Source organism: Williamsia sp. 1138 (genome assembly GCF_002095435.2).
Taxonomy (GTDB): domain Bacteria; phylum Actinomycetota; class Actinomycetes; order Mycobacteriales; family Mycobacteriaceae; genus Williamsia.
The window spans coordinates 171,000-227,559 of record NZ_MJEJ02000051.1 but is presented as its reverse complement, the minus strand read 5'-3'; the positions used below and the strand labels follow the sequence as shown (position 1 = coordinate 227,559).

61 protein-coding genes and 2 pseudogenes (2 of these 63 only partly in view) are annotated in these 56,560 nt (G+C 65.9%); 48 read left to right on the top strand and 15 right to left on the bottom strand.

The window, feature by feature from the left end:
- A protein-coding gene (gene proB, locus BH683_RS23255) for a glutamate 5-kinase (protein ID WP_084838724.1) crosses the window boundary here: on the top strand, positions 1–829 show its 3' portion. It extends 278 nt beyond the left edge of the window; the window shows 829 of its 1,107 coding nt (coding positions 279–1,107); the start codon falls outside the window, past its left edge; it ends in the stop codon at positions 827–829.
- A 1-nt stretch (position 830) separates the two neighbouring features.
- On the opposite strand, the gene BH683_RS23250 is transcribed toward proB, so the two are convergent.
- The 4 genes from BH683_RS23250 to ectA form a co-directional block, all read right to left on the bottom strand.
- Entirely contained in the window at positions 831–1,703 is an 873-nt protein-coding gene (locus BH683_RS23250) for a Sir2 family NAD-dependent protein deacetylase (RefSeq protein WP_084838631.1), read from the bottom strand.
- A gap of 234 nt (positions 1,704–1,937) precedes the next feature.
- Positions 1,938–2,336, bottom strand: coding sequence for an ectoine synthase (locus BH683_RS23245; protein ID WP_084838630.1), 399 nt, complete (start codon positions 2,334–2,336; stop codon positions 1,938–1,940).
- A gap of 37 nt (positions 2,337–2,373) precedes the next feature.
- Entirely contained in the window at positions 2,374–3,651 is a 1,278-nt protein-coding gene (gene ectB, locus BH683_RS23240) for a diaminobutyrate--2-oxoglutarate transaminase (RefSeq protein ID WP_084838629.1), read from the bottom strand.
- Between the two features lie 181 nt (positions 3,652–3,832).
- Entirely contained in the window at positions 3,833–4,354 is a 522-nt protein-coding gene (ectA, locus tag BH683_RS23235; protein ID WP_084838628.1) for a diaminobutyrate acetyltransferase, read from the bottom strand.
- A 187-nt stretch (positions 4,355–4,541) separates the two neighbouring features.
- Here ectA and rsmD point away from each other — a divergent pair, with 187 nt between their 5' ends.
- The 10 genes from rsmD (at position 4,542) to smc (ending at position 14,026) form a co-directional block, all read left to right on the top strand.
- A complete protein-coding gene (gene rsmD / locus BH683_RS23230; protein ID WP_084838723.1) occupies positions 4,542–5,120 on the top strand; it encodes a 16S rRNA (guanine(966)-N(2))-methyltransferase RsmD in 579 nt (192 codons plus the stop codon).
- A gap of 13 nt (positions 5,121–5,133) precedes the next feature.
- The gene (gene coaD, locus BH683_RS23225) at positions 5,134–5,622 is read left to right on the top strand and encodes a pantetheine-phosphate adenylyltransferase (RefSeq protein WP_084838627.1); all 489 of its coding nucleotides are present in this window, start codon (positions 5,134–5,136) and stop codon (positions 5,620–5,622) included.
- A gap of 198 nt (positions 5,623–5,820) precedes the next feature.
- Positions 5,821–6,594, top strand: a complete 774-nt coding sequence (locus BH683_RS23220; RefSeq protein WP_084838626.1) for a DivIVA domain-containing protein — start codon at positions 5,821–5,823, stop codon at positions 6,592–6,594.
- Positions 6,595–6,768: 174 nt separating this feature from the next.
- A complete protein-coding gene (locus BH683_RS23215; RefSeq protein ID WP_084838722.1) occupies positions 6,769–7,260 on the top strand; it encodes a YceD family protein in 492 nt (163 codons plus the stop codon).
- Positions 7,257–7,991 (top strand): ribonuclease III, encoded by a 735-nt coding sequence (gene rnc, locus BH683_RS23210; RefSeq protein ID WP_084838625.1) that lies wholly within the window; start codon positions 7,257–7,259, stop codon positions 7,989–7,991. The genes BH683_RS23215 and rnc overlap by 4 nt, the downstream gene beginning before the upstream one ends.
- Positions 7,984–8,841: a bifunctional DNA-formamidopyrimidine glycosylase/DNA-(apurinic or apyrimidinic site) lyase gene (gene mutM, locus BH683_RS23205; RefSeq protein WP_084838624.1), complete on the top strand. Its 858-nt coding sequence runs from the start codon at positions 7,984–7,986 to the stop codon at positions 8,839–8,841. The genes rnc and mutM overlap by 8 nt, the downstream gene beginning before the upstream one ends.
- A gap of 27 nt (positions 8,842–8,868) precedes the next feature.
- Entirely contained in the window at positions 8,869–9,513 is a 645-nt protein-coding gene (locus BH683_RS23200; protein WP_084838623.1) for a nitroreductase family protein, read from the top strand.
- A gap of 70 nt (positions 9,514–9,583) precedes the next feature.
- The gene (locus BH683_RS23195) at positions 9,584–10,027 is read left to right on the top strand and encodes an OsmC family protein (protein ID WP_094647701.1); all 444 of its coding nucleotides are present in this window, start codon (positions 9,584–9,586) and stop codon (positions 10,025–10,027) included.
- 4 nt (positions 10,028–10,031) lie between these two features.
- Complete coding sequence (locus tag BH683_RS23190; RefSeq protein ID WP_084838621.1) at positions 10,032–10,331, top strand: acylphosphatase; 300 nt, start codon at positions 10,032–10,034, stop codon at positions 10,329–10,331.
- A 74-nt stretch (positions 10,332–10,405) separates the two neighbouring features.
- Positions 10,406–14,026 (top strand): chromosome segregation protein SMC, encoded by a 3,621-nt coding sequence (gene smc, locus BH683_RS23185; protein ID WP_084838620.1) that lies wholly within the window; start codon positions 10,406–10,408, stop codon positions 14,024–14,026.
- Here the strand turns inward: smc and BH683_RS23180 are convergent.
- The 3 genes from BH683_RS23180 to egtB form a co-directional block, all read right to left on the bottom strand.
- Complete coding sequence (locus BH683_RS23180; protein WP_084838721.1) at positions 14,023–14,346, bottom strand: HNH endonuclease signature motif containing protein; 324 nt, start codon at positions 14,344–14,346, stop codon at positions 14,023–14,025. The genes smc and BH683_RS23180 overlap by 4 nt on opposite strands.
- A 63-nt stretch (positions 14,347–14,409) precedes the next feature.
- Positions 14,410–15,366 carry an L-histidine N(alpha)-methyltransferase gene (egtD, locus tag BH683_RS23175; RefSeq protein WP_246833535.1) on the bottom strand — a complete coding sequence of 319 codons (957 nt, stop codon included), beginning with the start codon at positions 15,364–15,366 and terminating at the stop codon, positions 14,410–14,412.
- Positions 15,363–16,595, bottom strand: coding sequence for an ergothioneine biosynthesis protein EgtB (gene egtB / locus BH683_RS23170; RefSeq protein ID WP_084838720.1), 1,233 nt, complete (start codon positions 16,593–16,595; stop codon positions 15,363–15,365). The genes egtD and egtB overlap by 4 nt, the downstream gene beginning before the upstream one ends.
- Positions 16,596–16,723: 128 nt before the next feature.
- Here egtB and ftsY point away from each other — a divergent pair, with 128 nt between their 5' ends.
- The 6 genes from ftsY (at position 16,724) to BH683_RS23140 (ending at position 25,363) form a co-directional block, all read left to right on the top strand.
- Positions 16,724–18,196 carry a signal recognition particle-docking protein FtsY gene (ftsY, locus tag BH683_RS23165; RefSeq protein WP_084838618.1) on the top strand — a complete coding sequence of 491 codons (1,473 nt, stop codon included), beginning with the start codon at positions 16,724–16,726 and terminating at the stop codon, positions 18,194–18,196.
- A gap of 208 nt (positions 18,197–18,404) precedes the next feature.
- The gene (locus BH683_RS23160) at positions 18,405–19,760 is read left to right on the top strand and encodes an ammonium transporter (protein WP_084838617.1); all 1,356 of its coding nucleotides are present in this window, start codon (positions 18,405–18,407) and stop codon (positions 19,758–19,760) included.
- 51 nt (positions 19,761–19,811) lie between these two features.
- Positions 19,812–20,150 carry a P-II family nitrogen regulator gene (locus BH683_RS23155; protein ID WP_084838616.1) on the top strand — a complete coding sequence of 113 codons (339 nt, stop codon included), beginning with the start codon at positions 19,812–19,814 and terminating at the stop codon, positions 20,148–20,150.
- Positions 20,151–20,155: 5 nt separating this feature from the next.
- Positions 20,156–22,687: a [protein-PII] uridylyltransferase gene (locus tag BH683_RS23150; RefSeq protein ID WP_084838615.1), complete on the top strand. Its 2,532-nt coding sequence runs from the start codon at positions 20,156–20,158 to the stop codon at positions 22,685–22,687.
- 4 nt (positions 22,688–22,691) lie between these two features.
- Entirely contained in the window at positions 22,692–24,272 is a 1,581-nt protein-coding gene (gene ffh, locus BH683_RS23145) for a signal recognition particle protein (RefSeq protein ID WP_084838614.1), read from the top strand.
- 14 nt (positions 24,273–24,286) lie between these two features.
- Positions 24,287–25,363, top strand: a complete 1,077-nt coding sequence (locus BH683_RS23140; RefSeq protein WP_084838613.1) for an amidohydrolase family protein — start codon at positions 24,287–24,289, stop codon at positions 25,361–25,363.
- Between the two features lie 7 nt (positions 25,364–25,370).
- On the opposite strand, the gene BH683_RS23135 is transcribed toward BH683_RS23140, so the two are convergent.
- Positions 25,371–25,943, bottom strand: coding sequence for an XRE family transcriptional regulator (locus BH683_RS23135; RefSeq protein WP_084838612.1), 573 nt, complete (start codon positions 25,941–25,943; stop codon positions 25,371–25,373).
- A gap of 75 nt (positions 25,944–26,018) precedes the next feature.
- On the opposite strand from BH683_RS23135, the gene BH683_RS23130 reads away from it, so the two are divergent.
- The 14 genes from BH683_RS23130 to BH683_RS23065 all read left to right on the top strand — a co-directional run bounded on the left by BH683_RS23130 (position 26,019) and on the right by BH683_RS23065 (position 34,619).
- Complete coding sequence (locus BH683_RS23130; protein WP_246833534.1) at positions 26,019–27,005, top strand: NAD(P)/FAD-dependent oxidoreductase; 987 nt, start codon at positions 26,019–26,021, stop codon at positions 27,003–27,005.
- A 156-nt stretch (positions 27,006–27,161) separates the two neighbouring features.
- The gene (gene rpsP, locus BH683_RS23125) at positions 27,162–27,623 is read left to right on the top strand and encodes a 30S ribosomal protein S16 (RefSeq protein WP_084838611.1); all 462 of its coding nucleotides are present in this window, start codon (positions 27,162–27,164) and stop codon (positions 27,621–27,623) included.
- A complete protein-coding gene (locus BH683_RS23120) occupies positions 27,620–27,862 on the top strand; it encodes an RNA-binding protein (protein WP_020107279.1) in 243 nt (80 codons plus the stop codon). Before rpsP ends, BH683_RS23120 begins: the two co-directional genes overlap by 4 nt.
- Positions 27,863–27,889: 27 nt before the next feature.
- Positions 27,890–28,414 carry a ribosome maturation factor RimM gene (gene rimM / locus BH683_RS23115; protein WP_084838610.1) on the top strand — a complete coding sequence of 175 codons (525 nt, stop codon included), beginning with the start codon at positions 27,890–27,892 and terminating at the stop codon, positions 28,412–28,414.
- 20 nt (positions 28,415–28,434) lie between these two features.
- The gene (gene trmD, locus BH683_RS23110) at positions 28,435–29,160 is read left to right on the top strand and encodes a tRNA (guanosine(37)-N1)-methyltransferase TrmD (RefSeq protein ID WP_084838718.1); all 726 of its coding nucleotides are present in this window, start codon (positions 28,435–28,437) and stop codon (positions 29,158–29,160) included.
- A 27-nt stretch (positions 29,161–29,187) separates the two neighbouring features.
- Entirely contained in the window at positions 29,188–29,538 is a 351-nt protein-coding gene (locus tag BH683_RS23105) for a YbaB/EbfC family nucleoid-associated protein (RefSeq protein WP_084838609.1), read from the top strand.
- A 23-nt stretch (positions 29,539–29,561) separates the two neighbouring features.
- Positions 29,562–29,897: a hypothetical protein gene (locus BH683_RS23100; RefSeq protein WP_084838608.1), complete on the top strand. Its 336-nt coding sequence runs from the start codon at positions 29,562–29,564 to the stop codon at positions 29,895–29,897.
- Complete coding sequence (locus tag BH683_RS23095; protein WP_084838607.1) at positions 29,897–30,898, top strand: hypothetical protein; 1,002 nt, start codon at positions 29,897–29,899, stop codon at positions 30,896–30,898. Before BH683_RS23100 ends, BH683_RS23095 begins: the two co-directional genes overlap by 1 nt.
- On the top strand, positions 30,895–31,329 hold the full coding sequence (locus tag BH683_RS23090; RefSeq protein WP_084838606.1) for a hypothetical protein: 435 nt from the start codon (positions 30,895–30,897) through the stop codon (positions 31,327–31,329). Before BH683_RS23095 ends, BH683_RS23090 begins: the two co-directional genes overlap by 4 nt.
- A gap of 9 nt (positions 31,330–31,338) precedes the next feature.
- Positions 31,339–32,310 (top strand): hypothetical protein, encoded by a 972-nt coding sequence (locus BH683_RS23085; protein WP_084838605.1) that lies wholly within the window; start codon positions 31,339–31,341, stop codon positions 32,308–32,310.
- 77 nt (positions 32,311–32,387) lie between these two features.
- On the top strand, positions 32,388–32,729 hold the full coding sequence (rplS, locus tag BH683_RS23080; RefSeq protein WP_084838604.1) for a 50S ribosomal protein L19: 342 nt from the start codon (positions 32,388–32,390) through the stop codon (positions 32,727–32,729).
- Positions 32,730–32,746: 17 nt separating this feature from the next.
- Positions 32,747–33,604 carry a signal peptidase I gene (gene lepB, locus BH683_RS23075; protein ID WP_084838603.1) on the top strand — a complete coding sequence of 286 codons (858 nt, stop codon included), beginning with the start codon at positions 32,747–32,749 and terminating at the stop codon, positions 33,602–33,604.
- A 7-nt stretch (positions 33,605–33,611) separates the two neighbouring features.
- The gene (locus BH683_RS23070; RefSeq protein ID WP_246833533.1) at positions 33,612–34,265 is read left to right on the top strand and encodes a ribonuclease HII; all 654 of its coding nucleotides are present in this window, start codon (positions 33,612–33,614) and stop codon (positions 34,263–34,265) included.
- A gap of 30 nt (positions 34,266–34,295) precedes the next feature.
- A complete protein-coding gene (locus tag BH683_RS23065; RefSeq protein ID WP_084838601.1) occupies positions 34,296–34,619 on the top strand; it encodes a DUF2469 domain-containing protein in 324 nt (107 codons plus the stop codon).
- On the opposite strand, the gene BH683_RS23060 is transcribed toward BH683_RS23065, so the two are convergent.
- Together BH683_RS23060 and BH683_RS29085 are read right to left on the bottom strand one after the other, a co-directional pair.
- Positions 34,616–35,137 (bottom strand): hypothetical protein, encoded by a 522-nt coding sequence (locus BH683_RS23060; protein ID WP_143696117.1) that lies wholly within the window; start codon positions 35,135–35,137, stop codon positions 34,616–34,618. The two genes, BH683_RS23065 and BH683_RS23060, sit on opposite strands and share 4 nt — an antisense overlap.
- Before the next feature lie 7 nt (positions 35,138–35,144).
- Positions 35,145–35,411: pseudogene (locus BH683_RS29085) on the bottom strand (transposase); the annotation flags it as partial.
- An 83-nt stretch (positions 35,412–35,494) separates the two neighbouring features.
- Between BH683_RS29085 and BH683_RS23050 the strand changes: the two are divergent.
- The 3 genes from BH683_RS23050 to dprA are packed head-to-tail and all read left to right on the top strand — an operon-like array spanning position 35,495 to position 38,601.
- Complete coding sequence (locus tag BH683_RS23050) at positions 35,495–35,878, top strand: YraN family protein (RefSeq protein ID WP_084838717.1); 384 nt, start codon at positions 35,495–35,497, stop codon at positions 35,876–35,878.
- Position 35,879: 1 nt separating this feature from the next.
- On the top strand, positions 35,880–37,433 hold the full coding sequence (locus BH683_RS23045; RefSeq protein WP_084838598.1) for a YifB family Mg chelatase-like AAA ATPase: 1,554 nt from the start codon (positions 35,880–35,882) through the stop codon (positions 37,431–37,433).
- 10 nt (positions 37,434–37,443) lie between these two features.
- A complete protein-coding gene (dprA, locus tag BH683_RS23040; RefSeq protein WP_084838597.1) occupies positions 37,444–38,601 on the top strand; it encodes a DNA-processing protein DprA in 1,158 nt (385 codons plus the stop codon).
- A gap of 3 nt (positions 38,602–38,604) precedes the next feature.
- On the opposite strand, the pseudogene BH683_RS23035 reads toward dprA, so the two are convergent.
- Positions 38,605–39,434, bottom strand: a pseudogene (locus BH683_RS23035) (SDR family oxidoreductase).
- A 137-nt stretch (positions 39,435–39,571) separates the two neighbouring features.
- On the opposite strand from BH683_RS23035, the gene BH683_RS23030 reads away from it, so the two are divergent.
- Positions 39,572–40,420, top strand: coding sequence for a siderophore-interacting protein (locus BH683_RS23030; RefSeq protein ID WP_084838596.1), 849 nt, complete (start codon positions 39,572–39,574; stop codon positions 40,418–40,420).
- 114 nt (positions 40,421–40,534) lie between these two features.
- Positions 40,535–41,440, top strand: a complete 906-nt coding sequence (locus BH683_RS23025) for a tyrosine recombinase XerC (protein WP_246833551.1) — start codon at positions 40,535–40,537, stop codon at positions 41,438–41,440.
- Positions 41,441–41,460: 20 nt separating this feature from the next.
- Here BH683_RS23025 and BH683_RS23020 read toward each other — a convergent pair whose 3' ends face one another.
- Positions 41,461–42,054 (bottom strand): M23 family metallopeptidase, encoded by a 594-nt coding sequence (locus tag BH683_RS23020; RefSeq protein ID WP_348639232.1) that lies wholly within the window; start codon positions 42,052–42,054, stop codon positions 41,461–41,463.
- Between the two features lie 303 nt (positions 42,055–42,357).
- Between BH683_RS23020 and rpsB the strand changes: the two genes are divergently transcribed.
- The 5 genes from rpsB (at position 42,358) to BH683_RS22995 (ending at position 46,519) form a co-directional block, all read left to right on the top strand.
- A complete protein-coding gene (rpsB, locus tag BH683_RS23015) occupies positions 42,358–43,224 on the top strand; it encodes a 30S ribosomal protein S2 (protein WP_084838714.1) in 867 nt (288 codons plus the stop codon).
- Between the two features lie 52 nt (positions 43,225–43,276).
- On the top strand, positions 43,277–44,101 hold the full coding sequence (gene tsf, locus BH683_RS23010; protein WP_084838595.1) for a translation elongation factor Ts: 825 nt from the start codon (positions 43,277–43,279) through the stop codon (positions 44,099–44,101).
- Between the two features lie 147 nt (positions 44,102–44,248).
- The gene (pyrH, locus tag BH683_RS23005; RefSeq protein WP_084838594.1) at positions 44,249–44,980 is read left to right on the top strand and encodes a UMP kinase; all 732 of its coding nucleotides are present in this window, start codon (positions 44,249–44,251) and stop codon (positions 44,978–44,980) included.
- A 55-nt stretch (positions 44,981–45,035) separates the two neighbouring features.
- Positions 45,036–45,593 carry a ribosome recycling factor gene (gene frr, locus BH683_RS23000; protein ID WP_084838593.1) on the top strand — a complete coding sequence of 186 codons (558 nt, stop codon included), beginning with the start codon at positions 45,036–45,038 and terminating at the stop codon, positions 45,591–45,593.
- A gap of 53 nt (positions 45,594–45,646) precedes the next feature.
- Complete coding sequence (locus BH683_RS22995; protein WP_084838592.1) at positions 45,647–46,519, top strand: phosphatidate cytidylyltransferase; 873 nt, start codon at positions 45,647–45,649, stop codon at positions 46,517–46,519.
- 7 nt (positions 46,520–46,526) lie between these two features.
- Here BH683_RS22995 and BH683_RS22990 read toward each other — a convergent pair whose 3' ends face one another.
- Positions 46,527–46,922: a lipopolysaccharide assembly protein LapA domain-containing protein gene (locus BH683_RS22990; RefSeq protein WP_084838591.1), complete on the bottom strand. Its 396-nt coding sequence runs from the start codon at positions 46,920–46,922 to the stop codon at positions 46,527–46,529.
- 86 nt (positions 46,923–47,008) lie between these two features.
- On the opposite strand from BH683_RS22990, the gene rlmN reads away from it, so the two are divergent.
- A complete protein-coding gene (gene rlmN, locus BH683_RS22985; protein WP_084838713.1) occupies positions 47,009–48,118 on the top strand; it encodes a 23S rRNA (adenine(2503)-C(2))-methyltransferase RlmN in 1,110 nt (369 codons plus the stop codon).
- A gap of 3 nt (positions 48,119–48,121) precedes the next feature.
- On the opposite strand, the gene BH683_RS22980 is transcribed toward rlmN, so the two are convergent.
- Together BH683_RS22980 and BH683_RS22975 are read right to left on the bottom strand one after the other, a co-directional pair.
- The gene (locus tag BH683_RS22980) at positions 48,122–48,802 is read right to left on the bottom strand and encodes an ankyrin repeat domain-containing protein (protein ID WP_246833532.1); all 681 of its coding nucleotides are present in this window, start codon (positions 48,800–48,802) and stop codon (positions 48,122–48,124) included.
- A gap of 21 nt (positions 48,803–48,823) precedes the next feature.
- Entirely contained in the window at positions 48,824–49,078 is a 255-nt protein-coding gene (locus BH683_RS22975; RefSeq protein WP_084838590.1) for a DUF2631 domain-containing protein, read from the bottom strand.
- Between the two features lie 141 nt (positions 49,079–49,219).
- Between BH683_RS22975 and puuE the strand changes: the two genes are divergently transcribed.
- The 6 genes from puuE to BH683_RS22945 form a co-directional block, all read left to right on the top strand.
- Positions 49,220–50,239 (top strand): allantoinase PuuE, encoded by a 1,020-nt coding sequence (gene puuE / locus BH683_RS22970; protein ID WP_084838711.1) that lies wholly within the window; start codon positions 49,220–49,222, stop codon positions 50,237–50,239.
- A 17-nt stretch (positions 50,240–50,256) separates the two neighbouring features.
- Positions 50,257–51,423, top strand: coding sequence for a 1-deoxy-D-xylulose-5-phosphate reductoisomerase (gene dxr, locus BH683_RS22965; RefSeq protein WP_084838589.1), 1,167 nt, complete (start codon positions 50,257–50,259; stop codon positions 51,421–51,423).
- Between the two features lie 28 nt (positions 51,424–51,451).
- On the top strand, positions 51,452–52,657 hold the full coding sequence (locus BH683_RS22960; protein ID WP_084838710.1) for a M50 family metallopeptidase: 1,206 nt from the start codon (positions 51,452–51,454) through the stop codon (positions 52,655–52,657).
- Positions 52,658–52,712: 55 nt separating this feature from the next.
- Positions 52,713–53,897 (top strand): flavodoxin-dependent (E)-4-hydroxy-3-methylbut-2-enyl-diphosphate synthase, encoded by a 1,185-nt coding sequence (ispG, locus tag BH683_RS22955; protein ID WP_084838588.1) that lies wholly within the window; start codon positions 52,713–52,715, stop codon positions 53,895–53,897.
- A gap of 70 nt (positions 53,898–53,967) precedes the next feature.
- Positions 53,968–54,804 (top strand): GNAT family N-acetyltransferase, encoded by an 837-nt coding sequence (locus BH683_RS22950; RefSeq protein WP_084838587.1) that lies wholly within the window; start codon positions 53,968–53,970, stop codon positions 54,802–54,804.
- Positions 54,805–54,887: 83 nt separating this feature from the next.
- Positions 54,888–56,560, top strand: the 5' portion of a protein-coding gene (locus tag BH683_RS22945) for a penicillin-binding transpeptidase domain-containing protein (RefSeq protein ID WP_084838709.1). Its footprint extends 142 nt past the window's final position; only the first 1,673 of its 1,815 coding nucleotides appear in the window; it begins with the start codon at positions 54,888–54,890; its stop codon lies beyond the right edge, outside the window.

The following is a 56,560-nucleotide window of genomic DNA, read 5'->3' as shown; positions in this document are numbered from 1 at the left end:
ACACGCGTGGAACACGTCTTTCGCTCGGTACGGCAGGACGGTCGGACAGGTGCTGCTCACCGCTCATGATGTGTCGCTGCGTGCCCACCACGCGAACGCCCAGCGGACCCTGGACAGGCTGCGCTCGCTCGGCGCCGTCGCGATCGTGAACGAGAACGACACGGTGGCCACCAACGAGATCCGGTTCGGCGACAACGATCGGCTCGCCGCACTGGTGGCTCACCTGGCGGGAGCCGATGCGCTCATCCTGCTCTCGGATGTGGATGGTCTGTATGACGGTGATCCGCGTAAGGGCGGAGCGACCTTGATCCGCGAGGTGGACGGCCCCGACGACCTCGAAGGGGTCATCGCCGGCACAGGTGGCGCGCTGGGCACGGGGGGGATGGCGTCAAAGCTGTCTGCCGCACGTCTGGCCGCAGACGCCGGTCTGCCCGTCCTGTTGGCCGCGGCCGCCGATGCCGCGGCCGCATTGACGGATGCGTCAGTTGGCACCGCATTTGCGCCTCGCGCCCAACGACTTTCGGCCCGCAAGTTCTGGGTTCGGCATGCGGCGGAGGCCACGGGTCGACTCGTGCTCGACGACGGCGCGGTGCGCGCGGTGTCGACGGCCAGGCGCTCACTGCTCTCGGCGGGGATCGTTGCGGCTGCCGGTAGGTTCTTCGGCGGAGACGTCGTGGACCTCGCCGACCAATCCGGACAGGTCCGAGCCCGCGGGGTGGTCGCCTACGACGCGTCCGAGGTCAGCGAGATGCTCGGTAAGTCGAGCGGTGCACTCCCCGCAGACCTGCGCCGTCCCGTCGTGCACGCCGACGACCTGGTCGCGCTGTAGATCAGCTGACCAGCGACTCCAGCACCTGCGAGCAGGGACCGTCGATCTTCATCGTGGCGAGCTCATCCCCACGGGTGTGACCCCGGTTGACGATGAACACAGGCTTGCCGGTGCGCTTGGCGTGCCGGACGAACCGCAGTCCACTCATGACCGTCAGCGAGGACCCGAGGACGAGGAGGGCATCTGCGTCATCGACCATGGAAAACCCCTGCGTGACAACAGTCTTCGACACGCTTTCTCCGAAGTAGACGATGTCGGGTTTCAGTATTCCGCCGCACATCTGACAGTCGACCATGCTGAAGTCGGTGGTGTCCGCGACGACGACATCGGCGTCGGGCGCGAACTCGATCGCACCGCGGCCACGGATTCGACTGACGAAGTCGGCGTTCACCGGCTCGAGTAAGTCGGCGAGGTGATGCCGGGAGATCTTGTGATCACAGCTGAGACATCTCACCCGCCCGTATGAACCGTGGAGTTCGAGGACGGCGCGGTTGCCGGCCTTGAGGTGCAGCATGTCCACGTTCTGGGTGATCACCCCGCTGACCGCGCCTCGGCGCTCGAGCGTTGCGAGGGCGCGATGGCCTGCGTTGGGTAGCGCGGAGTCCATGTGCCGCCACCCGAGGTGGTTGCGGGCCCAGTAATGGCGTCGGAAGTCAGGGGTGCTGAGGAACATGTCGATCGTCATGGGGGTGCGCGCAGGTGTGCCGGGGCTGCGGTAGTCGGGAATGCCCGAATCGGTGGATACGCCGGCGCCCGTCAGGGCCAGGGTCCGTGCACCGGACAGCAGTTCGCGGAGGCGGTCCATGCGGTCGGGCAGGTCCGGATCGGGCGTTGTCGGCTGGGCTGGTGCCCACTGAACGGGGCGAGTACGCACTTCAACCACAGTACCGGGACTCCCGTCATCGGCAACGGGAAAAGGCTCGGCAACGGGAAAAGGCTCGGCACCCTGATCAGGGGTGCCGAGCCTTCATGGGTCCGGCCGCGTTGTAGGTGTGCGCCGCGGCGGTTCGGGGGTCGGGCGAACCTGGCGTCTTCGTGTAAACGCCCGGCCAGCGCTACCCAGGCGAAGGCCCGTCCGCGAACTGCGCGCGCGGTGGGCCGAACCCCGTCAGGTGCCGACGGTCACGAGGGGATAGACCCCGTTCTCGTCGTGCGTTTCATTACCGACCACAGGCGGGTTGAACACGCAGAGCATGACCATCTGTGTGTCGGCCTTGACGGTATGTCGCTCGTGACCGTTGAGCAGGTACATCGAGCCCGGGCCGAGAGGGTAGACCTCGCCGGTTTCCCGGTCCGTCAGAGTGCCTTCGCCCTCGACGAGCCACACCGCCTCGACGTGGTTGGCGTAGTGGAACTCGTTGACCGAGCCCGCCTTGATGGTGGTCTCGTGAAACGAGAATCCAACCTTGTCGCCGCCGAGCACGATGCGCTTGGAACGCCAATTACCGTTCTCCGCTTCGATGTCACGGTCGGTGCCGGTGATTTCTTGGGTGGTGCGCACGATCATGTATGAAATCCTTTCGATAGCTCAGATTTCGGCCGAATCAGGAGTTGAGGACCTCTGCGGTGGCCTGCCCGAGGATGGCCAGACCCTGATCGAGTTCCTCGTTGGTGATGGTCAGCGGAGGCAGCAACTTCACGACCTCGTCGGACGGACCCGACGTCTCGGCCAGGAGGCCTCGGTCGTACGCGAGCCCACACACCTTGGCGGCCGCGTCGGCGTCCTCGAACACCAGACCCTGGACCATGCCGCGTCCACGGGTGCTGATGCCCTGGTGGGCGCTGCACAGTGAGATGAAGAAGTCGCGGATGCGCTCACCCTTGGCGATGACCTCTTTTTCGAAGGTGTCGTCCGACCAGTACTCTTCGATCGCCTTTTTGGCGGTCACGAAAGCGGGATTGTTCCCGCGGAAGGTTCCGTTGTGCTCACCCGGCGACCACACGTCCAGCTCGGGCTTGAACAGGGTCAGCGCCATCGGCATCCCGTAGCCGCCGATCGACTTCGACATCGTGACGATGTCCGGCGTAATGCCGGCGATCTCGAACGAAAAGAATGGGCCGGTGCGTCCGCAGCCCATCTGCACATCGTCGACGATCAGCAGGATCTCGCGGCGCTTGCAGAGCTCGGCAAGAGCTTGAAGCCATTCCGGCCGTGCGATGTTGACGCCGCCTTCACCTTGAACCGTCTCGACGATGACTGCTGCCGGGCGGTTCAGCCCACTGCCGGAGTCGTCGAGTACGCGCTCGAACCAGCTGAAGTCCTCCATGACGCCGCCGAAATAGTTGTCGAACGGCATCGGGGTGGCGTGTACCAGCGGGATACCGGCGCCCGCACGCTTCATGGAGTTTCCGGTCACCGAAAGGGCACCCAGAGTCATGCCGTGAAATGCGTTGGTGAAGTTGATGATCGAGGTTCGACCGGTCACCTTCCTGGCGAGCTTCAGCGCACTTTCGACCGCATTGGTGCCGGTCGGGCCGGGGAACTGGACCTTGTAGTCGAGTCCACGGGGCTCGAGGATCTTGTCCTGGAACGTCTGCAGGAACTCGCCTTTGGCGACCGTTGACATGTCGAGGCCGTGGGTGATCCCGTCGCTCTCGATGTAGTCGAGGAGTGCGGCCTTCAGGACCGGATTGTTGTGCCCATAGTTGAGCGCTCCGGCCCCGGCGAAGAAGTCGAGGTACTGCTTGCCGTCGCGATCGGTCAACCACGCGCCCTTGGCGCTGGTGAAGATGGCGGGCCAGCCTCGGCTGTAGCTCCGGACCTCGGACTCGCGGGTCTCGAAGATATTGCTGGAAAAGGTCTCTTGCACAGATGCAGTCATTTCGTCCTCCGAAGGGTGCGAAAATTCAGTCGACCATGCGACTGGTGGGCAGCCATCATTCGACTGATGAACAAAGTACTGGCGGGCGGGGGGTCAATCCCCGCGCCTGCCGTCAGCGACCGTGACAGGCCGCGATAGGGGTCGATCCGGGGTGGCGTCGACCGTTCGTCAGATGTCGGTGTCAGCGTCGCGGAGCGACGATGTACAGATCTTCTGGTTCGTGATCATCCGGAAAGTCGTTGGGGGAGAAGAGGTCTTCCCTGCGGAAGTCCATCCCTCGACGTTCGGCGAGGCCGGCGAACAAGGCCTGCGATGCGGTGTTGTCCGGGCTGATGGTGGTGTGCAGCGTGGTGATGCCGCGAGGTTCGAGCCGATCCATCAGCTGGCTCAACATCTTTCCGGCCAATCCGAGTCCCCGCTGGTCGGCGTCGACAGCTACCTGCCACACCATGACCGCGTCCGGGAGTTGCGGGCGCAGATAGCCGGTCACGAAACCGACCACTTTGCCGTCCACCTCGGCGACCACTGAAGTCTGGGCGTAATCCTGACACCACAGAAGGTAGGCGTAACTCGAGTTCAGATCGAGAACTTTCGAGTCACGGGCGATTTCCCAGAGCCGGACTCCGTCGGAAACCTTTGGCTTACGAAATGCCACCGCGTCCGGCGCGGCGGTTAGGGTAGCGCTGATCTGAGTTGGGCTCATATCGATTTTCAAGTTAACAAGGCATCACACCAATGTCACCCACCTACGGGAATTGGTGCCGAAAGCACCCCCTTAGCCCCTGCTCAGCGGTGCTTTGTGAGGTGGCTCACAAATACTTGATCTGTTCAACCAATGCAGACGCATGCCGGTGCGAATCGGCGGTGGATCAAGCTGGACAATGGACATCATGACCCGCATCATCGCCGGCGCCGCCCGGGGCAGACGGCTGTCCGTACCCGAGGCGGGCACCCGGCCGACCACCGACCGCGTCCGGGAAGCGGTCTTCAACATCCTTGCGGCCCGCGTCGATTTCGATGGAGCGGCGGTGCTCGATTTGTTCGCGGGGTCAGGGGCGCTGGGGCTCGAGGCGCTGTCCCGCGGTGCCGCCTCCGTGGTGCTGGTCGAATCCGGAAGCAAGGCGGCCAAGGTGATCGAGGCAAACATCCGCTCCACCGGCCTTACCGGCGCGGTGGTCGCGCGGCGCCGGGTGGTCGATCACCTTCGCACGCAGGGGAAGGTCGCCGACATCGTGTTCGCCGATCCGCCCTACGACCTACCGGATGAGCAACTGTCGGAGCTCCTACGCTTGCTCGCCACAGGTCGCGTTGTGCCTGGCGGGATGGTCGTCGTCGAGCGATCTGCGCGTAGCGCGGCCACAGAGTGGCCAGAAGAGTTCACCGACGTGCAGGTCCGGCAGTACGGCGAGACCCGAATCGAACTGGCCGAGTTCGCGTCCTCGGTCGACGGCGCCGGCGCGGCGGACTGATAACTTGGCAGCCATGTCCGGAGCCGTGTGTCCAGGATCGTTCGACCCCGTGACCTCCGGTCACCTCTATGTGTTCGAGCGCGCAGCCGCCCGTTTCGACGAACTGGTGATCCTGGTGACCGTCAATCCGAAAAAGCATGGATTCTTCGGTATAGACGAGAGGCTCGAGCTGATCAGGGAAACCACTGCGCATCTGCCGAACGTGCGCGTCGACAGTTGGCAAGGGCTTCTCGTCGACTATGTGCGGCAGCAGGGCCTCGACACCATCGTCAAGGGCCTCCGCGGTGCTGTCGATTTCGAGTACGAGATGCCGATGGCGCAGATGAATCGTGATCTGACGGGCGTGGAGACCGTATTCCTGCTCACCGATCCGCGTCTGGCGCACGTTTCCAGCTCGCTCGTCAAGGAGGTCGCACGCCTCGGGGGAGCGGTCGGCGACTTCCTTCCTCCTCTGGTGCACGAGCAGTTGCTGGCGAAGCTGTCCGACGAACGACAGGTCTGACGCCGGAAATTTCTTTCCACACCTGGTGTGCCCTGGGTGTTCGTCCTACCGTAGAGCCGACACACCGGCCCGGTTGCGGCGTCACAGGCGCAACATTGGGCACAATAGTCACAGAATTAACACCAACCACTGATCGCACTGTGACGGGGACGAGTCGACCGGGCTCGTTCGGCATGTGCGGCGAGGAGTGAGGTAGCTGTGTACCGGGTTTTCGAAGCACTGGACGAACTGGGCGCCATCGTCGAAGAAGCGCGCAGTGTTCCGATGACAGCGGGTTGCGTCGTTCCTCGAGGCGACGTTCTCGAGCTGCTGGACGACGTCAAGGACGCCATACCTGGCGACCTGGATGACGCGCAGGACGTCCTCGACCAGCGAGACAAGCTGATCGGCGATGCCCGGATGCATGCCGACACCATGGTCGGTGAAGCCACCGCCGAGGCTGATTCGACGCTCGCTCACGCCAGGTCGGAGGCCGACCGGGTGCTTTCCGAGGCCAAGTCCGCGGCCGATCGGATGGTCGCCGAAGCGCAGTCACATTCGGGACAGTTGCTGTCCGACGCCACCGCGGAGGCCGAGCGCATCGGTTCGGCCGCGCATCGCGAGTACGAGTCGGTGACCGGGCGCGCGCATGCCGAGGCCGAGCGGATGATCGAGTCGGGCAACGCCAACTATGAACGGTCGGTCGCCGAGGGGATTGCCGAGCAGCAGCGGTTGGTCTCCGAGACGGAGGTCGTACAGGCCGCGCGGGCGGAATCCGAGCGGGTGATCGACGCGGCACACGCCGAATCCGATCGTCTGCGCGGCGAATGCGATATCTATGTGGACAACAAACTCGCGGAGTTCGAGGAGCTGCTGACCGGGACGATTCGTTCGGTCAACCGCGGGCGGCAGCAGCTGCGTACCGGGGCGGGTGTCCACGACTACGCCGAGCACGTCCGACGCGGCGACTTCGGTACCGGAATGGCCGTCTGACCCGCGATTTGTGGCGCGGCCGACCCCGCGCGTCATGGATTGCGGCCACAGCCCATCACAGGCGTATCGTGGTTCCTTGTGTCGCAGCGCGAAAACAAACAATCACGCCACGATCGCACCATCGACGGCCCCTTCACCCTGGACATTCGCAGTCTGGGTAGACGGGCCGGCTCGATGCGAGAGGTGCATCGTGCCATCACCCCTGCCCCGCGGATCGGTTTGGACATGATCGCGATCCCGGCGGGCAGTGACGTCGATCTCGACCTACGTCTGGAAGCGGTCTCGGAGGGCGTCCTGGTCACCGGATGCGTCAGCGGCGAGACGGAAGGGCAGTGTGTCCGCTGTCTGGAGCCGATCGCGGGGACTGCCAGCGTGTACGTGACCGAGCTGTACGCGTACCCGAACAGCGCGACGGAACAGACGACCGATGCCGAGGACATTCATCGGATCGTCGACGACAAGATCGATCTCGAGCAAGCGGTTGTCGACGCCGTCGCGCTCGACCTGCCGCACACCCCGCTGTGCCGACCGGACTGTCCGGGATTGTGCCCGGAGTGCGGGATCCGGCTGGACCTCGCCGAGGCCGGTCACCAGCACGATGTCATCGACCCACGCTGGGCTGGATTGGCATCGAAGTTCGCCGAGGATCCTGAGTCGAAAAAGTGACGGACAGCGTTCGTGAGGTGGCCGGCGCAGACGTCGACCATTCAGACCTGCTTGCGGCGCTCGGCATTTCTCTGTCAGACGAAATGCTGACGCTGGCACTGACGCACCGCTCGTACGCGTACGAGCACGGTAGGTTGCCCACCAACGAGCGGCTGGAGTTCCTGGGCGACTCGGTTCTCGGGGTCGTCATCACCGAGCAGCTCTACCGGACGCACCCTGACCGTCCGGAAGGTGAGCTCGCCAAGATCCGAGCCAGCGTCGTGAACATGCACGCGCTCGCCGCAGTTGCGAAAGGCCTCGGCCCGGGTGGACTCGGTGCGCATCTGCGACTCGGTCGCGGCGAAGAAATGACCGGTGGCCGGGACAAGGCGAGCATCCTCGCCGACGGTATGGAAGCGCTCATCGGCGCCATCCACCTCGAACACGGCCTCGAAACTGCGCGGACCACGGTGCTCGCGCTGTTCGAGCCGGCGCTGAATCGGTCGGCGGCACTGGGCGCCGGACTCGACTGGAAGACGTCACTACAGGAACTGACCGCCGAGAAGGGCCTGGGGGTTCCGGCGTACCAGATCACCTCGACCGGCCCTGATCATTGCAAGGAGTTCACCGCGACGGTGATGGTCGGAGGCGATTCGATGGGTTCCGGCGTCGGACGAACCAAGAAAGAAGCCGAACAGATCGCGGCTTCCACCGCGTGGAAAGAGATCTCGGGTACCGGAGACGATGCCTGAACTGCCCGAGGTGGAGGTTGTTCGCCGCGGCCTGCTCGGACATGTGGTGGGTAAACGCATCGTGGCCGTGGAGGTGCTACATCCACGTGCGGTGAGGCGACAGCTCGGCGGCGCCGCAGACCTCATCGGTCTGCTGGCCGGGGCGACGGTGACAGCGGCTCGGCGACGAGGTAAGTATCTGTGGCTCGAGGCGGATCCGGCAGCGGCCGCCGACCCGATCGCCATACTCGTGCACCTCGGCATGAGCGGACAGATGCTCGTCCAGTCCGCGGGCGCAGTCGACGAAAAGCACCTGCGCATCCGCGCCACTCTTGACGACGGCACCGAATTGCGGTTCGTCGACCAGCGAACTTTCGGCTCGTGGATGGTCGACGACATCGTGGGCTCCGTCCCCGCATCGATCGCGCACATCGCACCCGACCCCTTCGACCCCGGTTACGACCAGTCGGCCGTCGTCAAGGTCCTGCGCGGCAAGCACACCGAGATCAAACGTGCTCTTCTCGATCAGACGGTGGTATCCGGGGTCGGGAACATCTACGCCGATGAAGCGCTGTGGCGCAGTCAGATCCACGGTCAGCGGCTCACCGACAAACTGCCGGTCAAGTCGCTGCGCGCAGTGCTCGACAATGCCGCCGCCGTCATGTCCGAGGCACTCGACCAGGGCGGCACCTCGTTCGATGCCTTGTACGTCAACGTCAACGGCCAGTCAGGCTACTTCGAGCGTTCGCTCAACGCCTATGGGCGAGAGGGCAAGCCCTGCCGGCGCTGCGGTGCAGCGATGCGACGGGAGCACTTCATGAATCGCAGTTCCTTCAGCTGCCCCAGGTGCCAGGTTCGCCCGCGGTTCTAGCCGCTGCGCGTCGGGCATGATCGTCATATGACCGTGAACCTGACGCCCGACGAACTGCTGACCACCACTCGAACCGTGCGTAAACGGCTTGACCTGACGAAACCCGTGCCCATCGAACTCGTCAAAGAGTGCCTCGAGATCGCACTCCAGGCGCCGTCGGGATCCAATCGTCAAGGCTGGCAGTGGATTGTCGTCAGCGACCCAGAGGTACGCGCGGCGATCGGGAAGATCTACGGCGAACTCGTCGACGAGTATCTCGCCTCGAACCAGTCGGCAGCGAAGCTGTTCGCCGACGACCCGGACCGCGCGCCCGTCCAGCAGCGGGTCGGCGGCAGCGTCGCGTGGCTCGGCGAGCACATGGGGGAGGTACCGGTCCTGGTGATCCCGTGTATCAAGGCGGGCAAGACCCTGCCGTCGGGAAATCAGGCCGGACTCTGGGGGTCGTTGCTGCCGGCGGTCTGGAGTTTTGCCCTCGCTGCACGTGCCCGCGGGCTCGGCACCGCGTGGACCACGCTGCATCTGCAGCGAGAGGCGGAAATCGCTGAACTCCTCGGGATCCCCGCCGGCTTTCACCAGGCGGCATTGATCCCGACGGCGTTCTACACGGGCGACACGTTCAAGCCGGCGCCGCGCGAACCTCTCGACAACCTGCTCCACATCGACCGTTGGTGACCCCTGTGGCGTCGACGCTCCGGCTGAGTCCCGCGGAATTGCGGGGTACGGCAGCGTGTTCAATATGGACATGAGCGCAACCGAACCAGTGACCAGTGAGCAGCATGCGACAGAACTGTGGGTTCAGCGAACCGGCAGCAGGCGATACACCGGGCGCAGCAGCCGCGGCGCCGAGGTCCTCATCGGTTCGCAGGACGTCGAGGGAGCCTTCACGCCAGGAGAGTTGCTGAAGATCGCGCTCGCCGCCTGTACCGGGATGAGTTCGGACAAACCACTCTCGCGCAGGCTCGGAGACGACTACGACGCGATCGTGCGCGTGCGCGGGGACGCAGACCGGGAGAACGAGTTCTATCCGGCGTTGAGTGAGGTGCTCGAGGTAGATCTGTCCGAGCTGGACCCGGACGCGGCCAAACGGTTGCTGGTCGTGGTCGAACGGGCCGTGGACGCGGTGTGCACGGTGGGGCGGACCCTCAAGGCGGGAACCACCGTCGACCTGCGTATCGACACGGAGTAGGACCGTGGCCGAGCACCCAGGACCTGATTCGGACCGAGTTCGGCTGACCGCCTGGGTGCACGGGCACGTGCAGGGCGTCGGATTCCGGTGGTGGACGCGTGCCCGGGCACTCGAACTGGGGCTCGTGGGGTCCGCGACGAACCAGGCCGATGGCCGTGTCCTGATCGTGGCAGAAGGTCGCAGGGCGGACTGCGACAACTTGTTGGGCCTGCTCGACCAGGGGCGGAGCCCGGGTCAGGTGGACACGGTGGTGACGGATTGGGGACCCGCCCGCGGTGGCTTGACAGGCTTTGTCGAGCGCTGATCCCTCCCCGCCCGGCCCCGCCCGATCACACCGCCCGCCCACACCGACGAAGGTGATGGGTACGCTCAAGCGCTGTGCACCTGAAAAGTCTGACCCTCAAGGGCTTCAAGTCCTTTGCGTCAGCAACCACCCTGCGGTTCGAACCGGGGATCACCTGTGTGGTGGGCCCCAACGGTTCGGGCAAATCGAACGTCGTCGACGCTCTGACCTGGGTGATGGGCGAGCAGGGCGCGAAAGCGCTGCGCGGAGGGAAGATGGAGGACGTCATCTTCGCGGGCACATCTGGCCGCGCCCCCCTGGGGCGTGCGGAGGTGACGCTGACCATCGACAACTCCGACGGCGCTCTACCCATCGACTACTCCGAGGTGTCGGTGACGAGGCGGATGTTCCGCGACGGTGCCGGAGAGTACGAGATCAACGGCAGCTCGTGCCGGCTGATGGACGTGCAAGAACTGCTCAGCGACTCCGGGATAGGCCGGGAGATGCATGTCATCGTCGGCCAGGGACGGCTGGCGGCGATCCTGGAGTCGCGACCGGAGGAGCGTCGGGCCTTCATCGAAGAAGCCGCCGGTGTCCTCAAACATCGCAAGCGCAAAGAAAAAGCGGTTCGCAAGCTCGACGCCATGCAGTCGAATCTGGCGCGTCTGGGCGACCTCACAGCCGAACTACGTCGTCAGCTCAAACCACTTGGTAGGCAGGCTGAGGTCGCCCGCCGGGCCCAAACCGTCCAGGCCGACCTGCGCGATGCCCGATTGCGTTTGGCTGCAGATGATCTGGTGATCCGTCGTGACGAACTGGCGGAGCAACGTACCACCGAGGCGGAACTCCGCAGGCAGCAAGACGAGCTGGCGCACCGCCTCGACGAACTCGGTGGCCAGGTCGATGAGAACGAGAAGTATCTGGCGCAGATCGTCCCGGCTGCCAACGACGCCGGCCAGGCCTGGTTCGCGTTGTCGGCGCTGACCGAGCGCGTGGGGGCAACCTGCCGAATCGCCGGCGAGCGCAGCCGGTACCTCGCGGAACCGGTGCGCAACGACTCCGGGCGCGATCCCGATGAGCTCGACCGCCAGGCAGAGGTCGCAGCGGAGGAGGAGTTCATCCTCACCGAGACCGTCGAAGCGACCGCTGAGGCCCTCGACGACGCGAAAGTTGCGCTGAGCGAACGTGAACAGGAAGCCGCGGCGGCGCAGCAGCAGCACCTGGCCGCGGTGCGCGCGGTTGCCGATCGCCGCGAGGGGCTGGCGCGGCTCGAGGGTCAGGTGAACAATCTCCGCACCAAGGTCGAATCGATCGACGCCGAGGCGACCCGTCTGGGTGCGGCGATCGACAACGCAGTCGCCAGGGCGACCGAGGCCGCCGACGAGTTCGACGCGGTCCAGGCCACCGTCGCCGGCCTCGATGCCTCCGAGCTGGGGTTGGACGAGCACCACGAGCGCAGCGTCGCGGCGTTGAACCAGGCGAATGAACGGGTCGCGGAACTGCAGGCCGCCGAGCGCGCCGCGGAACAGCGGGTCACCTCGCTCGGCGCCCGGATCGACGCGCTCGCAGTCGGTCTCGAGCGCAAGGACGGTGGCGCCTGGTTGCTGGAGAACAGGGCCGGTGAACTGCTGGGGCCGATGTCGTCGCTGCTGCGCGTGCGCGGCGGTTACGAGGCGGCGATCGCTGCTGCCATGGGGCCGGCAGCTGATGCGGTGGCGACGGCGGACCTACCGGCCGCCCGTTCCGCCCTGTCGTCTCTGCGAGAGAACGAGGGTGGGCGCGCTGCGGTCTTGATCGGCGGCGTCGACCCGACCGGCCGCGGCTCAGCCGGCCTTCCGGCGGGCGCGGTCTGGGCGCTCGACGTCGTCGACGGTCCGGACACTCTCCAGGGAGCCCTGGAACTGCTGCTGGGCTACACCGTCGTCGCGGACGATGTGTCGATCGCGGAAGCAGTGCTCGACGAGGCCGTCGGTGCAGTCCCATACCTGGGTTCACTTCGGGTCGTGACACTCGACGGCGATCTGATCGGAGCGGGCTGGCGCAGCGGCGGAACCGGCGCGCGCCCGTCGACCATCGAGGTGCAGTCGGCGATCGATTCCGCACGTGCCGAACTCGAGCAATCGCGGCGACGCAGTGAAGAACTGGTCGCCGCGCTCGCCGGGGCCCTCGCGCAGCAGACCGAACGCCGAGAGACCGCTGAGCAGGCGCTGGCTGCGCTGCACGAGTCGGACGCCGAGTTGGGTGCGGTGTACGAGCAATTGGCGCGGCTCGGTCAGACTGCCCGTGCGGCGCAGGAAGAGTCGACCCGGCTCATCAATCAGCGGGCTAAGGCGGAAGACGGCCGCACCGAGGCTCTGGCGAAGCTGGCGGAGTTCGAGGAACGATTGCGCCTGGCCCGCGACGACAGCGAAGAGACCCCCTCGGAAGGGGATCTGCCCGACAGCGATCGTGACCGGACGGCCGCCGCCGTGACCGAGGCACGTTCGGTGGAGATGGAGGCACGTCTCGCCCTGCGCAGCGCTGAGGAGCGGTTGGCCTCTGTGCGGGGCAAGTCGGATTCCCTCCGGCGTGCGGCACGCGCAGAGCGAGAAGCACGCGAGCGGGCCGAACGCCAGAACCGCGCCCGTCGGCACGCGGCGAGTGTGGCCGAAGTCGTATTCGAGTGCGGTGGTCTGATCGCTCAAAGGCTCGAAACCGCAGTGGCCGGGGCACAGACGCACCGTGACGATCTCGAGCGGGAGCGTCGGGTCCGCACGGAACAACTGGACGTGGCCAAGAAGGCCGCTGCGGAGGTCGGGGCGCAGCTGAGCGCATTGCGTGACGCTGTGCACCGCGACGAGGTGGCCAAGGCGCAGGTGGCACTTCGGATCGAACAACTCGAAGAGCAGATCATGGGGGACTTCTCGATCAGTCCGGATGATCTGGTGGCGGAGTACGGCCCCGATGTCACGATGCCGCCGTCAGAACTCGAGATGGCGGAGTACGAGCAGGCGAAAGAACGCGGCGAGATGGTCGTCGCGCCCACCCCGATACCGTACGACCGGGCGACCCAGCAGGCCCGCGCGAAGAAGGCACAGCGCGACCTCAACACACTGGGAAAGGTCAATCCGCTTGCGTTGGAAGAGTTTGCCGCGCTCGAGGAGAGGTACAACTTTCTGTCGACTCAGCTCGAGGACGTGAAAAAGGCGCGACAGGACCTTCTCGATGTGGTGCAGGACGTCGACAGCCGGATCCTGCAGGTCTTCACCGAGGCCTACGCCGACGTCGAACGCGAGTTCGTCGAGGTGTTCAAGACACTCTTCCCGGGCGGCGACGGCCGTCTCATCCTGACCAACCCATCCGACATGCTGACCACGGGTATCGACGTGGAAGCGCGACCGCCCGGGAAGAAGGTGAAGCGCCTCTCCCTGCTGTCCGGCGGCGAGAAGTCACTGACCGCGGTGGCCATGCTGGTGGCGATCTTCCGCGCCCGCCCGTCGCCGTTCTACGTGATGGACGAGGTGGAGGCCGCCCTCGACGACACCAACCTCCGTCGTCTTATCACGCTGTTCGAGCAACTACGCGAAAAATCGCAGCTCATCGTGATCACTCACCAGAAGCCCACCATGGAAGTTGCGGATGCTCTCTACGGTGTGAGCATGCAGGGCGACGGCATCACCACCGTCATCTCGCAGCGCATGCGCGGACAGGACCTGCCGGCGCCGACCACAGGCTAGCTGTCTTGCTCGTTGTCCTGTCCAACGGGGAACTTCGCGGCCATCGCGTACCTGATGGCGACGTACCGTTCGAGGAACGCGCGCTCGTCCAGTTTCTTACGGCGCATCCACGCGGTCACCTCGTCGTTGCATTTGCTGGCGTTGCAGGAACCGCAGGCGGGCGCGATGTTGTCCAGGGTGTACCGGCCCCCACGTGAGATGGGGAGCACGCAATCTCGTTGCAGCGGGCGGTCATCCGCGCCGCAGTACGCGCAACCTTCCCAGGCCGCCTTGAGTTGCGACCACTGTTCGTCACTCAGGTCGTGCTCGACGCGGGCCATCCGGCGGCGGCGTTTGCGCGCGTATCTCGTCCGGTTGGCGACCACGGGAAGTGAGTCTATTGCTCAGCTGACCTGACCGAGCACAACTGCGAAGTCGTCGGCGTGGTCGGTCCAACTCTCCAGCTGCCGCAGACCCGCGGCGGCCAGTTCGTCATGCAGCGAGCTGAGGTTGAACTTGGTGCTGATCTCGGTGAGGATCTCGGCTCCTCGAGGTAATTCCCACGTCCGCTCGATCGCGCCGAACCGGGCGTGCACGTCGCGCCGGGCGCGCAGCCACATCTCGATTCGGTGCTCCGGCGGATTCCACCGTGCGATGTGATCGAAGTCGTCGGTGTAGAGGCCGGTCGCGTCGAGCCCTTTTCGCAGTACCTCGATGACGTTCCGGTTGAAGTCGGCGGTGACCCCGGCGCGGTCGTTGTAGGCGGCGATCAGCCGGCCGGTGTCCTTGATCAGATCGGCTCCGAGTAGGAAGTAGTCGCCGGATCGCAACGCCCCCGCGATGTGGCGGTAGAAATCGGACCGTTCGGTGGGGTCGAGGTTCCCGATCGTCCCGCCGAGGAAAATCGCCATACGCGGACCGTCGTGGTCCGCGAGATCTAGGTCGGGTTCACCGAAGTCGGCGTGCAGGGGTTGGACCGAGATCTCCGGGAACTCAGCTGACACCTGGTTCGCCGCATACGTGAGCATCTCGACGCTGACGTCGAGCGGTACGTAGGTGAAGTCGGTCCCGCGGGCTGCGAACGCCGACAGCAGGAGCCGCGTCTTCTCCGACGTGCCCGAACCGAGCTCGATCATGGTCCGAGCGTCCGTGATGGAGACGATCTCTGCTGCGCTCCGTCGCAGGATCTCGGTCTCTCGCCGTGTCGGGTAATACTCGGGCAGCCGGGTGATCTCGTCGAACAGCTCACTGCCGCGCTTGTCGTAGAGCCACTTCGCAGGCAGGACGGGTGGGCTCTGCCACAGCCCTGCTACGGCGTCGGCGACCAGCAGCGGGTCCACAGACGACTGTGACATCGTCATCGGGCCAACCGGAGTCCGCTGAAGACCCACCGGGACCCGGCCGGGAAGAAGTTGCGATAGGTGGGCCGTTCGTGGCCGGTGGGAGTCAATGCGCTGGCACCACGGAGCACATGCTGATCACTCATGAACTTGCCGTTGTACTCGCCCACGGCGCCGTGGGCCGGTACGAACCCGGGGTAGGGGAGGTAGGCGCTTGCGGTCCATTCCCAGACGTCGCCGATCATGGTCTCGCCGGCGACGCCGGGATGACATCGCGCAGGGTCGAGGAGTTGACCGCGAGACGCTCCGGTGCGCATCGCCGCGGTCTCCCATTCGAACTCGGTGGGTAGCCGCGCGCCGGCCCACCGCGCATAGGCGTCGGCTTCGTAGAAGGACACGTGTACGACCGGTTCGCTCTCGATGATCGGACGCCGACCGGACAGCGTGAACGACGTCCAGGTGCCGTCGTCGAGGCTCCAGTAACCGGGGGCCGACCAGCCGGTCTCGCCGATCTTGTTCCAGCCGTCGGACAACCAGAGTTCACTACGGCGATAGCCGTCGTCTGCCATGAACTCGAGCCATTCACCATTGGTCACCTGCCGGTTGGTGAGTTGGAAGTCCTGCAGGTAGACCGAATGGCCGGGCCCCTCGTTGTCGTAGCTGAAACCGTTCGGATCTGCCCCGATCGTGACGAGCCCTCCGTCGAACGACTGCCAGCGCAGGGGTGCCGCCTCCGCCGTGGCATCCGGCCCTCGCTCGACGTAGACCGGCGCGAACGGGTGCGTCGAGAGAAGATGCTTGACGTCCATGAGCAACAGTTCTTGGTGCTGTTGCTCATGATTGCAGCCCAGTTCGACCAGGGTGCGGGCGTACTCGTCGAGCCGATCCTGCTCGAGTGCCGAGGTCATGGCCTGATCGACGTATTCGCGGTAGCGGGTGACCTCGTCGACACCGGGTCGGGTGACGAGGCCTCGATGAGGACGGGGGTGGCGGGCGCCCACCGCCTCGTAATAGCTGTTGAAGAGGTACCGGAAGCTCTCGTCGTACACCGTGTATCCCGGCAGATTCCGCAGGATGAACTCTTCGAAGAACCAGGTGACATGGGCGCGGTGCCATTTGGTCGGACTGGCATCGGTCATCGACTGCGGAACCTGGTCCTCGGGTGACAGTCGCGCGGTGAGCTCGTCGGTGAGCGCACGGACGTCACGGAACCTGGTGGTGAGAGTGGACTGCTCGACTGTGATGCTCATGCTCGTCTCCTGGAAGATGACCGGCGGGACAGCAGTATGGATGAGGCGTCTGACACTCACGGTACCCGCAGCTAGGTCGTGTCCGCCTCTGGCACCGAGGGCGGAGCCGCCTCTGGCAGACTGAGGCCGTGAACACCGGTGCCATCGTCGCGATCGTCGTAGTCGTCGTCCTCCTGCTCGTCGCCCTGGTGGCGACCGGCCTGGTCCTGTCCCGTCGCAGGCGAATCTCTCTGAGCGACAGCGCAGATCGGACACCGTCCGATGGCACCAGGCAGGTCGACAAGTCGGGTGGCTACAAGGCCGGTAGTGGGTTCTCGTTCACCCAGGGTGGCGCGGGCGCGGCCACCGCCGAGCCTCCGGCCAGGGACACGCCCACGATCGAGCGGACAGACACCGACGGGCAGCCGGGCGTGGGTGACGATGCGGCGATCCCTCGCGACGCACCCAAACGCGGCCTGCGCAATGTTCCTCTGCCCGAACCGAAGACAGACGAGACAGAACCGAAGGCAGCAGAACCGGAACCCGCCGCCCCGGCACCCGAGGCGACAACCCCCGAGGTCGAGGCCCCGCCCGCCGAACCAGAGGTCGTGGCGCCGGAACCGGTGATCGAGCCCGAGCCGGTCGTGGAGCCCGAACCGGTCGCCGAACCGGTCCCCGCGACCCCGGTGCTCGACGACATCGCGCCGACAGCCGGGCGCCTGGGGTTGCTCCGTGGTCGCCTGTCCCGGTCGCAGAATGCGCTCGGCAAGAGTGTGTTGGGGCTGTTGGGTGCGGGCGACCTCGACGAGGACGGCTGGGAAGAGATCGAGGACACCCTGCTGATGGCAGACCTCGGGACGGCGGTGACGACTGCCGTCGTCGACCGCTTGCGTACCGAACTGGCCGCCTCGCCCGTGCGGACCGCGGACGAGGTCCGGGCCCTGTTGCGCAAGGTTCTCGTCGCCGAGGTCGGTCCTGATCTCGACCGCTCGATCAAGGCGCTGCCGCACGCGGGCAAGCCGTCGGTGCTGTTGGTCGTCGGGGTCAACGGCACGGGGAAGACCACGACCACCGGCAAGCTGGCCCGCGTGCTCGTCGCCGACGGGCGCAGGGTGTTGCTCGGTGCTGCCGACACCTTCCGCGCAGCCGCGGCCGATCAGTTGCAGACGTGGGCCGAGCGGGTCGGTGCCGAGGTCGTCCGCGGCAAGGAAGGGGCCGATCCGGCCGCGGTGGCCTTCGACGCCGTCGCGCGCGGCATCGACGAGGGCGTCGACGTGGTCATGATCGACACAGCCGGGCGTCTGCACACCAAGACCGGCCTCATGGACGAACTGGGGAAGGTCAAGCGGGTGGTCGAGAAGAAGGCCGTCGTCGACGAGGTCCTGCTCGTGCTCGACGCGACGACCGGGCAGAACGGTCTCGCCCAGGCGAAGGTTTTCGCCGACGTCGTCTCGATCACCGGTGTGGTGCTGACCAAACTCGACGGCACCGCCAAAGGCGGCATCGTCTTCCACGTCCAACGAGAGCTCGGCGTACCGGTCAAATTGGTCGGTCTCGGCGAGGGCGCCGACGACCTCGCACCCTTCGAACCAGAGGCGTTCGTCGACGCGCTGCTCGGCTGATCCCACCGCGCCGTACCAGCCTGAGAACAACAAATGGCTGCCCCTCGCCCCATCTGATCAACACCGCTCCTGGCGGTATACACAGATGAAACATGAACTGCCCGCTGGTTCACATGCATGAAACACCACAGCACCACGAACGAAATCCTTGCCCGCCAATCTCTTTGAAGGCGCCGAGCCGTCGGCGCACTCTAGGAGGTTTCTTACAGTGGTTTTGGCACTGCCAGACGATGCGTTCGCGCCCTACGACGTCGGGGCAACCGCCTGGGTCCTGACGAGCGCCGCACTCGTGCTCTTCATGACTCCGGGACTGGCCTTCTTCTACGGTGGCCTCTCGCGACAGAAGTCCGTCCTCAACATGTTGATGATGTCGTTCGGCTCACTCGGAGTCGTCAGCATCATCTATGTGTTGTGGGGTTACTCGATGTCGTTCTCGTCGGCTCACACCGGAGAAAGCGACATCGCGGGCATCTTCGACAACCCGTTCTCGCTGTTCGGCTTGAACCAGCTGATGGAAACGATCCCGGATCCCGAGAACCCTGACGAGGTCCTCAACGTCATCGGCGGCTTCGGTGATGTCCCGGCCATCGTATGGGCCGGCTTCCAGTTGACATTCGCAGTGATCACCGTGGCCCTCATCTCCGGTGCGCTCGCCGAACGCGTCAAGTACTCGACCTGGCTGGTCTTCACCGGCATCTGGGCGACCCTGGTCTACTTCCCACTCGCCCACATGGTGTGGGGCGGCGGTCTGCTGTCGAACAACGAGACCAGCTTCGCCTCGTGGATCTTCGGCACCGAGGACGTCGACGGCACGATGGTCGCGAAGGTCGCACCCATCGACTTCGCCGGTGGCACCGTGGTCCACATCAACGCCGGTATGGCTGCGCTCGTCCTCGTGCTCATCATCGGTAAGCGTGTCGGATACGGCAGGACCGCTTACCGCCCGCACAACGTACCGTTCGTGATGCTCGGTGCCGCGATCCTGTGGTTCGGATGGTTCGGCTTCAACGTCGGTTCCGAAGGCACCGCAGACGCACTCGCCGGCCTGGTCTGGATCAACACCACCGCTGCAACCGCCGCAGGTCTGATCGGCTGGCTCGTGGTGGAGAAGATCCGCGACAAATCCGCCACCGGCGTCGGCGCGGCCTCGGGAATCGTGGCCGGTCTGGTCGCCATCACCCCCGCCTGTGGCGCGCTGACCCCGATCGGCTCGCTGATCCTCGGCGCTGTGGCCGGCGTGATCGCCGCAATCGCAGTCGGCTTCAAGTCCAAGTTCGGCTTCGACGATTCGCTCGACGTCGTCGGTGTCCACCTGGTCGCGGGCCTCTGGGGCACCATCGGCATCGGCTTCCTGGCGTCGGAGACCGGCCTGTTCTACGGCGGCGGCGGCAAGCAGCTCGTCATCCAGGTCGTGATCGCACTGGTCGCAGTCGCGTTCACCGCGGTCATGACCGCCATCATCGCGTTCGCTCTCAAGCCACTCGGCTGGCGGATCACCGCAGAGGATGAGGACACTGGTATTGATGAGACGGATCACCGCGAAAGCGCGTACGACCTCGTTTAAGTCCTGGAAACTCAATACTCGAACTGTGATCCTCATGGAGGGATGCAACAAATGAAGCTCATTACAGCAATCGTGAAGCCATTCACGCTTGAAGATGTGAAGGCGGGACTCGAGCAGGCCGGCGTCGTCGGTATGACCGTCAGCGAAGTTCAGGGGTACGGCCGTCAGAAGGGGCACACCGAGGTGTACCGCGGTGCGGAGTACTCGGTGGACTTCGTCCCCAAGGTCCGCGTGGAGGTCGTCGTCGACGACGCCGCGGTGGACAAGGTGGTCGACGTGATCGTCGAGGCCGCACGCACCGGCAAGATCGGTGACGGCAAGGTGTGGGTCTCGCCAGTGGAAGCGGTCATCCGGGTACGCACCGGAGAGCGCGGCGGCGACGCGCTGTAACGACGGTGCCATTCGTACGTGGCGGTCGCGGTCCTGCATCCGAGGAGCCCTCGGGAGCAGGACCGCAGCCGTCTCACCTGACACCGGCTGCCGCGACGGATCTGGTCACAGCACGCAAACAACTCCTACGCCGGACCGACGGCAACAAACGGGTCGATGCGCCCGCGCTGCGCAGGGTTCTCGTCGACCTGCACGACTTCTGGCTCACCACCAAGGCCGCCGAGATCGGGATCAAACCCGGTAGCGGTTTCGCCATCGTCGCCGTCGGTGGGCTGGGCAGGCAGGAATTGCTGCCCCATTCAGATCTCGACCTGATCCTGCTGCACGACGAGATGGACCCGGCGGTCGTCGCGGAGATCGCCGACCAGATCTGGTATCCGCTGTGGGACGCGCACATCAAACTCGACCACAGTGTGCGGACCGTGTCACAGGCCCTTCAGGTGGCCGCCACCGACATGACCGCGGCGCTGGGATTGCTCGAGGCGCGCCACATCGCGGGGGACGAGGATCTGTCCAAGCTGCTCATCGGTGGGATCCGTCAGCAGTGGCGCACCGACATCCGTTCGCGGTTCGGCGGACTCGTCGACCAGGCTCGCGATCGCTGGCGGCGCAGTGGAGACATCGCCCACCGCGCCGAACCCGATCTCAAGTACGGGCGCGGAGGGTTGCGCGACGTGCACATGCTCGATGCCCTCGCCGTGGCACAGCTGACCGACGGCATGGCTGCGCTCCGTCCGGATTCTCCCGGTGGTGGGCTCCGGCAGGCCTACACCCGCCTGCTCGACGTGCGCACCGAACTACACCGGATCACCGGCCGACCCCGCGAGCAACTGCGTGCGCAGGATGCCGACGAGATCGGTGCGGCGCTGCGGATCGGTGATCGATTCGATTTGGCCCGGACCATCAGTGACAGCGCGCGCACGATCAGCTACGCGGTGGACGTCGGACTGCGGACCTCGTCCAATTCGCTTCCGCGCAAGGGGCTTTCGAAGCTCCGCCGCTCGCCCATCCGGCGTCCTCTCGACGAAGGGGTTGTCGAGCACTTCGGCGAGGTCGTCCTCGCGCGTAACGCGCTGCCCAGCAAGGATCCGGGTCTGATCCTGCGGGTGGCCGCTGCATCGGCGCGGACCGGCCTGCCCATGGCGGCCTCCACCCTGGCCAGGCTGGCCGATTATGCACCGGAGCTGCGGGAGCCCTGGCCGATCGATGCGCTCAGCGACCTGCTGGTGCTTCTCGGTACGGGTGAACACATGATCGCGCCGATCGAGGCCCTCGACCGGACGGGCCTGTGGGGCAGGCTGATCCCTGAATGGGGCGCGATTCGCGACCTACCCCCACGCGATCCGATTCACACGTGGACCGTGGACCGCCATCTCGTGGAGACCGCGGCCAACGCGGGTTCGATGACGACGAGGGTGTCGCGTCCGGACCTGCTGGTCCTGGGCGCGCTGGTCCATGACCTCGGGAAGGGACGCGGTGCCGACCACAGCGTCGTCGGTGCCGAGCTCGCCAATCAGGTGGGTAACCGCATCGGCCTGTGGCCAGAAGACGTGCAGATCTTGTCGAAGATGGTCCGCTATCACCTGCTCCTGCCCGACGTGGCGACCAGGCGCGATCTCGACGATCCGGCCACGGTGCAGGGTGTCGTGGACACCCTCGGCGGTTCCCGTGTCCTGCTGGAATTGCTTGCCGCGCTTGCCGAAGCCGATTCGAAGGCGACCGGTCCCGGGGTCTGGGGCGATTGGAAGTCCTCGCTGATCGGCGAACTGGTGCGTCGGTGCCTGCGACTGATGGACGGCGGCGAGCTCGCCGATCCGGGGCCGCTGACTCCTGAACTGACCGCACTGGCGGAGGCGGGCGGCGTCAGCGTCGACCTCGTGACGACGGACAACCCGCACACCTTCGCAGTGACCATGATCGCGCCCGAACAGCCGGGTCTGCTCTCGCAGATGGCGGGTGTGCTCTCGTTGCGGGGCCTGCGGTTGCTGAGCGCTTCGGTCCAGTCACACGCGGGGAGCGCGGTCAATACGTTCCTGGTCTCCCCGTTGTTCGGTGAGCCGTCGGAATCCGGCCTCCTGCGGCAGCAGTTGATCCAGGCGCTCGAGGGCAACATCGACGTGATCGCCCGGCTCGACGCCCGTGAGCGGGAGTCGCAGCTCCCGGTGGCGCCGGGGCCGGGCGGAGAGAACTCCCATGGCCCGGCCGTGCCGGCGTTGTTCGCGCAAGCCCCGCCGCGGGTCCTGTGGTTCGACGGATACGACGACAACAGCGTGATCCTGGAACTGCGCGCCGGCGACCGTGTCGGCCTGCTGGCACGGGTGAGTGCGGTGCTCGAGCAACATCGGGTCTTCATCACGTGGGCAAAGGTCTCCACGCTGGGCGGATCGGTGGTCGATTCCTTCTGCATCAGGCTGCCCGGAGATGGTCCGCAGACGCGCGACCAGCTCGAAGAGGCGATCCTGGCGGTCGTCCCGCCACCTGCGCCACCCCGGGAACCAGAGGAGGACACCGGTAAATCCGGCGTCCCGATAGGCTAGGGGAATGTTCGACTCCCTCTCAGGCCGGTTGGCCGGTGTCCTGACCGATCTGCGCGGCAAGGGCAAGCTGTCCGATGCAGACATCGACCGCACCTGCCGCGAGATCCGTCTCGCCCTACTCGAGGCCGACGTCTCGCTGACCGTCGTCCGCGGTTTCATCGCCAGGATCAAGGAACGTGCCAAAGGCGCTGAGGTGTCGGGTGCACTCAACCCCGCACAGCAGGTCGTCAAGATCGTCAACGAGGAGCTCGTCGGGATCCTCGGCGGCGAGACCCGGCGCATCCAGTTCGCGAAGACACCACCGACGGTCATCATGCTCGCCGGTCTGCAGGGTGCCGGCAAGACCACCCTCGCGGGCAAGCTCGCGGCGTGGCTGAAGAAGCAGGGTCACACCCCGATCCTGGTGGCCTGCGACCTGCAGCGACCGGGCGCGGTCAGTCAGCTCCAGATCGTCGGTGAGCGGGCCGGTGTCCCGGTCTTCGCGCCCAACCCGGGCACGAGCGTCGGCGGCACCGGGGAGCTCGGTGTCTCGGGCTCGGAGGGCGCGGGCAGTCTGGCCGAGCCGATCGAGGTGGCGAGATCCGGTGTGGCCGAGGCGAGGTCGAAGCACCACGACGTCGTGATCGTGGACACCGCCGGTCGCCTCGGTATCGACGAAGAATTGATGGCGCAGGCCAAGGGCATCCGCGATGCGGTCGAGCCGGACGAAGTGCTCTTCGTCCTGGACGCGATGATCGGTCAGGACGCCGTGGCGACGGCGGAAGCGTTCGCCCAGGGTGTCGATTTCACCGGCGTGGTCCTGACCAAGCTCGACGGCGATGCCCGTGGTGGTGCCGCGCTCTCGGTGCGTGAGATCACCGGCCGTCCCATCATGTTCGCGTCCACCGGCGAGAAGCTCGAGGACTTCGACGTCTTCCACCCCGACCGGATGTCGAGTCGCATTCTCGGAATGGGCGACGTGCTGAGCCTGATCGAGCAGGCGGAGACGCATTGGGACGTCCAGCAGGCCGAGGCGGCTGCGAACAAGATCAGCCAGGGTGAGCTGACCCTCGAGGATTTCCTCGAGCAGATGCTCATGATCCGCAAGATGGGTCCGATCGGGAACCTGCTCGGGATGTTGCCGGGCGCGGCGGGCATGAAAGATGCTCTCTCCCAGGTCGACGACAAGCAGCTCGACAAGGTGCAGGCGATCATTCGCGGTATGACCCCGGCCGAGCGGGAGAATCCGAAGATCATCAACGGGTCGCGCCGTGCTCGCATCGCGAACGGTTCTGGCGTGACGGTGAGCGACGTCAATCAGCTCGTCGACCGCTTCTTCGACGCGCGAAAGATGATGTCGCAGATGGCCGGCCGTATGGGCATGCCGGGTGGCCGCAAGAACAATCGTAAAAAGGGCGGCAAGAAGGGCAAGAAGGGTGGGCGCGGACCCACGCCTCCGAAGGTGCGGGGCGGGTTCCCGGGCATGCCAGGTGGTATGCCCGCAGGCTTCCCCGACCTGTCGAACATGCCTGCCGGGCTCGACCAGCTTCCGCCCGGGCTCGAGGGCATCGACGTCAGCCAGTTCCAGCGGCCGAAGAAGAAGTAGGGGCGGTCGCGTCGATGATTCTGTCCCAGCTGCACTTTCGTGGATTTGCGGTCGGGTCGGGTGAACCCGTCGAGTTCTGGGTCGATGACGGTGTCATCACCCGCGAGCCCATCCCGGGCGCAGATACGGTCACCGACGGTGGCTGGATCATGCCGGGGTTGGTCGACGCGCACAACCACGTCGGCATCGCACCCGGGCTCGGAGTCACGATCGAGCAGGCGAGGGCGTTCGCCCGGCAGGATCTGCAGGCCGGGGCGACGTTGATCCGTGAGGTCGGCTCACCGGTGGACACCCATCCGCTGGACGACGATCCCGCCGGACCGCGTTTCATCCGGGCGGGCAAGCACATCGCCCGTCCGAAGCGCTACCTGCGCGACTACGGCGTCGACCTCGGCGAGGTCACGGATCTGCCCGCCGAGGTCGCCCGGCAGGCCCAGGCGGGTGACGGCTGGGTCAAGCTGGTGGGGGACTGGATCGACCGGGACACCGGCGACCTGTCTCCGCTGTGGCCGGACAACGTTCTGCGCGAGGCGATCTCGGTGGCCCACCAGCTCGGCGTCAAAGTGACTGCGCACGTGTTCGGCACCGAGGCCCTATACGGGTTGATCGACGCCGGAATCGACTGCATCGAGCACGGCACCGGCCTGAACGACGAACTCATCGCGATCATGGCGGCCCAGCGAATCGGTTTGGTGCCGACGTTGATCCAGGTCGAGAACTTTCCGTCGATCGCCGACGGGGCCGACCGCTTCCCCGCCTATCAGCAGCACATGCGCAAATTGCACGCCGATGCGCCGAGCACGTTCGCGGCCGCGATCGAGGCCGGAGTGGACATCTATGCCGGGACGGACGCAGGAGGTTTCGTCGAACACGGCCGCATCGTCGACGAGGTCGTCGCGCTCGCCGGGATCGGGCTGAGTCCGGGTCAGGCACTCGACGCGGCCTGCGCCTCCGCCAGGGAGTGGCTGGGGGCCGGTGGACTCGGCGACGGCGACCGCGCGGACGTGTTGGTGTTGCACGGCGATCCGGCACAAGACCTGTCTGTACTGCGATCGCCGGATGCGATCGTGTGCGGTGGCCATCTCGTCTGACGAACTCTCAGGTGTTGGTCCGGATATGTGCGCGTTCGCCCTGGGTTCCGTACAGACACAGAACTTCTGCCGGTTCGGGGCCGACGGCGGCAATCCAGTGCGGGACATGGGTGTCGAACTCGACCACCTCACCGGGCAGCAACGTCAGGTCCTGTTCACCGAGTAGCAGGCGTACCCGGCCGGAGAGCACGTACAGCCACTCATAGCCCTCATGCACCTTCAATTCGGGTTCGATCGGTGTCTGCGGCGGCATGATCTGCTTGAAGGCCTGGATCCCTCCGGGCCGCCGCGTCAACGGGATGAACACGCGGCCGTGGCGCCGGATGGGGCGCATATGGATCCGTGGATCTCCGGTGGCCGGTGCGCCCACGAGTTCGTCGAGTGGGATCCCGTAGGCCTTTGCGAGCGGCAGCAGCAACTCCAACGTGGGTTTGCGGCCCCCTGATTCGAGTCTCGACAGCGTGCTCTCGGAGATGGCTGTGCTCTCCGACAGCTCTGCGAGGGTGATCTCCCGTTCGCGGCGCAGGGCACGAAGCCGCGGCCCGACCGCGCTCAGGGTCTCGTTCAGCTCGTCGTCCATGCGGCCATGGTGCCAGAAATTGCTGAAACGGCAAGCATACTTGCCGATCTTGAGCTGATGACGCACTGTGAACGCATGACTGAGAAACCGGAACGCATGACTGAGAAACCGCAAGCAAACTATGACGTGATCGTGATCGGCGGCGGGTCCGCCGGCCTGAGCGGGGCGGTGATGTTGGGTCGTTCACGGCGTTCGGTACTCGTGATCGACGGTGGCAGGCCGCGGAACGCACCCGCGGCAGGCGTGCACGGATTCCTGACCCGCGACGGACTGCCACCGGCCGAGCTGGTCGCGATCGGGCGCGACGAAGCCCAGCGGTACGGCGCCCGGATCCTCGACGACGAGGTCATCGGTGTCGGCGGCGACGTCGACAGCGGATTCGTCGTGACGACCGTGGGCGGGGTCCGTGCCGAAGCACGACGACTGCTGGTGACGACCGGATTGGTCGATGAGCTGCCGGACATCCCGGGCCTTGCCGAACGATGGGGTAAAGACTTGCTGCACTGTCCTTACTGCCACGGCTGGGAAGTCCGGGATCAGGCCATCGGCATCCTTGGCGTGAATGCCATGTCCCTGCACCAGGCGCAGATGTTCCGGCAGCTCAGCGCGGACATCGTAGTGTTCCTCAACGACGAGCTGCGGCCCACGGACGACGAGCGCACGCAGCTGACCGCCCGCGGGATACGCCTCGTCGAGGGGAAGGTCGCGGCAGTCAGGTCCGACAGCGATGCCATCGCCGGGGTCGTGCTCGCCGACGGCACGTTCGTTGCGCGCCAAGCGCTGACGGTCACGCCCCGATTCGTCGCACGTGCGGCATTCCTCGAGGACCTGGGGCTGCAGTCGGTCCCGCATCCGATGGGCGTCGGCGACTACATTCCCGCCGACGAGTCCGGCGTGACCGCGATACCGGGTGTGTGGGCCGCAGGCAACGTCAGCAATCTGATGGCCCAGGTCGGTGCGGCAGCTGCAGCCGGCGCGATGGCCGGCGCCCACATCAACGGGGATCTGATCGCCGCGGAGACCCGTGCCGCAGTCGCTGAACTGTCCTCGTCAGTGTCGTGATTTCTGTGGGGAGGCCTTTCTCTGGCACAATGGCTCCCTGGTTCGCCGGACCCGGCCACGTGCCGACCGGCGGTCACACCACCTCAACAGCAAAACCGGGCGTTCCGACCGTGGAACGTCGCCGAATTGCACTGTGACCATAGAAGGAAGTAACTCGTGTCTGTCAAGATCAAGCTCACCCGCCTCGGCAAGATCCGTAATCCCCAGTACCGGATCGTCGTCGCTGACGCCCGCACCCGTCGCAACGGCCGGGCAATCGAGACCATCGGTCGTTACCACCCCAAAGAAGAGCCCAGCCTGATCGAGATCGACTCCGATCGCGCGCAGTACTGGCTCGGTGTCGGCGCACAGCCGACCGAGCCCGTCGCGGCCCTGCTGAAGATCACCGGTGACTGGCAGAAGCACAAGGGCCTGCCGGGTGCCGAGGGCACCTTGCGGGTCGCGGAGCCGAAGCCGTCGAAGCAGGACCTCTTCAACGCTGCTCTCGCCGCTGCCGACAACGCTCCCGCGGGCGAAGCCGTCACCCCGAAGAAGAAGGCTGCCAAGAAGTCAGAAGATGCACCGAAGGCCGACGAGCCTGCTGCCGAGGCTCCCGCAGCTGAGGTCGCCGACAAGTGAGCGTCGTCGTCGCTGACGCCGTCGAGCACCTCGTACGAGGTATCGTCGCGAACCCAGATGACGTCCGCGTCGAGCTGGTGACCGGCCGACGTGGCCGCTTCGTCGAGGTGCATGTCAACCCGGAGGACCTCGGAAAGGTCATCGGCCGCAACGGCCGTACGGCCACCGCGCTGCGCACCCTCGTCACCGGAATCGGTGGTCGCGGGGTCCGGGTCGACATCGTCGACACCGACCGCTGATCGCACCGCGGAACAAGGCGCTCACAGGTGGATCTGGTTGTCGGCCGCGTTGCCAAATCGCACGGCGTGCGTGGCGAGGTGATGGTCGACGTCCGTACGGACGAGCCGGACGTGCGCTTCGCAGTCGGGAACGTGCTGCGCGGCCGGAAGTCGACCGGTAAGAACACCTTCGTCGAGAACAGCTATACGGTGACAGCCGCCCGGAATCACTCCGGGCGGCTGTTGCTGTCTCTTGCCGAGATCAACGACCGGGAATCCGCTGCCGCGCTGCGCGGTGTGCTCTTCCTGATCGATGCCGAGGACGTCAGCTCCGGGGATGACCCGGACGAGTTCTACGACCACGAGTTGCAAGGGGTCCCCGTGCGCATGGTCGACGGCGAAGACGTGGGGTCCGTCACCGATGTCGTCCACCTGCCTGCCGGGGATCTGCTGTCGGTGAACATGACCGACGGCCGTGAGGTACTGATCCCGTTCGTCACCGCGATCGTGCCGACCGTGAGTCGAGAACTCATCGAGATCGATCCGCCCGACGGCCTGCTGGATCCCGAATGAGCCAGGGGAGCGACCCGGCCATCCGGATCGGCGTGGTCTCGATCTTTCCTGAATATCTCGAACCGATGCGAATGGCACTGCTGGGCAAGGCCATCGACCGTGGAATCCTCGCGCTCGACACCTATGACCTGCGGGACTGGACCCACGACGTCCACCGCGCAGTGGACGATTCCCCGTACGGCGGTGGTCCGGGCATGGTCATGAAACCCACAGTGTGGGGGCCGTGCCTGGACGAGGTCTGCCCCGACGACGCGCTCCTGGTCGTACCGACCCCTGCGGGCGTTCCGTTCACCCAGGCCACCGCGCAGGAGTGGAGTCGCGAGAGCCACATCGTGTTCGCCTGCGGACGGTACGAGGGCATCGACCAGAGGGTCTTCGACGATGCCGCCAAACGTGTTCGCGTGCAGGAGGTCTCACTGGGCGACTTCGTCTTGATCGGCGGTGAGGTGGCCGTGATGGCCATGGTCGAGGCCACCGTTCGCCTGATCGACGGGGTCTTGGGCAACAAGAACTCGCACCAGCAGGATTCTTTCTCCGATGGTCTGCTCGAAGGTCCGAGCTACACGCGTCCACCGACGTGGCGTGGACTCGACGTGCCGCCGGTACTCCTGAGCGGTGACCACGCGAAACAAGATCGCTGGCGCACCGAGCAGTCGATCGCCCGTACCCGGGCGCGGCGTCCAGATCTGTTGCCTCGCGAGTCCACAGACTCCGCAGACCCCACCGGTGGCGCCCCCGCGGGCTAAGATCTCCGCAGCGAGTGGGGGGTCACGATGGTCGCAGAATCGACGAGGTCCGGTGAGATGAACCGGGCCTGGGATGCGCTGTTGGGGGAGGTGGACGAGCAACGGGAACAGTTGCGGGCGGTCGCGCAGGAACTCGGTTCCGTCACCGTGGAGGCCATGTCCGCCGACCGTCTGGTCAGGGTGGTGATCAACGCCAGAGGCATGCTGACCGACCTCGACATCGCTCCGCTCGCGCTGCGGCGACACCGCGCCGATCAGCTGTCGATGCTCATCCGCGATCTGGTCGAGCGGGCGGACAGTGAACTGACCGCTCGCCGGAACCAACTGGTGGCCGGGATCGTCCAAGACCAGGGTCCCCATCTTCGGGATCTGGACTGAGTCGACAGATCGGGGAGGCGCGAATGCCGGCAGCACTACCGGGGTCGGAACTTCGGATCGATGCGGCCGCAGTTCACGCGGCGGTGAGAGAACTCGAACCGGTTCTCACCGAGCTCGCGGCGATCTCGTCGGAACTGGATGAACTCGCCGGGCAGATCGCGTCGACGTGTCGGGCCCATGCGAGCGGGCACGTCTTCGCCCGCGCCCACAGCCGACTCAGTGCCGAGGCCGTTGCCGCTCTCGACGAGGCGCGCGCAGCTGCCGCGGGCTATGCCGGCGGCCTGACCCGAGCTGCCGAGGTATTGGTGAACCAGGACGCAGATGATGCCGCATCCGGGTCGCCCGGGGCGGGGCACTGATGCCGACCGGCTACGGCGAACCGGTCGGGTCGTTGTTACGTGAACTTGCCCCCGAGATCGACGCGGCCGCCCTGTACCTTCTCGCCGAGCGTTATGAGTCAGTGCAGCAGCGGATCTCGGAGTGCACCTGGGCGATCGACAAGGGGACCCGCGCAGTGTCCGGAGCGATCGACGGACAGACGGCGGTGGCCGCAGACGCCGTGGGTGCGTCGACGGTTCGCGCCCTGCACGCGAGCGCCGAGAAGGTGAGCAGCATCGCCGAGGTGGTCCGGGCCTACGCCGATGCGGTCGAGCAGACGAGGCAGCGACTGGCCGTTGTCGCGGCGATCGCGGATCGGGAGTTGCTCGCCGGGACATTGCTCGCGGCGGCCACCGGCGACACCACGCCGCTGGCAGGCGCGGAGCACTTCGCGGCGCGCACGATGGCGGCCACCGCGGCAGAGCTGGACCGGCACGCAGCCCAGATCTCGCAGGGGGCGGTGGAGGAGACCAGCGCTGAGCATGGTCAGCAGTCCGGCGGTATGCCGATGACGCCGGGCGCGATGATGGCCCCGATGGGCGCCGCCCTTGCCGGGATCGCCGCAGGTCGTGCTGTCGCCGCAGCGGGGGACTCACAGCCGTCCGACGCGGACCTGATCATGTTGCGCGCCCGGGCCGCCGTTCTGTCCGCAACCCAGCCTCCTGAGGTCGCGCCGTGGATCCGGGTGGCTGTCGGTCTGGGCGTCGACCCGAACGGTCGCCGCACCGTTGTCGTCGGGACAAGTGAGCCTGCCGGTTATCTGAGACCGGGCGTGGCTCCTGAGCCGCACGAGGTGGTGGTGGGCGACGGGCGCGCACCCGAACTCGCCATCCTCGGATACTTCCGGGACGCCGAGCTCGTTCCCCTGGCCGTCTGCGCAGCGTCACCACCGCCACCCGAGGTGGCCGCGGCGGTCAACGACTCAGGGGCGCACGCGCTCGACCCCGCCGGCCACGAAGACTCAGCGGGGTCGGCGCAATGAGCCCTCATCGCATCGATGTCCTGGGCGCAGGGGTCGCGGGACTGGTAGACCGGGTCGATTCCAGGCAGCTGGACCGCGTGGGTCTGCTGATCGCCGTGGCCGCCCTCGACACCGCAGCCGTCCCGGCCGACGGGCCGGTCGCCGAAGCGCTCAAGACCTGGCGTTCCGGGCGACCTGCCGCGGCGCACCAGCGTCTGGAGATCGCGGCGCTCCGGGGCCGCCTCGACACCGCCGCCCTCGCCGCGTCCCACGCCGGCCGCGACGCCGAGTATCGGGCTGTGTTCGCTCGTGCGCGTGCTGTCGCCGCCCTCGAGTTCGGGGTCGGCGGTGGCGGCCGAGAGGGGTTGCGCGAAGTCGCGTGCGAGGCGTGCGCCGCCACAGGATCGGCGTCTTTGGTCGCAAACCTCTTGCGCGACCATGGCGGCGACTAATCTGACCCCATGGGCCACTGGTTCACCGAGAACATCATCGACAACGGCCGACTACCTCTGTTCATGGCCTACATCGGCTTCATCCTGGGATTCCTGGGGATCCGCATCAGCGTGCGGCTGATCCGAGCCGAGGTCAGCTGGTGGTTCAACAACGTCACCCCCGGCGGGCTGCACATCCATCACGTCGTCTTCGGCACCGTGCTGACGATGTTGTCCGGCCTCGGGCTGATCGCTCTGGCCATCAACGGCTCTCAGACGACGCTGTCGATCTTCGCCGCACTCTTCGGCGTCGGTGCTGCGCTGGTCCTGGACGAGTTCGCGCTGATCTTCTATCTACGCGATGTCTACTGGGCAGAAGAGGGGCGCGCCTCCCTCGATGCCGTGTTCGTGGCAATGGCGGTCATGGGATTGATCCTCCTCGGTTACCACCCGCTCGACTGGTGGGGTGCCGACACCAACGACGTCGCTGCAACGGCCGCCGCGGTGATCTACTCGGGAGTGGTCCTGGCGCTGGCCGGGCTCGTGCTGCTCAAAGGAAAGATCTGGACAGGTCTCATCGGTTTGTTCATCTTCCCGCTGCTCGTGGTCGCGGCCATCCGTCTCGCCCGTCCGACCTCACCATGGGCTCGCTGGCGTTACACGAAACGGCCGAAGAAGATGAATGCCGCCGTCAGACGGGAACGCCGGGTGCGCAGGCCACTCATCCGGGCCAAGATCTTCATGCAAGACCTCATGGCCGGTAAACCCGACGTCGCGCACGCCAAGTCGGGCGCCGAAGAGGAATTGAACGCCAAGGTCCATCCCGCCCCCGCCAAGGGCGAGTCCGCTGGGCTCGTGCTGACCGAGGCGATTTCGCCTGGCGGGGGTGCTTCTGGCACAATTGACCAGTTGCCGTTTGACGGTCAGCAGCCCGGCGCGCCCGCGGAGGCTGAGACGTCGCGGAGACCACACGAATCGGAGCACGAACCAGTCGAGCCGTAGCGCGTGAGCACACGAGGCCACGTCGAAAGCCGCTAGGTTCCTCTACTCACGCCAACTGCAAGATTGGAACCTGCAACATGAACACTCTGGACTTCTTGGACAACAAGTCCCTGCGCGACGACATCCCCGACTTCCGTGCGGGCGACACCCTGAACGTTCACGTGAAGGTGATCGAGGGTTCGAAAGAACGCGTCCAGGTGTTCAAGGGCGTTGTGATCCGTCGTCAGGGTGGTGGCGTGCGTGAGACGTTCACCGTCCGCAAGGTGTCGTTCGGTGTAGGCGTGGAGCGTACGTTCCCCGTGCACAGCCCCAACCTTGCGAAGATCGAGGTCGTCACCCGCGGCGACGTGCGTCGCGCGAAGCTGTACTACCTCCGCGACCTGCGCGGCAAGGCTGCCAAGATCAAAGAAAAGCGCTGACGCACTAAGCTTGCGGCGTGGTAGACACCCCCCGCGGTCCCGAGAGTTCCAGCCCTTCGGGCGACGACACCTACGGAGACCCCGATTCCGAGGGCGCCCGTCCGTGGCGCAGCCTGAGCGACAAGGACGAGAGCAAGCCCAAGAAAAAGGGCTCGATACTCCGCGAGACGGCAATCATCATCGTCTGCGTGCTCTTGTTGACCTGGGTGCTGCAGACCTTTGTCGGTCGGCAGTACGTGATCCCGTCGGAGTCGATGGAACCGACGCTGACCGGATGCGCCGGGTGCACCAACGATCGCATCGTCATCGACAAGTTGGTCTACCGGTTCGGCGAGCCCAAGGCCGGTGACGTGGTGGTGTTCAAAGCCCCTACGTCATCGTGGGATCTCGGGTGGCGGTCACCTCGTTCGGACAACACCGTGGTGCGCGGTGCCCAGAACGCGATGTCCTGGTTCGGGTTTGCCCCACCAGACGAGAACAACCTGGTCAAGCGCGTCATCGCGACCGGAGGGCAGCGCGTGGAGTGCCACAACGCCGACCGCACCGGGGTCAAGGTCGACGGTAAGCCGCTGGTGGAGCCGTACATCGACATGAAGCTCCAGGAACAGAATGCTGCGATGCGCCCCGGAGATCTGCTGGACACGAACGGCGAGCTCAACTCGTGTCTCGGTGAGGATTTCGGTCCGCTGGATGTGCCCGCGGGGCAGGTCTGGGTGATGGGCGACAACCGCGGCAACTCCGCGGACTCGCGCTACCACCAAGACGATGAACTGCACGGCATGGTGCCCGTCGACGACATCCGCGGCAAGGTCCGGTTCGTCATCTACCCGTTCTCGCGGATGGGTTCTGTCGACTCCGTCAATCCGCAGAAGTAGCACCCTGGTGGCAACGCGTTGGCCGCCGAGGGTGGCGATCAGACGTGCGGCGGGCCTGCGCACCTTCGAGGCCGCCCTGTATCGCAGCGGGCTCGGACCTGTCGCCGGGGTCGACGAAGCGGGTCGCGGTGCCTGCGCGGGACCGCTGGTCGTGGCCGCCTGCGTTCTCAAGCCCACCCAATTGACGTCCCTGGCCGATCTGAACGATTCCAAGAAGCTCACGGCCGCCACCCGGGACAAGCTGTACAAATCGGTGACGCGTCACGCAGCGGCGTGGAGCGCGGTGATCATCGACGCGGCGGAGGTGGACCGGATCGGCATCCACGTCGCGAACATCGAGGGAATGCGCAGAGCGGTAGCAGGTTTGGGAATCCAGCCCGGCTACGTATTGTCCGATGGATTTCGCGTCCCCGGCCTGACCGCACCTTCACTGCCGGTGATCGGTGGCGACGGGGCCGCCGCCTGTATTGCGGCGGCGAGCATCGTCGCAAAGGTCACCCGCGATCGGATCATGGTCGCGATGGACAACGAGCTACCCGGATACGGGTTCGCAATCCACAAGGGTTACAGCACGGAGATGCACATGCGGTGCCTCGATGCGCTCGGACCTTCAGAGCAGCACCGAATGTCGTACCGCAACGTGCGCATGCGCGTGCGCTGAACCGGGCTGTACGCAAGTTAGGCTTAGAGGATGAGCGCCGAAGATCTCGAGAAGTACGAAACCGAGATGGAATTGTCCCTGTACCGGGAGTACAAGGACGTCGTCGGTCAATTCACCTATGTAGTCGAGACCGAGCGCCGGTTCTATCTGGCGAATGCCGTCGAGATGGTGCCTCGCAACGCAGACGGCGAGGTCTACTTCGAGGTGCGCATGAGTGACGCCTGGGTGTGGGACATGTACCGGCCGGCCCGGTTCGTGAAACAGGTCCGGGTCATCACCTTCAAGGACGTCAACATCGAAGAGCTGGAAAAACAGGATCTGCGGCTTCCCGAAGACGGCGTACTGGGAGATTAACCGGTTGCTTCGGCACCTGCGGTCACCGGTTTCTTGAGTAAGAGGCTGACACCCGCGAGTACCACTGCCGCCCCGGCGATCGACCACAGCACAATGGTGAGTGCTCCGAGGAATGATCGGGCTGCGGCCTGACGCGCGGCGTCCTCGAGCTCTGGCGCCGCCTGGACGGCGACGGTACTCCTGATGTCTCCCGGGGTCGCAGCCACCGATGAGGCCCCGCCCGCACACCCGGGTGGCGTCTGCTCCGGATGCGGTGAACTCAGCTGCAACTGCGCGCAACGGGTGAACTCACCTACTACCGCGGGTCTCAGGGCCGGCGCCACGGCCGTCGTTTCCAGCGACCGGGACAGGGTGCCGCCCGCATCGTCGACAGCCGATTGCGACTGGGCCGCAACTTGATTGAAGAACACGATGCTGATCAAGGCCAGTCCGACAGAGCATCCGATCTGCTGGATTGTCGGAATGGAGCCCGACAGCACGTCCCTGGTGCCGCGGCTTGCGGATGTCAGTGAGCACACTCATTCAGAGCGTGGCACCCTCACCGGCCGTGCCGGCCCACAAACCAGACACGTCGCGACGCGCATCTAAGCTCAGCCCAACGGCGGCGTAAATTGTCCTCGCGACCTGGCTGTGGCGAACTTTCACCACGATGACGCCGATCAAGATCGCCGCGTACACCTCGCCTGGGTGGTGTCGGGTCGAAAGACCGTTTAAAAAGCACTCCCTCGCGGTGGCTGATTGCTCACTGACACCGCGTCGTGAGTTCCGCGTCCGCAAGGCGGCTTTGTCCACAGTTCTGGTGGTTGTGCACAGGTCGGTGGCGGGTGGCGGTTTGTGGTGGGTGCCGTGTGGGTGTGGGTGGTCATGGTTGGTTCATGGATCAGTCGGGGGTAGGTGGTGCGCGACGTTCGCGTCGTGAGGTGGGGCAGTTGGGTGAGGATCTTGCTGTCGATTTCCTGGATGGGCTGGGGTGGGTGGTGTTGGCCCGCAACTGGCGGTGTCGGTACGGCGAATTGGATGTGATTGCGGCCGAGGGGCGGGATCTGGTCGTGGTGGAGGTGAAGACGCGGTCGGGTTCGCTGTTCGGTGACGTGGCCGAGGCTGTGACGCCGGCGAAGTATCAGCGGATGCGTCGGTTGACGGGGATGTGGTTGTCGGAGCAGGACGTTCATTGGCCGGTGATCAGGTTTGATGTTGTTGCGGTGCAGCTCAATTGGGGTGCTTTGCCGACGGTCTCGCATCTGCGTGGGGTGTTTTGAGATGAAGTTGGGCAGGGTGCGGTCGGTGGCGATCACCGGGGTGGAGGGGGTGATCGTGGAGATCGAGGCTTCGATCGGGCAGGGGTTGCCGGGGGTGCATCTGGTGGGTCTGGGTGATGCGGCGCTCAAGGAGGCGAAGGATCGGGTGCGGGCGGCGATTACCAATACCGCGGCGGCGCGCAAGGGGGGTTCGGGGGAGGAGAGCGATCCGGACAAGTGGCCGGAGGGGCGGATCACGTTGGCGTTGTCGCCTGCGACGTTGCCGAAGTCGGGGTCGACGTTCGATCTGGGTTTGGCGTTGGCGGTGTTGTCGGCGAACAGCGGGTTTGCGTCGGGGTTGCTCGAGAAGACGGTGTTCGTGGGTGAATTGGCGCTCGATGGTCGGGTGCGGCCGGTGCGGGGTGTGTTGCCTGCGGTGGTGGCTGCGCGGGCGGCCGGTTTCACGCATGTGGTGGTGCCGTTGGCGAATGTGGCGGAGGCGACGCTGGTCTCGGGGATCGAGGTGGGTGGGGCGTCGCATCTGCGGGAGGTGTTGGAGTGGTTGCGGGGTGTGGGGGTGCTGGACACGGTCGGGCCGGTGGTGTCGAGTCCGCCGGTGGTCGCCGGTCCTGATCTGTGTGATGTGGTGGGTCAGGATGAGGCGCGGTATGCGATGGAGATCGCGGCGGCGGGTGCCCATCATTTGTTGCTCACGGGTCCGCCGGGGATCGGGAAGACGATGTTGGCGCGGCGGTTGCCGGGGATTCTGCCGCCGCTGAGTGAGTCGGAGGCGTTGGAGGTCACGGCGATTCATTCGATTGCCGGTGGTTTGCCTGCTGATCATCCGTTGATCGTCGAGGCGCCGTTCATCGCCCCGCATCACAGTACGACGGTGACGGCGATGATCGGTGGCGGTACCGGGATGGCCAAGCCGGGGGCGGTGTCGCGGGCGCACCGCGGCGTCCTGTTCCTCGACGAGTGCGCCGAGCTCGGGGTGAAGGTGCTCGAAACACTGCGGACCCCGCTCGAGGACGGCGAGGTTCGGGTGGCCCGTCGTGACGGGATGGCGCTGTTCCCGGCTCGCTTTCAGCTGATCTTGGCAGCGAACCCATGCCCATGCGCACCGGCAAACGACGTCAACTGTGTGTGTTCGCCCTCTGCGCGCCGGCGCTACCTCGGAAAGTTGTCCGGACCGCTCATGGACCGGGTGGACATCCGAGTCAGGATGGATCCTCCCGGAAATGCCGCACTCAGCGGTGGCGCCGCCGAGTCGAGCGCACAGGTACGCGAGCGCGTGGTCGCCGCCCGTGCGCGCGCTCGGGACCGCTGGAGGGCGCACGGTTGGCAGACCAACTCCGAGGTACCGGGTTCGGCGTTGCGCCGCGGCGACTTTCGGCTCCCGCCCACGGTCACGCGACCTGTCGAACTGTTCTTGCGGGACGGTCGGGTCACCGCACGTGGTGCCGATCGCGCACTTCGGCTGGCCTGGACCCTGTGCGACCTCGCCGGCACCGATCAACCCACCGAAGACCATGTGGCACAAGCCCTGATGTTCCGCGATCGCGGATACAGCTGAGAGGAAGAACGTGATCGACGAACAACAGCGGCGCGCCTGGGCCTATCTGGCCGCCGTCGCCGAACCACCGAATGCCGCGATCGCGGCGCTGATCGCGGATGTCGGAGTGCAGGAGGCCGCCTCAGGGGTGGCAACGAGATCGGTACCTCCTTTGCATGCCGCCGTCCTGCAGGCCACCGAAGCACGGTGGCAGACCAACACCGCCGCCGCGGACCTCGACGCTGTCGACCGGATCGGCGGTCGGCTGATCACGCCGGATGACGACGACTGGCCGGGTTGGCAACTGCTGAGTCTCGGTAATGCGGACACGGCGGCGAAGGGCGGGGAACCCACCGCTCTGTGGGTACGTGGTCCTGCGCGGCTCGACGAGGCTGTCGCGCGGTCGGTCGGCATGGTCGGGTCGCGGGCCGCCTCGGCATACGGCGAGCATGTCACCGCATCGATCTCCGGGGACCTGGTGGTCGACGGCTGGTCTGTGTTGTCGGGCGGGGCGTACGGAATCGACGGGGTCGCACATCGGAACGCGCTCGCCGCCGGCGGCACGACGGTGGCGGTCCTCGCCTGTGGCATCGACCGCGACTATCCCACCGGACATGCCCGCCTTCTCGCGGAAATCGGCCGTACGGGTCTGGTGGTCAGTGAGTACGCGCCTGGCACCTCGGCCGCCAAACATCGTTTCTTGACGCGAAATAGGCTGGTGGCGGCCCTGTCTCGGGTCGTTGCAGTTGTCGAGGCGGGCCGACGCAGCGGCGCCGCCAACACTGCGGCCTGGGCGCGCAAGCTGGGCACCCCGTTGGGAGCGGTGCCCGGACCCGTCACCTCGGCGACGTCCGTCGGCTGCCATCGGATGATTGCTGACGGTCTTGCTCAACTCGTCACCGACGCGAGCGACATCGTGCGGCTCGCAGAACCCGATGGGGCAAGCGCGGCCGGTGCGGCCGCAGGTGTTCCTCATCGCGGCGGGTCCGGCAAACGCACCGACGAACTCGATCCCCAGCAGCTCCGGGTCTACGAGGCGATACCTGCGAAGGGCGCTGTGACCATCGGCGAGGTCGCCTTCTCTGCCGGACTCGACGTGCACGCTGTCCGCTCGGGGCTGGCAGCGCTGGAAGCACGGGGTTTCGTCACATTGGGCGGATCGGGGTGGATGCTGGCGCCGCGCCAGTGAGCCTCACGGACGTCGAGGGACACCGGTCACGATGCGAATCACCTTGTCGGAGAGAGCGGTCGGCATGGCTCCGACCAGCGCGGCCTGTACCTGGTTTGCTCGGCCGACCACGTACCGCGCGCGGGGTCGTTTGGCGCGCAGCGCGGTTTCGACCGATGCCGCCACCGAGTCGGCGGGGACGGCGAGCTTCTGGGAGAGCGGGATCGACTTGCGATAGCCGGCGATCTGTCTGGCATACAGGGTGCGGTGCTCGGTCGTCATGCTCTCGACCGTGCTCTCGAGGGTCGTCTCGGCATCGCGCCAGATGTCGGTGTCTGTTTGTCCGGGCTCGATGAGGACCACCCGGATCTTCCACGGCGCCAACTCCATCCGTAACGCGTCGGCCATGCCTTCCAGAGCGAACTTCGAGGCGTTGTAGGCACCGGTCATCGGGGTGGCGACGCGACCACTGATCGACGAGACGAAGACGATGCGCCCCTGCGATGTCCGTAACCGTGGCAACACCGCTCGGGTGACCGCATGTTGGCCGATCACATTGACATCGAGCTGGTGTCGGAGCTGATCCGGGTCAGCGCCTCCACCGGGCCGCCGACAACGATCCCGGCGTTGTTCACCACGGCATCGAGTCGCTGCGGCAGCACCTGATCCAGTTCGGCGACCTGATCGGGGTTCGTGATGTCGAGAATGACGGGCGTGACGTTCGGCGCCCTCAACTCGTCGGCAGCCCGTTCATCTCTGACACCTGCGATGACGTCCCAGCCCGACGCCGCCAGGCGCTCGGTGATGGCGAGACCGATGCCGCGTGCGGCGCCGGTGATGAGGATTGTCGGCATGCCCACGAGGCTAGCGGTGGTCGGCGTCTCTCCGGGCGACTTAGGGTGCCCTATTTTCAGGTACGGTGGGTCCGGGCGGCCAGAGCCGATGCAGATCGCAGCTCGACCGTAGGTGCCGCCGACGAGAGGACTTTCGCGTGGCCAAGCGAGAAAACACCATGACGGTGCAGCGGACCGAACAGATCTCCCCACATCTCGTGCGGGTGTACCTCGGCGGTGCCGGGTTCGACGACTTCCAGGCGTCGGACGACACCGACATGTACGTCAAGTTCATCTTTCCCGCCGATGCGGCGGACCGAGCGGCGAAGTCCGGTCTGGGAACAGTCCGCGACACGTTGAGTGCGGACGAACCCACGATTCTGCGTACCTACACCGTGCGTAGCGTCGACCGGACAGCTCGCGAGATCGCCGTCGACTTCGTCGTACACGGCGACGATGGAGTGGCGGGGCCCTGGGCGGCCAATGCCCAGCCCGGTGAGGTGATCAAGTTCTTCGGCCCGGGTAGTGGCTACCGACCCAAGACCGATGTCGACTGGCACCTGCTGGCCTCCGACGAGGCGGGCCTACCTGCCCTCGCCGCGGCACTCGAGTCGATGCCCGCAGGTACCGTCGCGAAGGCCTTCATCGAGGTCGCCGGACCGGAGGACGAGATCGAACTCGCCGCGCCGGACACCGCGCAGATAACGTGGCTGCACCGAGGCGTCAGTTCAGACGCCGTCAGTGATGCCCAAGGCGGCGCCAACGCACCTCTTGTCGCAGCCGTCCGCAACGCGGAATGGCTGCCGGGCTCGGTGCAGGTCTTCATCCACGGTGAGGCCGAAGTGGTGATGCAGAACCTCCGCGGATACATCCGCAAGGAACGGGGGGTCGGGGCCGCGAACGCGTCGATCAGTGGGTATTGGCGTCGTGGACACACGGAAGAGGGCTTCCGTGAATGGAAGGCCAGTCAGCGCAGTCGAGACGAAAAGGCCGGGATCACCGCCTGAGGCGATGATGTGTTGTTTTGGCGAGCAAAGGCCCAGGTCGGCTTCGCCAGAACAACACAATATGGGCGCGACCTGGTGTGGCGGCTTGCGGGCCGTCACCCCGATCGGTTGGCTGTGCAGGTGAGTGCAACGATCATCGACGACTATGAGAGCCATCTCCGGCTCGAATGTGGTCACAGCGAGCACACGGTGCGCGCCTACCTCGGTGACATTCGATCCCTGGTGAGCTTTGCCGGTGCGCGCGGATTGTCACCGGCCGCGATCGATCTGCCGGTCTTGCGCGCATGGTTGGCCTCACACAGCAAGCGGGGGGCCGCTCGCACCACCATCGCCAGGCAGGTTTCGTCCGCCAAGAGATTCACGGCATGGGCGACGCGCGAGGGCATTCTCGCCGTCGACCCCGGTACCCGGCTGCAGGCGCCGCGTGCGCACCGAACGCTGCCCGGTGTCCTGAGTACGAGCCAAGCTGCTGCCGCGATGGAGCCGTCCGAACCGGACCACGACCCCGATGCGCCTCTCTCGCAACGAGACCGGGTGATCGTCGAAGTGCTGTATGCCACCGGTATCCGGGTGGGCGAGCTCTGCGGTCTCGACATCGGAGACATAGACCCCTCGCGAAATGTGTTGCGTGTCATCGGTAAAGGCAACAAGGAGCGGACCGTGCCCTACGGTGCACCTGCTGCCGCGGCCCTGGATACCTGGTTGCGCAGTGGCCGGCCCGCACTTGCGCAGGCCGCCGCGGGCAACGCTCTGCTGGTGGGGGCGAAAGGTGGTCGACTCGATCAGCGGATGGCCCGGACCGTGGTCCATCGAGTGCTGGGGGCACTGCCCGGCACCCCGGATCTCGGCCCGCACGGACTACGGCACAGCGCGGCCACTCATCTGCTCGAGGGTGGGGCCGATCTCCGTGTGGTGCAGGAGCTGCTCGGGCATGCCAGCTTGGCGACGACGCAGCTGTACACCCACGTCAGCGTCGAACGGCTACGCAAGGTTCACGATCAGGCGCATCCACGAGCCTGACGCCCGTTCAGTCTTTCTCTTCACCGCCCGTCTTCCGGGGCCACCGGTTTGAGCCGAACCTGAATCCGACCGAGTAGCGCGAGTGGATCGAAGTACACCGCAGACGCCCCGGAACCCCGGCGCGCACCCCAGTGCAGGCATGGGCTGCTGCAGCCCGCATGCCCGGTCACCAGGGTCCCGATCGGCGAGCCTCTGCTGACCGGCTGCCCCGACCTGACCGACGCGGCCACCGGTTCGTATGTGGTCAGCAGCCCGTCGGAGTGTCGGATGGACACGACAGGCTTGCCGCCGACCGTCCCCGCGAAATTGATCACGCCCTGCCCTGCGGCACGCACGACCGCGCCGGCGGGAGCCGCCAGATCGACGCCACGATGACCGGGCAACCATCGCTCGGAGGGTGGCGCGAAACCCTTCACGACGGTCGGGATCGGTACCAACGGCCAATCGAAGTCGGTCGAACCCTGCGGCGCCGCTTGTGCGGGCGACGCGGACAGCTCTGCCAAGAAGGGCGGCGCGGTGGCGAGCACCGTCAACAGCACTGTCGCGCGCAGGAGAGCCCACCAGAATCGCATGCCGTCGACGATGGGCGATGTGAACCGATCCGTCGAGGTCAAGTGCACCATTGGGGATGGATGATGCGGCCGTCCACAGTTCGCACCGGGGCCTTGACAACACGTCGTGATCGCCCATCGGATGCGATTTCGTCTCAGGGGCCCGCGAGCGTAGACTCATGTGGCGCTCTCGCTGCGGCGGGAGTGACTTCGCGCGCCTGCGGTCTGCCGATTCACCTCGGACGACACAGCGTGTGGGCAGTCCCGGGCAGTGGCAATGCTCCGCTGCGGGTTCCACACGTGTCAGGTGCCAGGGTCGGCGACCAACCGGGAGCCGACGACCAACTGCACATGAAAGTGAAGTACATGGCTGTCGTAACCATGAAGCAGCTGCTGGACAGCGGCGCTCATTTCGGGCATCAGACCCGTCGTTGGAATCCGAAGATGAAGCGATTCATCTTCACCGATCGCAACGGCATCTACATCATCGACCTGCAGCAGACGCTGACGTACATCGACCAGGCGTACGAGTTCGTCAAGGAGACGGTCGCCCACGGTGGCACCATCCTCTTCGTCGGCACCAAGAAGCAGGCGCAGGAATCCATCGCCTCCGAGGCTCTGCGCGTCGGCATGCCCTACGTGAACCAGCGCTGGCTCGGTGGCATGCTCACCAACTTCTCCACCGTCCACAAGCGTCTGCAGCGTCTCAAGGAACTCGAGACCATGGAGCAGACCGGTGGATTCGAAGGTCGCACCAAGAAGGAAATCCTCATGCTCACGCGTGAGATGACCAAGCTGGACCGGACCCTCGGTGGTATCCGGGACATGTCCAAGGTCCCCTCGGCCGTGTGGATCGTCGACACCAACAAAGAGCACATCGCCGTCGGTGAGGCACGCAAGCTGAACATCCCGGTGATCGCCATCCTCGACACCAACTGCGACCCCGACGTCGTCGACTACCCGATTCCGGGTAACGACGATGCCATCCGCAGCGCAGCGCTGCTCACCCGCGTGATCGCGTCTGCGGTCGCCGAGGGCGTGCAGGCACGGGCAGGTCAGAACACGGGCGCCGACACCAAGCCCGAAGGTGCCGCCGGTGAGCCCCTCGCCGAGTGGGAGCAGGAACTGTTGACCCAGGCCACCACGCCTGCGGCAGAAGCTCCCGCAGCCGACGCCCCGGCAGCTACCGAGGCACCCGCAGCAGCCGACGCGGAAACCCCCGCCCAGGCCTGATCCACTTCTGGTTCACCGATCCAGACACATCCGACAGGAGGCTCGCCCACCCATGGCGAACTACACCGCCGCTGACGTCAAGCGGCTCCGCGACCTCACCGGCTCCGGAATGCTCGACTGCAAGAACGCGCTCGCCGACAACGACGGCGACTTCGACAAGGCTGTCGAAGAGCTGCGGATCAAGGGCGCCAAGGACGTCGGCAAGCGTGCCGAGCGGTCCACCGCCGAAGGTCTGATCGCCGCCAAAGACGGCGCGATGATCGAGATCAACTCAGAGACCGACTTCGTGGCGAAGAACGACGAGTTCCAGGCGCTGGCCGCCAAGGTCCTCGACGCCGCGGTTGCCGCGAAGACGTCCGACGTGGACGTCCTCAAGGCCGCCACCGTCGGCGACAAGACTGTCGACGAGCTGATCCAGGAACTCTCGGCCAAGATCGGCGAGAAGCTGGTCCTGAACCGGGTCAGCTACCACGAAGGCAACGTTGCGTCGTACCTGCACAAGCGGGCGTCGGATCTGCCGCCCGCCGTGGGCGTGCTGGTGGAGTACACCGGTGACACCCCGGAGGCAGCAGAGGCCGCTCGTGGCGCCGCAATGCAGGTCGCTGCGCTGCGCGCCAAGTACGCCACCCGCGACGAGGTCCCCGAGGACGTGATCGCTTCCGAGCGTCGCATCGCCGAGCAGACCGCCCGCGAGGAGGGCAAGCCCGAAGCCGCGCTGTCCAAGATCGTGGACGGCCGTCTCAACGGATTCTTCAAAGACGTGGTCCTGATCGACCAGGCGTCGGTCCAGGAATCGAAGAAGACCGTCAAGGCCGTACTCGACGAGGCGGGGGCACAAGTTGTGTCGTTCACCCGTTTCGAGGTCGGACAGGCCTGAATTTCGTGAGAAGAACCCCGTGCGAATCGCCAGATTCGCCGGGGTTCTTTTGCGCTGAACAGCCCCTGCTCTTCGACCCTCGATAGCCTGTCTCTGATCTCGATAGCATTGACGCGATCGCTGCCCGTACCTCGAAAGGGATGCCACATGACCGACGACGTTGCACAAGAACGCACCGGATTCAAGCGGGTCGTTCTCAAACTCGGCGGAGAGATGTTCGGTGGTGGCAAGGTCGGCCTCGACCCCGATGTGGTGTCCACGGTCGCGGATCAGATCGCCGAGGTGGTCAACACGGGTGTCCAGATCGCGGTGGTGAACGGCGGGGGAAACTTCTTCCGGGGAGCCGAACTGCAGCAACGTGGCCTGGAGCGGGCCCGGTCCGATTACATGGGCATGCTCGGAACGGTCATGAACTCGCTTGCGCTCCAAGATTTCCTGGAGAAGCGGGGGATCGTCACCCGCGTGCAGACCGCCATCACGATGGGGCAGGTCGCCGAACCGTACATTCCGTTGCGCGCACAGCGTCACCTGGAGAAGGGCCGCGTCGTCATCTTCGGCGCCGGCATAGGTATGCCCTACTTCTCCACCGACACCACCGCAGCGCAGCGCGCACTCGAGATCAAGGCCGAGGTCGTGTTGATGGCGAAGGGTGTCGACGGTGTCTACTCAGCCGACCCCCGGACAGACCCCGACGCCACGCTCTATCGCGAGATCACACACCGCGAGGTTCTCGAAAAGGGTCTCAAGGTCGCGGATGCGACCGCCTTCAGCCTGTGCATGGACAACCAGATGCCGATGCTGGTGTTCAATCTCCTCGAGCAGGGCAACATAGCTCGGGCGGTTGCAGGTGAGAAGATCGGAACACTGGTCAGCACCTGACCGGATCTCGCCCAGCACAACCAGACCGCACCCGCACAAGTCAACGGAGGACACCATGATCGACGACGCGCTCTTGGACGCCGAGGAAAAAATGGAGAAGGCCGTCGTCGTCGCGCGCGACGACATGGGCTCAGTGCGCACCGGGCGTGCCAATCCCGCCATGTTCAACCGGGTCACTATCGACTACTACGGGTCCCCGACGCCGATCGGGCAGGTGTCGTCGATCAACACCCCAGAGGCCCGCATGATCGTCATCAAGCCTTACGAGCCGTCATCGCTGGGGTTGATCGAGACCGCGATCCGTAACTCTGACCTGGGCGTGAACCCGACCAATGACGGAAACATCATCCGCGTGTCGATTCCGCAGTTGACCGAAGACCGTCGGCGCGACCTGGTCAAGCAGGTCAAGGCCAAGGGCGAGGACGCCAAGGTCTCGATTCGCAACGTGCGGCGTAAGGCGGTGGATGAGCTCAAACGCATCCAAAAAGACGGCGAGGCCGGTGAAGATGAGGTGACACGCGCCGAGAAGGATCTCGACAAGACGACGGCGTCATACGTCACACAGATCGATGAACTGGTCAAACACAAAGAGGGTGAACTGCTCGAGGTCTAGGTCATCGCATTCGATGACCGACCGGGCAGTGGCGAAGGGGTAGGCAGACGACAGTGACCGACACAGACCGGCCGGGGGGCGCAGCGGCGCCTGCTCCCAAGGGCTCCACCTCGCGGGCCGGCCGCGACCTGCCGGCTGCCATCGGGGTCGGCGGCACGCTCGGCGTCTCGCTGATCCTCATCTTGGTTTTCATCCCCGAGGTCTGGTTCGGCGTGGTGGCGGTGGCGATCGCCGTCGCCAGCTGGGAGGTGACCAAACGTCTCCGCGACGGCGGTATCAAGGTCGCACTGATCCCGATCCTCGTCGGCGGCCAAGCCATCATGTGGGCCAGCTGGCCATGGGGCGTCTCCGGCTCGGTGGTCGCTCTCGCGGCGACAGTGCTGGTGTCGATGATCTGGAAGCTGTTGTCGCAGGGCCTACAAGCCGCCCCAGAGAACTACCTGCAGGATCTTGCAGGGACGACCCTGGTACTCGCCTGGTTGCCGCTGATGGGGGCCTTCGGGGCGTCGATGGTGCTGCAGGACGACGGATCGGCGCGGGTACTGACCCTGATGATCGTGGTGGTCTGCTCGGACGTCGGCGGTTACGTGGCCGGTGTGACCTTCGGCAAACACCCGATGGTCCCGGCCATCAGTCCGAAGAAGTCGTGGGAAGGCATGGCCGGGTCCATGGTCTTCGGCATCGTCGGCGCAGTCCTCACCGTCGTGTACCTGCTCGACGCGCAGTGGTGGATCGGGCTGGTCCTCGGCCCTGTCCTCGTCATCTGCGCCACCCTCGGGGATCTGGTCGAATCACAGGTCAAGCGCGACCTGAAGATCAAGGACATGGGGACCCTGCTGCCCGGGCACGGCGGGATCATGGATCGTCTCGACTCCATCCTGCCGTGCGCGTTCGTCGTGTGGGCGATCCTGGGGGCGCTTCTCTGACGAGCGGCTAGGGCCGGGCCTTCTTCACCGCCCGTCGCACCTGCAGCATCCGCAGGCTGCCCACGATCGCCGTGATCACGGCGCCGAGGATGGCTGCGATCAGCAGACTCACGCCCACCGGCAGGTTGACCGTCCAGAAGAACAGGTCGATGTTCTGGCTGTCCAGATTCTGGACGATGAAGATCAGCAGGATCAGCGTGACCAGCGCGCCGACGATCAGACCGACCCAGGCTGCACGCGTGCGCGTGTGCTTGACGTCGTCGAGAGCCTGTCTGCGCACCTCCTCGCGGTGGTCCGCGGCAGGCGGGGCGGAGTCGGCCGCCTCTGTGGGGTATGCCGCATCAGTCTTGGTGGGGTCGTAATCGGGGCTCGGCTGGTAGCCCTCGGGCGGTTGATACGTCATTGCTCTATGGTGCGCCCGAGTAGGGCGAAACGACAATCACAGTGATCGAATTGGCATCTGCGGCCGATCTACGTCACGCTTTGATGATGACTGGTCCGTTGCCGCTGGTATTCGACGCGCCGAAACGCGGCAAACCGCCGCAGCACCTCGCCGATCTGGACGCCGCGGGCCGCGTGGCCGCGGTGACGAAGCTCGGCCTGCCCAAGTTTCGCGCCGACCAATTGGCCCGTCAGTACTACTCCCGGTTGAACGCCGATCCGGCCGAGATGACGGATCTGCCCGCCGCGATGCGGGAATCGGTGGGCCAGGCTCTGTTCCCCGAACTGATGACCGTGATCCGCCACATCGCCTGCGACGACAACACCACCCGCAAGACCCTGTGGCGACTGCACGACGGGACGCTGCTGGAGTCGGTGCTCATGCGCTACCCGGACCGCGCGACCCTGTGCATCTCGAGTCAGGCGGGATGCGGGATGGCGTGCCCGTTCTGCGCGACCGGCCAGGGAGGGCTGGATCGGAACCTCTCCACGGCGGAGATCGTCGACCAGGTGCGCTCTGCCGCGCGGGCGATGCGTGATGGTGAGCTGGGCGAGCCCGGCCGCCTCTCCAACGTCGTGTTCATGGGCATGGGCGAGCCGTTGGCGAACTACAAGCGCGTGATCGACGCCGTCCGCAAGATCACCTCGCCCGCCCCCGACGGACTCGGCATCTCCCAGCGTTCGGTGACGGTGTCGACGGTGGGTCTGGCGCCCGCGATCCGCCGAATGGCCGACGAAGGACTCACGGTCACCCTGGCAGTTTCCCTGCACACCCCGGACGACGAACTGCGCGACACCCTTGTCCCGGTCAACAACCGCTGGTCGGTCAAAGAGGTGCTGGATGCTGCTCGCTACTACGCGGACAGCACCGGACGTCGGGTGTCGATCGAATACGCGCTGATCCGCGACATCAACGATCAGCCGTGGCGGGCAGATCTGCTGGGGGAGAAGCTCCGCAAGGCGCTCGGATCGCTGGTACACGTGAACCTCATCCCGCTCAACCCGACCCCGGGATCCAAGTGGGACGCAAGCCCCAAGCCCGCGGAACGCGAGTTCGTGAGAAGGGTGATCGCCCAAGGTGTTTCGTGCACGGTTCGCGACACCCGCGGGCAAGAGATCGCTGCTGCCTGCGGCCAGTTGGCGGCGGAGGAGAAGTAGTCCTCAGCCGAGCAGGCGCGCGACGTCGGCCTGCCCTCGTTGCTGTGCGATCTGCAGGGCTGTTCGTCCCTGCGCGTCCCGGATGCCGGGATCAGCACCTGCCGCGAGCAACCGGGAGACGATCTCCTGGTAGACCGGTGAACCGTCCCCGTAGACGACAGCTTCTAGCAGTGCCGTCCATCCGGAGTCGTTGATGTGGTCCAGCGGTACACCCGCGTCGATCAGGATCTGGACCGTGGTCGGATGGCCCTTCTCGGCCGCGGGGATGAGCGCGGTCCCGCCGAAGCGGTTGGTGGAGTTCACATCCGCACCGTGATCGAGGGTCAGGACGAGAATGTCGTCCAGTCCCTCGGCCCCGGCGTAGAGAAATGCCGAGTCCTGCAGGTTGTCTTTCGCGTTGACGTCCGCCCCCGCGAGGATCAACCTTCGTGCGGAGTCGGTGTCACGGGACTTGGTCGCGACCACGAGCGGCGTGCGACCATCGGCGTCCCTGATCTCCAGTGCGGGGTCGGGCGCCCTCGCGCTCGTCGGTACCGGCGACGGTGACGTGGACATCGTGATGCTCGACGGCGACGAGCCGGTGCTCGGCGCGCCGACTCCGCCGGTGCCGCACGCGGTGGCCACCATCAGTGCGAAGGCGATCGGTGGGGCTGCGACGGCAGCCGGAGTGCGCCCCGTTCGCATGTTCGGAAGAGGTTGGTGGTGCTACTTCTTCTTTTTCCACTTACCGCGGCTGAGAACCTCGCCGCGGACGAGGAGGAAGACGATCAGCGCGGCAAACCCGACGAGGTACAAGTCTTCGACGTGGCCCTCGTGGTTACCGATGACCATGCCCAGCAGTGCGACGACCGACACCCATGCGGCGATCTTGTACGTCTTCATGCCTTCGCCATGCCAGCCGAATCGGGCCGAAGGCGCTTCTGCGGGCTCGGGCTTGTACTCGACCTCAGTGCTGGCCACGGCTACTCCTGCTGGTTGCGATCCGACTTTTCTCGTCCAGAGCATATCGCGGCGGGTGACCCGTGGCCGCTGATGGGTTCGGCAGTGTCGCGTGAGGGAACCGGACTGCGTCTTCTGCGAGGTCAGGCCCACGGTGTGAGAATGAACGCCGTGCCGACCGAGAGATATGCGCCGTCCGAGTATCCCCGCGACATGATCGGATACGGCCGCACCCCGCCTCATCCGCAGTGGCCGGGCGGGGCGAACATCGCGGTCCAGTTCGTTCTCAATTACGAAGAGGGTTCGGAGAACAACGTCCTCGAAGGCGACCGCGGCAGCGAGACGTTCCTGTCGGAGATGGCCGGTGTCGCTGCATTTCCGAATCGGCACATGAGCATGGAGTCGTTGTACGAGTACGGATCCCGGGCGGGCCTGTGGCGGTTGCTCCGGGTGTTCGACCGCCGTGGACTGCCGCTGACGATCTTTGCCGTGGCCCAGGCAATGGCCCGCAACCCCGAGGCGGTGGCGGCCTTCATCGAGCGGGGCGACGAGATCGCCTCACACGGATTGCGTTGGCTGAACTACCAACTCATCAACCCGGCGGTAGAACGGGCCCACATGGCCGAGGCGATCGAGATCCTGACCGACCTCACCGGTAGTGCGCCCCTGGGTTGGTACACCGGTCGCGATTCACCGAACACCCGAGGACTCGTCGTCGAGCACGGTGGCTTCGTCTACGACTCCGACAGTTACGCCGACGACCTCCCGTACTGGGTGAAGGTACCGGTCGGCGGTCCCTCGGTGCCGGTGCCCGATGCCTCTCCAGAACACGTCGTCGATCACCTCGTGGTGCCGTACACGCTCGACACGAACGACATGAAGTACTCCTCGCCTGCCGGGTTTCCGTCCGGTGACCAGTTCTTCGCTCACCTGCGTGATGCCTTCGACGTCCTGTACGCCGAAGGAGCGGCAGGCGCGCCCAAGATGCTGTCGATCGGCTTGCATTGCCGGCTCGCCGGGCGGCCTGGCCGGACCGCGGCGCTCGAGCGATTCCTCGACCATGTGCAGTCCCACGACAAGGTCTGGATCACCCGTCGCATCGACATCGCCCGGCACTGGATCGAACACCGTCCGGCGCCGAGCGCACCGGATCCGGAGTCGGCCGGCGCGGATGCAGGCTGATCGACCACACTGGACCGGTGACCACTCGTGTTCTGATACTCGGCAGCACCGGATCGATCGGTACGCAGGCGCTCGAGGTGATCGCCGCCAACCGTGATCGCTTCTCGGTCGTCGGCCTCGGTGCAGGCGGCGGCAACGTGGACCTGCTGGCCCGCCAGATCGCAGAATGGAAGCTGCCGGGATCGGCCGTCGCGGTCGCCGATCCCGCGGCGGCGGACAAGGTCGCCTCGGCAGCCGGAGTCGAGGGCATCACCTCGGGACCCGACGCGATGGTCGAGCTGATCGAGAAGTCCGGCGCCGATGTGGTCCTCAACGCCGTGGTCGGGTCGCTGGGCCTTCGGCCGACACTGGCCACGCTGGCGACCGGTGCCCGTCTCGCCCTGGCCAACAAGGAGTCCCTGGTCGCAGGTGGCGCGCTCGTGCTCGCGGCAGCGGCGCCCGGCCAGATCGTCGCCGTGGACTCAGAGCATTCGGCCATCGCACAATGCCTGCGCGGCGGCACCGCCTCCGAGGTCGACCGATTGGTGCTGACTGCGTCCGGGGGACCCTTCTTCGGCTGGGAAGCAGACCAATTGAAGGATGTGACACCTGAGCAGGCAGGCAAACACCCGACATGGTCGATGGGCCCGATGATCACCTTGAACTCCGCCACCCTGGTCAACAAGGCGCTCGAGGTCATCGAGGCGCACCTGCTGTTCGACGTCCCCTACGACCGCATCGACGTGACGGTGCACCGGCAGTCGATCGTGCACTCGATGGTCACCTTCGTGGACGGCGCGACCATCGCGAAGGCGTCCCCGCCGTCGATGAAACTCCCGATCGCACTGGCGCTGGGGTGGCCGGACCGGATCCCCGGGGCATCGGCCGCGTGCGACTTCTCGCAGGCGAGTACCTGGACCTTCGAACCGGTGGACAACGCGGTCTTCCCCGCCATCGACCTCGCTCGGGAGGCGGGTGCCCGCGGCGGCTCTCTGACCGCGGTGTTCAACGCCGCCAACGAGGCCGCCGCCGATGGCTTCTTCGACGGGGCGATCCCGTTTCCTCGGATCGTCGACATCGTGGGGGAGGTGCTCGCCGCCGCAGATCAGTGGACCGCCGATCCAGGTACGGTGGATGAGGTTCTGGCGGCCGACGCCTGGGCGCGAGAGCGCGCCCGGCAACTCGTCGCCGGTGCACCCACGTAGAAGTTCACCAGAAGGGTAAGTGCGGCCGATGATGTTTGCGTTGGGCGTGGTGCTCTTTGCGCTGGGACTGCTGGCCTCGATCGCCTGGCACGAATGCGGCCACATGTGGGCTGCCCAGCGCACCGGGATGAAGGTGCGCCGTTATTTCGTCGGATTCGGACCGACGGTGTGGTCCACCCGACGGGGGGAGACCGAGTACGGAGTGAAGGCCCTCCCGCTGGGCGGTTTCTGCGACATCGCCGGCATGACCACCCACGATGAACTGGCGCCCGAGGATGAATCCCGGGCGATGTACAAGCAGAAGTCTTGGAAACGGATCGTCGTCCTGGCCGCCGGTCCCGCGCAGAACCTGATCCTCGGCTTCGCGCTGATCGTCATCATGGCGTTGGCCTGGGGGCTCCCGAGTCTGTCGGAATCGCTCCCGGCCAAGGTCGGGTCGGTGGCCTGTGTTGGTGACACGATCAACAAAGGTCAGCTCGCCCCGTGCTCGGGCGAAGGTCCGGCGCAGCGGGCCGGTCTGGAGCCCGGCGACACGGTGGTCGCGGCGAACGGCGAAAAGATTACCAGCACCACCGAATTGAGCACGGTCCTGCGGGCGGGTACCGATCCCGTCACCCTCGCCGTGGAGCGCGACGGAGTGACGCGTGAGGTAACTCTCACCCCGCAAGAGGTGACCGTCAACGGCGTCGACGACAAGGGTGCGCCCACGACCGAGACGATCGGCATGGTGGGCATCGGCTATGACGACGGCTGGCAACACCCATCTGCCGCAGGCGCCGTCCCAGCTGCCGCCGGATTCACCGGTGACCTGGTCGTTCGGACGTGGGACTCGCTCCTGTCACTGCCGTCCAAGATCGGTGCGCTCTGGACCTCCGTGACCGGCGGTGAGCGCGCCGCCGACACCCCGGTGAGCGTCTACGGCGCCTCGGTGATCGGTGGCGACGCCGCCGACCACGGCCTGTGGTGGTTCTTCGTCTTCCTGCTGGCCAGCATCAACTTCTTCCTGGCGCTCTTCAATTTGGTGCCGCTATTACCCTTGGATGGTGGGCACATGGCCATCGTGGGCTACGAGAAGGTGCGCAACATGTTGCGCCGGTCTCGTGGACTCGGTGTCGGTGCGCCCGTCGACTACCTGAAACTGATGCCGATCACATACGTGGTGCTGGTGATCATGGGCGGATACATGGCCCTCACCTTGACCGCAGACATCGTGAACCCCATCAAGGCCTTCTAGTGCTCCAGCCGGTGCTTTTACAGTCGATGAACCAGTTACAGCCAAAGAGCAGGAAGTGAACACGATGAGTGCAGACGCCACCGCGATCGGTCTGGGGATGCCCGCTGCACCGCCGCCGGTGCTCGCACCCCGGCGCAAGACCCGTCAACTCCAGGTCGGGACGGTCGCTGTCGGCAGCGATCATCCCGTATCGGTGCAGTCGATGACCACCACCAAGACCCATGACATCAATGCGACGTTGCAGCAGATCGCCGAACTCACGGCGGCCGGTTGCGACATCGTGCGGGTGGCGTGCCCACGCCCGGAGGATGCCGAAGCCCTGCCCGCGATCGCCAAGAAGTCCCAGTTGCCGGTGATCGCCGACATCCACTTCCAGCCGAAGTACATCTTCGCGGCGATCGACGCCGGCTGTGCGGCTGTACGCGTGAACCCGGGCAACATCAAGGAGTTCGACGGCCGGGTCAAAGAGGTCGCGAAGGCCGCCGGCGACGCGGGTATCCCGATCCGCATCGGCGTCAACGCGGGTTCGCTCGATCCCCGGCTACTGCAGAAATACGGCAAGGCCACTCCAGAGGCTCTGGTGGAATCCGCGTTGTGGGAGGCGAGCCTGTTCGAAGAGCACGGGTTCGGCGACATCAAGATCTCGGTCAAGCACAACGATCCGGTGATCATGGTCGAGGCGTACCGCCAGCTCGCGGCCCAGTGCGATTATCCGTTGCACCTCGGGGTGACCGAGGCCGGGCCGGCCTTCCAGGGGACGATCAAGTCGGCTGTTGCGTTCGGAGCCTTGCTGGCAGAGGGTATCGGCGACACCATCCGCGTGTCGTTGTCGGCGCCGCCGGTCGAGGAGATCAAGGTCGGCAATCAGATCCTGCAGTCACTGAACCTGCGGCCGCGCAAACTCGAGATCGTGTCGTGCCCGTCGTGCGGTCGCGCGCAGGTCGACGTCTACAAACTCGCCGATGAGGTGAGCGCGGGGCTCGAGGGTATGGAGATCCCACTTCGCGTCGCGGTGATGGGGTGCGTCGTCAACGGTCCCGGTGAGGCCCGGGAAGCCGACCTCGGCGTCGCGTCAGGTAACGGCCGCGGTCAGATTTTCGTCAAGGGCGAGGTCATCAAGACCGTTCCCGAAGCCCAGATCGTCGAGACCCTCATCGAAGAAGCAATGCGGATCGCCGAGGAGTCCGGTGAATCCGGGGACGGTGAGTCGGCGGGCGCACCGATTGTCACGGTGAGCTGACCGCAGGCAGACCGGCCTGGCAGAATGAGCGGGTACGTCCCGTACGCCTGCTACGAACCTGGGAGCCGCAGTGCTGAAGCTGTTGGGTGACCGCCCGCTCGGAGAGCGGGACTTCGACGCGGTTGCCCGTGCCCTGGCGCAGGACCCGGTATCGGCCTGTATGGTCGCCGCGCGTGTCGAAGACCACGGCATCAACCCCAGATCGCTTGGCGGCGAGCTCTGGAGCAACAATCAGCCCGGTTCGTCGCTGTGCTTCTCGGGTGCCAACCTCGTGCCACTGATCGGTACCGGTGACGACGTACGCACTTTCGCAGAACGCGCTGTCCGCAATCCCAGGGCCTGCTCATCGATCGTGGGCCCTGCCGATCTCGTCATGCCGCTGTGGGATCTCACACAGGAGTACTGGGGTCCTGCGCGTGAAATCCGAATGGATCAACCACTTCTGGCGCTGGCCGGCGCCCCGGCGATCCCGGGCGACCCGTTCGTGCGGCGCGTACGGCTCGATGAGATCGACGCCTATCTGCCCGCTGCCGTCGAGATGTTCATCGGTGAGGTCGGGGTGGATCCCTGCGCCGGCGACGGTGGCCGCTCGTATCGACGACGTATCGCCGGCCTCATCAACGCGGGCCGCGCCTATGCGAAGTTCGAACGCGGAGAAGTCGTGTTCAAGGCCGAGGTCGGCGCGCTCTCGCGGCAGGTGGGACAGATCCAAGGTGTGTGGGTTGCGCCGGATCGTCGTGGCCTGGGTCTCGGGGCATCCGGTACCGCCTCGGTCGTCGAGGCCATCGTCGCCGGCGGCCGGACCGCAAGCTTGTATGTCAACTCGTTCAACACTCCCGCCCGCGAGGCCTACCGGCGGGTGGGCATGAAAGAGGTCGGGACATTCGCGACCGTGCTGGTCGACTGAGCAGAGTCCTCAGAAGCTCCCCGTCTGCCTGCCTCTGCGTGGCAACCCGGTTAGGGGCGTCGCCGCAAATACCATGAGTGGTGATGATCCGTATCGTGCGCCGCCGGCCTGCCCGTCTGCTGGTTGTCGCCATCACCCTGGTGCTCGGCGCCTCGATGTTGGCGTGTTCGGCCGACGACAATGGCCCCGGCGCCGCCGCAGGACGCTTCTTGTCCGCCTTCGCCGACAACGATCCGCAACAGGCCGGGGAGTCGACGGATCGACCTGATGCCGCTGCGACTGCGGTCACCGCCACCTGGGATGGGTTGTCTGCCACGGACATGTCGGCGAAGACCGCCGGAGTGAAGGTGACGGGCGACACCGCCACCGTCGCCGCCGAATACACCTGGACGCTTCCCGGAGATCAAGCCTGGAAGTACCGCGCCACGATCGCGATGTCGCGCACCGACTCGGGCTGGCAGGTCCGCTGGACTCCGGCGGTGATCCATCCCAAGCTCGGCGGCAACCAGACCATGACCCTGCGCACGGTCGACGCTCAGCGCGCCGCGGTCCGTGAGAACGACGGATCCAACGTGCTGGTGCCCGGGACTGTCCATGAGGTGCGGTTCGATGCCGCCCTCGCCGCACAGTCCGGTGCGGTGGTGTCGACCGCGGGGGATCTCTCCCGCGCGCTCGGGCGGTTCGATCCGTCCCTGACCGCCCAGGCCATCGCCGAGCAGGCGACCGGGCTCGGCGGTCAGTATGCGGTGATCACGTTGTCGCAGCGAGACTTCGACCTGGTCCGAGATCAGCTGGCCGGACTGCCGGGGGTCAGCACTGTCGAACAGGCGGATCTGGTTGCGCCGAATCCGGACTTCGCGCCCACGTTGCTCACCCAGGTCAAGAAAGAGGTGTCGGCGGATCTGGTCGGGAAAGCCGGCTGGCGCGTGGTGTCGGTGAACCCGAACGGCGTGGACGCCGACGTTCTCGCAGAGACCCAGCCGGATCCGGCGCCGTCGGTGGAGATCTCACTGTCGCGACAGGTGCAGGATGCCGCGCAACGAGCTGTCGACCAGCGCAAGGACTTTCAGGTCGCGATGGTGGTGATCCAGCCGTCGACGGGGCGGATCCTCGCGGTGGCGCAGAACGAACTCGCAGACGCCGACGGTCAGATCGCGACCATCGGTCTGTACCCGCCCGGCTCGACCTTCAAGATGGTCACGTCGATGGCGGCGATGAGCACGGGGCTGGCGACGCCGTCCACGTTGGTGGGCTGCCCGAGCGAGGTGACCATCGGTGAGCGCAGCGTGCCGAACTACAACGGCTTCGGGCTGGGCACGGTCCCGATGCAGACGGCGTTCGCCCGTTCGTGCAATACGACCTTCGCCAAGTTGGCCAGCGAGATGGGCCCCTCGGATCTCACCCGGGCAGCGGCATCGCTGGGTATCGGACCCGAATACGACGTCGTGGGGTTGCCGACCGACAGCGGCTCGGTCCCGATCGCGCCTGAACTGGTGCAGCGCACCGAGGATGGCTTCGGCCAGGGCAAAGTGCTGACCAGCCCGTTCGGGCTCGCCATGGTCGCGGCGACGGTGGCACACGGCGCGACCCCGACGCCGCAGCTGATCGTCGGTCGCGAGACCACGATCGCAGGTCCGCACCCCGCGATGGATCCCGCAGTGCTCAGCCAGATGCGACCGATGATGCGCGAGGTGATCGCCTCGGGGACCGCGCTGCGCATGCAAGACCTCGGTGAGGTGTACGGCAAGACCGGTGA

Coding starts and splice junctions, on each gene's coding strand:
- egtB (WP_084838720.1), bottom strand. CDS start 16,595: ATGAGCATCACAGTCGAGCAGTCCACTCTCACCACCAGGTTCCGTGAC.
- puuE (WP_084838711.1), top strand. CDS start 49,220: ATGAACGCCGTGCCGACCGAGAGATATGCGCCGTCCGAGTATCCCCGC.
- BH683_RS23245 (WP_084838630.1), bottom strand. CDS start 2,336: ATGATCGTGCGCACCACCCAAGAAATCACCGGCACCGACCGTGACATC.
- BH683_RS23100 (WP_084838608.1), top strand. CDS start 29,562: ATGCCGGCAGCACTACCGGGGTCGGAACTTCGGATCGATGCGGCCGCA.
- BH683_RS22980 (WP_246833532.1), bottom strand. CDS start 48,802: ATGCGAACGGGGCGCACTCCGGCTGCCGTCGCAGCCCCACCGATCGCC.
- pyrH (WP_084838594.1), top strand. CDS start 44,249: ATGACCGACGACGTTGCACAAGAACGCACCGGATTCAAGCGGGTCGTT.
- ffh (WP_084838614.1), top strand. CDS start 22,692: ATGTTCGACTCCCTCTCAGGCCGGTTGGCCGGTGTCCTGACCGATCTG.
- BH683_RS23155 (WP_084838616.1), top strand. CDS start 19,812: ATGAAGCTCATTACAGCAATCGTGAAGCCATTCACGCTTGAAGATGTG.
- BH683_RS22990 (WP_084838591.1), bottom strand. CDS start 46,922: ATGACGTATCAACCGCCCGAGGGCTACCAGCCGAGCCCCGATTACGAC.
- coaD (WP_084838627.1), top strand. CDS start 5,134: ATGTCCGGAGCCGTGTGTCCAGGATCGTTCGACCCCGTGACCTCCGGT.
- BH683_RS23195 (WP_094647701.1), top strand. CDS start 9,584: ATGAGCGCAACCGAACCAGTGACCAGTGAGCAGCATGCGACAGAACTG.
- BH683_RS23215 (WP_084838722.1), top strand. CDS start 6,769: ATGCGAGAGGTGCATCGTGCCATCACCCCTGCCCCGCGGATCGGTTTG.
- BH683_RS23135 (WP_084838612.1), bottom strand. CDS start 25,943: ATGGACGACGAGCTGAACGAGACCCTGAGCGCGGTCGGGCCGCGGCTT.
- mutM (WP_084838624.1), top strand. CDS start 7,984: ATGCCTGAACTGCCCGAGGTGGAGGTTGTTCGCCGCGGCCTGCTCGGA.
- BH683_RS23065 (WP_084838601.1), top strand. CDS start 34,296: ATGAGCGCCGAAGATCTCGAGAAGTACGAAACCGAGATGGAATTGTCC.
- ectB (WP_084838629.1), bottom strand. CDS start 3,651: ATGACTGCATCTGTGCAAGAGACCTTTTCCAGCAATATCTTCGAGACC.
- rlmN (WP_084838713.1), top strand. CDS start 47,009: ATGACTGGTCCGTTGCCGCTGGTATTCGACGCGCCGAAACGCGGCAAA.
- tsf (WP_084838595.1), top strand. CDS start 43,277: ATGGCGAACTACACCGCCGCTGACGTCAAGCGGCTCCGCGACCTCACC.
- BH683_RS23180 (WP_084838721.1), bottom strand. CDS start 14,346: ATGGCCCGCGTCGAGCACGACCTGAGTGACGAACAGTGGTCGCAACTC.
- frr (WP_084838593.1), top strand. CDS start 45,036: ATGATCGACGACGCGCTCTTGGACGCCGAGGAAAAAATGGAGAAGGCC.
- BH683_RS23095 (WP_084838607.1), top strand. CDS start 29,897: ATGCCGACCGGCTACGGCGAACCGGTCGGGTCGTTGTTACGTGAACTT.
- BH683_RS23105 (WP_084838609.1), top strand. CDS start 29,188: ATGGTCGCAGAATCGACGAGGTCCGGTGAGATGAACCGGGCCTGGGAT.
- BH683_RS23130 (WP_246833534.1), top strand. CDS start 26,019: ATGACTGAGAAACCGGAACGCATGACTGAGAAACCGCAAGCAAACTAT.
- rsmD (WP_084838723.1), top strand. CDS start 4,542: ATGACCCGCATCATCGCCGGCGCCGCCCGGGGCAGACGGCTGTCCGTA.
- rplS (WP_084838604.1), top strand. CDS start 32,388: ATGAACACTCTGGACTTCTTGGACAACAAGTCCCTGCGCGACGACATC.
- BH683_RS23140 (WP_084838613.1), top strand. CDS start 24,287: ATGATTCTGTCCCAGCTGCACTTTCGTGGATTTGCGGTCGGGTCGGGT.
- egtD (WP_246833535.1), bottom strand. CDS start 15,366: ATGACGATGTCACAGTCGTCTGTGGACCCGCTGCTGGTCGCCGACGCC.
- BH683_RS23050 (WP_084838717.1), top strand. CDS start 35,495: ATGGATCAGTCGGGGGTAGGTGGTGCGCGACGTTCGCGTCGTGAGGTG.
- BH683_RS23045 (WP_084838598.1), top strand. CDS start 35,880: ATGAAGTTGGGCAGGGTGCGGTCGGTGGCGATCACCGGGGTGGAGGGG.
- BH683_RS23085 (WP_084838605.1), top strand. CDS start 31,339: ATGGGCCACTGGTTCACCGAGAACATCATCGACAACGGCCGACTACCT.
- rpsB (WP_084838714.1), top strand. CDS start 42,358: ATGGCTGTCGTAACCATGAAGCAGCTGCTGGACAGCGGCGCTCATTTC.
- BH683_RS22960 (WP_084838710.1), top strand. CDS start 51,452: ATGATGTTTGCGTTGGGCGTGGTGCTCTTTGCGCTGGGACTGCTGGCC.
- BH683_RS23090 (WP_084838606.1), top strand. CDS start 30,895: ATGAGCCCTCATCGCATCGATGTCCTGGGCGCAGGGGTCGCGGGACTG.
- ectA (WP_084838628.1), bottom strand. CDS start 4,354: ATGAGCCCAACTCAGATCAGCGCTACCCTAACCGCCGCGCCGGACGCG.
- BH683_RS23200 (WP_084838623.1), top strand. CDS start 8,869: ATGACCGTGAACCTGACGCCCGACGAACTGCTGACCACCACTCGAACC.